General features: G+C 65.0%; 48 protein-coding genes and 1 pseudogene (2 of these 49 running past the window's edge). 17 read left to right on the forward strand and 32 right to left on the reverse strand.

All coding sequences use genetic code 11. The features are described 5' to 3' along the window. On the forward strand, positions 1-1,059 hold the 3' portion of the coding sequence (locus H7688_RS19450) for an alpha/beta hydrolase (protein WP_183362912.1). The gene continues 147 nt to the left of window position 1, outside the view; only the last 1,059 of its 1,206 coding nucleotides appear in the window; its start codon lies beyond the left edge, outside the window; the stop codon is at positions 1,057-1,059. A 66-nt stretch (positions 1,060-1,125) separates the two neighbouring features. Beyond that, positions 1,126-1,323 carry a Thivi_2564 family membrane protein gene (locus tag H7688_RS19455; protein WP_183362913.1) on the forward strand — a complete coding sequence of 66 codons (198 nt, stop codon included), beginning with the start codon at positions 1,126-1,128 and terminating at the stop codon, positions 1,321-1,323. Here H7688_RS19455 and H7688_RS19460 read toward each other — a convergent pair. Further along, positions 1,292-2,248 carry a GGDEF domain-containing response regulator gene (locus H7688_RS19460; RefSeq protein ID WP_183362914.1) on the reverse strand — a complete coding sequence of 319 codons (957 nt, stop codon included), beginning with the start codon at positions 2,246-2,248 and terminating at the stop codon, positions 1,292-1,294. The two genes, H7688_RS19455 and H7688_RS19460, sit on opposite strands and share 32 nt — an antisense overlap. Before the next feature lie 449 nt (positions 2,249-2,697). Between H7688_RS19460 and H7688_RS19465 the strand changes: the two genes are divergently transcribed. The 6 genes from H7688_RS19465 to cowN all read left to right on the forward strand — a co-directional run bounded on the left by H7688_RS19465 (position 2,698) and on the right by cowN (position 6,591). Continuing rightward, complete coding sequence (locus H7688_RS19465; RefSeq protein ID WP_183362915.1) at positions 2,698-3,603, forward strand: protoglobin domain-containing protein; 906 nt, start codon at positions 2,698-2,700, stop codon at positions 3,601-3,603. Positions 3,604-3,925: 322 nt separating this feature from the next. Then, entirely contained in the window at positions 3,926-4,738 is an 813-nt protein-coding gene (locus H7688_RS19470; RefSeq protein ID WP_183362916.1) for a TOBE domain-containing protein, read from the forward strand. Between the two features lie 336 nt (positions 4,739-5,074). After that, positions 5,075-5,509: a thioredoxin domain-containing protein gene (locus H7688_RS19475; protein ID WP_183362917.1), complete on the forward strand. Its 435-nt coding sequence runs from the start codon at positions 5,075-5,077 to the stop codon at positions 5,507-5,509. 16 nt (positions 5,510-5,525) lie between these two features. After that, on the forward strand, positions 5,526-5,840 hold the full coding sequence (locus H7688_RS19480) for a hypothetical protein (RefSeq protein WP_183362918.1): 315 nt from the start codon (positions 5,526-5,528) through the stop codon (positions 5,838-5,840). Further along, a complete protein-coding gene (locus H7688_RS19485) occupies positions 5,837-6,265 on the forward strand; it encodes an FKBP-type peptidyl-prolyl cis-trans isomerase (protein WP_183362919.1) in 429 nt (142 codons plus the stop codon). The genes H7688_RS19480 and H7688_RS19485 overlap by 4 nt, the downstream gene beginning before the upstream one ends. A 20-nt stretch (positions 6,266-6,285) precedes the next feature. After that, entirely contained in the window at positions 6,286-6,591 is a 306-nt protein-coding gene (gene cowN / locus H7688_RS19490; protein WP_183362920.1) for a N(2)-fixation sustaining protein CowN, read from the forward strand. A 2-nt stretch (positions 6,592-6,593) separates the two neighbouring features. On the opposite strand, the gene H7688_RS19495 is transcribed toward cowN, so the two are convergent. The 7 genes and pseudogenes from H7688_RS19495 to H7688_RS19525 form a co-directional block, all read right to left on the reverse strand. Beyond that, positions 6,594-7,538, reverse strand: a complete 945-nt coding sequence (locus tag H7688_RS19495) for a M14 family metallopeptidase (RefSeq protein WP_183362921.1) — start codon at positions 7,536-7,538, stop codon at positions 6,594-6,596. Further along, positions 7,535-8,506: a M14 family metallopeptidase gene (locus tag H7688_RS19500; RefSeq protein WP_183362922.1), complete on the reverse strand. Its 972-nt coding sequence runs from the start codon at positions 8,504-8,506 to the stop codon at positions 7,535-7,537. The genes H7688_RS19495 and H7688_RS19500 overlap by 4 nt, the downstream gene beginning before the upstream one ends. A gap of 207 nt (positions 8,507-8,713) precedes the next feature. Further along, positions 8,714-9,592 carry a transglutaminase family protein gene (locus H7688_RS19505; protein ID WP_183362923.1) on the reverse strand — a complete coding sequence of 293 codons (879 nt, stop codon included), beginning with the start codon at positions 9,590-9,592 and terminating at the stop codon, positions 8,714-8,716. Positions 9,593-9,601: 9 nt separating this feature from the next. Further along, positions 9,602-10,540, reverse strand: a complete 939-nt coding sequence (locus tag H7688_RS19510; RefSeq protein WP_183362924.1) for an alpha-E domain-containing protein — start codon at positions 10,538-10,540, stop codon at positions 9,602-9,604. A 174-nt stretch (positions 10,541-10,714) separates the two neighbouring features. Further along, entirely contained in the window at positions 10,715-12,157 is a 1,443-nt protein-coding gene (locus H7688_RS19515; protein ID WP_183362925.1) for a circularly permuted type 2 ATP-grasp protein, read from the reverse strand. Between the two features lie 723 nt (positions 12,158-12,880). Then, positions 12,881-13,426, reverse strand: a pseudogene (locus tag H7688_RS19520) (DsbA family oxidoreductase); the annotation flags it as partial. 239 nt (positions 13,427-13,665) lie between these two features. Beyond that, positions 13,666-14,385: an SDR family NAD(P)-dependent oxidoreductase gene (locus H7688_RS19525; protein ID WP_183362927.1), complete on the reverse strand. Its 720-nt coding sequence runs from the start codon at positions 14,383-14,385 to the stop codon at positions 13,666-13,668. Positions 14,386-14,785: 400 nt separating this feature from the next. Here H7688_RS19525 and H7688_RS19530 point away from each other — a divergent pair, with 400 nt between their 5' ends. From H7688_RS19530 to H7688_RS19545, 4 genes are all read left to right on the forward strand, one after another. Beyond that, positions 14,786-18,370, forward strand: a complete 3,585-nt coding sequence (locus H7688_RS19530) for a PAS domain S-box protein (RefSeq protein WP_183362928.1) — start codon at positions 14,786-14,788, stop codon at positions 18,368-18,370. Positions 18,371-18,401: 31 nt separating this feature from the next. Beyond that, positions 18,402-19,412 (forward strand): glycosyltransferase, encoded by a 1,011-nt coding sequence (locus H7688_RS19535; protein WP_183362929.1) that lies wholly within the window; start codon positions 18,402-18,404, stop codon positions 19,410-19,412. A gap of 134 nt (positions 19,413-19,546) precedes the next feature. Continuing rightward, on the forward strand, positions 19,547-20,236 hold the full coding sequence (locus H7688_RS19540; RefSeq protein ID WP_183362930.1) for an outer membrane protein: 690 nt from the start codon (positions 19,547-19,549) through the stop codon (positions 20,234-20,236). A gap of 30 nt (positions 20,237-20,266) precedes the next feature. After that, complete coding sequence (locus tag H7688_RS19545) at positions 20,267-20,539, forward strand: hypothetical protein (RefSeq protein ID WP_183362931.1); 273 nt, start codon at positions 20,267-20,269, stop codon at positions 20,537-20,539. An 84-nt stretch (positions 20,540-20,623) separates the two neighbouring features. Here the strand turns inward: H7688_RS19545 and H7688_RS19550 are convergent, their stop codons facing one another. Both H7688_RS19550 and H7688_RS19555 read right to left on the reverse strand, forming a co-directional pair. After that, positions 20,624-21,547, reverse strand: a complete 924-nt coding sequence (locus tag H7688_RS19550) for a pirin family protein (protein ID WP_183362932.1) — start codon at positions 21,545-21,547, stop codon at positions 20,624-20,626. Positions 21,548-21,570: 23 nt separating this feature from the next. After that, positions 21,571-22,407: an alpha/beta fold hydrolase gene (locus H7688_RS19555; protein WP_183362933.1), complete on the reverse strand. Its 837-nt coding sequence runs from the start codon at positions 22,405-22,407 to the stop codon at positions 21,571-21,573. A gap of 312 nt (positions 22,408-22,719) precedes the next feature. Between H7688_RS19555 and H7688_RS19560 the strand changes: the two genes are divergently transcribed. Next, positions 22,720-23,625, forward strand: a complete 906-nt coding sequence (locus H7688_RS19560; protein ID WP_183362934.1) for a hypothetical protein — start codon at positions 22,720-22,722, stop codon at positions 23,623-23,625. Between the two features lie 33 nt (positions 23,626-23,658). Here the strand turns inward: H7688_RS19560 and H7688_RS19565 are convergent, their stop codons facing one another. From H7688_RS19565 to H7688_RS19625, 13 genes are all read right to left on the reverse strand, one after another. After that, positions 23,659-24,552, reverse strand: a complete 894-nt coding sequence (locus H7688_RS19565; protein WP_183362935.1) for a hypothetical protein — start codon at positions 24,550-24,552, stop codon at positions 23,659-23,661. Continuing rightward, positions 24,546-24,857 (reverse strand): hypothetical protein, encoded by a 312-nt coding sequence (locus H7688_RS19570; RefSeq protein WP_183362936.1) that lies wholly within the window; start codon positions 24,855-24,857, stop codon positions 24,546-24,548. The genes H7688_RS19565 and H7688_RS19570 overlap by 7 nt, the downstream gene beginning before the upstream one ends. 80 nt (positions 24,858-24,937) lie before the next feature. Then, positions 24,938-25,228, reverse strand: coding sequence for a J domain-containing protein (locus H7688_RS19575; protein ID WP_183362937.1), 291 nt, complete (start codon positions 25,226-25,228; stop codon positions 24,938-24,940). Beyond that, a complete protein-coding gene (gene pgl, locus H7688_RS19580; RefSeq protein ID WP_183362938.1) occupies positions 25,225-25,989 on the reverse strand; it encodes a 6-phosphogluconolactonase in 765 nt (254 codons plus the stop codon). The genes H7688_RS19575 and pgl overlap by 4 nt, the downstream gene beginning before the upstream one ends. A 12-nt stretch (positions 25,990-26,001) precedes the next feature. Next, positions 26,002-27,390: a glucose-6-phosphate dehydrogenase gene (gene zwf / locus H7688_RS19585; RefSeq protein ID WP_183362939.1), complete on the reverse strand. Its 1,389-nt coding sequence runs from the start codon at positions 27,388-27,390 to the stop codon at positions 26,002-26,004. Then, positions 27,387-28,418 (reverse strand): phosphogluconate dehydrogenase (NAD(+)-dependent, decarboxylating), encoded by a 1,032-nt coding sequence (gnd, locus tag H7688_RS19590; RefSeq protein WP_183362940.1) that lies wholly within the window; start codon positions 28,416-28,418, stop codon positions 27,387-27,389. Before gnd ends, zwf begins: the two co-directional genes overlap by 4 nt. A gap of 97 nt (positions 28,419-28,515) precedes the next feature. Beyond that, entirely contained in the window at positions 28,516-29,655 is a 1,140-nt protein-coding gene (gene tal / locus H7688_RS19595; protein ID WP_246329895.1) for a transaldolase, read from the reverse strand. Then, on the reverse strand, positions 29,642-30,118 hold the full coding sequence (locus tag H7688_RS19600) for an RpiB/LacA/LacB family sugar-phosphate isomerase (protein WP_183362941.1): 477 nt from the start codon (positions 30,116-30,118) through the stop codon (positions 29,642-29,644). The genes tal and H7688_RS19600 overlap by 14 nt, the downstream gene beginning before the upstream one ends. Continuing rightward, on the reverse strand, positions 30,118-32,208 hold the full coding sequence (tkt, locus tag H7688_RS19605; protein ID WP_183362942.1) for a transketolase: 2,091 nt from the start codon (positions 32,206-32,208) through the stop codon (positions 30,118-30,120). The genes H7688_RS19600 and tkt overlap by 1 nt, the downstream gene beginning before the upstream one ends. 41 nt (positions 32,209-32,249) lie before the next feature. Next, positions 32,250-33,245 (reverse strand): aldo/keto reductase, encoded by a 996-nt coding sequence (locus H7688_RS19610; RefSeq protein WP_183362943.1) that lies wholly within the window; start codon positions 33,243-33,245, stop codon positions 32,250-32,252. A 78-nt stretch (positions 33,246-33,323) separates the two neighbouring features. After that, complete coding sequence (locus H7688_RS19615; protein ID WP_183362944.1) at positions 33,324-33,554, reverse strand: hypothetical protein; 231 nt, start codon at positions 33,552-33,554, stop codon at positions 33,324-33,326. A 307-nt stretch (positions 33,555-33,861) separates the two neighbouring features. Then, complete coding sequence (locus H7688_RS19620) at positions 33,862-35,298, reverse strand: OmpA family protein (RefSeq protein WP_183362945.1); 1,437 nt, start codon at positions 35,296-35,298, stop codon at positions 33,862-33,864. Between the two features lie 331 nt (positions 35,299-35,629). Then, entirely contained in the window at positions 35,630-35,998 is a 369-nt protein-coding gene (locus H7688_RS19625) for a rhodanese-like domain-containing protein (protein ID WP_183362946.1), read from the reverse strand. Between the two features lie 275 nt (positions 35,999-36,273). Between H7688_RS19625 and H7688_RS19630 the strand changes: the two genes are divergently transcribed. Further along, entirely contained in the window at positions 36,274-36,555 is a 282-nt protein-coding gene (locus H7688_RS19630) for a flagellar biosynthesis anti-sigma factor FlgM (protein ID WP_183362947.1), read from the forward strand. 151 nt (positions 36,556-36,706) lie between these two features. Here H7688_RS19630 and H7688_RS19635 read toward each other — a convergent pair whose 3' ends face one another. The 4 genes from H7688_RS19635 to H7688_RS19650 form a co-directional block, all read right to left on the reverse strand. Next, on the reverse strand, positions 36,707-41,584 hold the full coding sequence (locus H7688_RS19635; protein ID WP_183362948.1) for an MBG domain-containing protein: 4,878 nt from the start codon (positions 41,582-41,584) through the stop codon (positions 36,707-36,709). Positions 41,585-41,632: 48 nt separating this feature from the next. Further along, a complete protein-coding gene (locus tag H7688_RS19640) occupies positions 41,633-46,240 on the reverse strand; it encodes a pilus assembly protein (RefSeq protein ID WP_183362949.1) in 4,608 nt (1,535 codons plus the stop codon). A gap of 156 nt (positions 46,241-46,396) precedes the next feature. Continuing rightward, entirely contained in the window at positions 46,397-47,953 is a 1,557-nt protein-coding gene (locus tag H7688_RS19645) for a M15 family metallopeptidase (protein WP_183362950.1), read from the reverse strand. Positions 47,954-48,093: 140 nt separating this feature from the next. Further along, the gene (locus H7688_RS19650; RefSeq protein ID WP_183362951.1) at positions 48,094-48,558 is read right to left on the reverse strand and encodes an HIT family protein; all 465 of its coding nucleotides are present in this window, start codon (positions 48,556-48,558) and stop codon (positions 48,094-48,096) included. Between the two features lie 199 nt (positions 48,559-48,757). Here H7688_RS19650 and H7688_RS19655 point away from each other — a divergent pair, with 199 nt between their 5' ends. Beyond that, positions 48,758-49,591, forward strand: a complete 834-nt coding sequence (locus H7688_RS19655) for a L,D-transpeptidase (protein WP_183362952.1) — start codon at positions 48,758-48,760, stop codon at positions 49,589-49,591. Between the two features lie 458 nt (positions 49,592-50,049). Then, on the forward strand, positions 50,050-52,374 hold the full coding sequence (locus tag H7688_RS19660) for a CHASE3 domain-containing protein (RefSeq protein WP_246329896.1): 2,325 nt from the start codon (positions 50,050-50,052) through the stop codon (positions 52,372-52,374). A gap of 59 nt (positions 52,375-52,433) precedes the next feature. Here the strand turns inward: H7688_RS19660 and H7688_RS19665 are convergent, their stop codons facing one another. After that, positions 52,434-52,727: a hypothetical protein gene (locus H7688_RS19665; protein WP_183362953.1), complete on the reverse strand. Its 294-nt coding sequence runs from the start codon at positions 52,725-52,727 to the stop codon at positions 52,434-52,436. 368 nt (positions 52,728-53,095) lie between these two features. Continuing rightward, positions 53,096-53,365 (reverse strand): carboxymuconolactone decarboxylase family protein, encoded by a 270-nt coding sequence (locus tag H7688_RS19670; RefSeq protein WP_183362954.1) that lies wholly within the window; start codon positions 53,363-53,365, stop codon positions 53,096-53,098. A 92-nt stretch (positions 53,366-53,457) separates the two neighbouring features. Between H7688_RS19670 and H7688_RS19675 the strand changes: the two genes are divergently transcribed. Continuing rightward, positions 53,458-53,904 (forward strand): bacteriohemerythrin, encoded by a 447-nt coding sequence (locus tag H7688_RS19675; RefSeq protein WP_246329897.1) that lies wholly within the window; start codon positions 53,458-53,460, stop codon positions 53,902-53,904. Between the two features lie 126 nt (positions 53,905-54,030). Here the strand turns inward: H7688_RS19675 and H7688_RS19680 are convergent, their stop codons facing one another. The 3 genes from H7688_RS19680 to H7688_RS19690 all read right to left on the reverse strand — a co-directional run. Continuing rightward, the gene (locus H7688_RS19680) at positions 54,031-54,459 is read right to left on the reverse strand and encodes a DUF2141 domain-containing protein (protein WP_183362955.1); all 429 of its coding nucleotides are present in this window, start codon (positions 54,457-54,459) and stop codon (positions 54,031-54,033) included. Positions 54,460-54,549: 90 nt separating this feature from the next. After that, entirely contained in the window at positions 54,550-55,998 is a 1,449-nt protein-coding gene (locus H7688_RS19685) for a Do family serine endopeptidase (RefSeq protein ID WP_183362956.1), read from the reverse strand. Between the two features lie 149 nt (positions 55,999-56,147). Next, positions 56,148-57,671, reverse strand: the 3' portion of a protein-coding gene (locus H7688_RS19690; protein ID WP_371873210.1) for a penicillin-binding protein 1A. Its footprint extends 504 nt past the window's final position; the window shows 1,524 of its 2,028 coding nt (coding positions 505-2,028); the start codon falls outside the window, past its right edge; its stop codon occupies positions 56,148-56,150.

The following is a 57,671-nucleotide window of genomic DNA, read 5'->3' on the forward strand; positions in this document are numbered from 1 at the left end:
CAAACCACACGAGTCCCCGAGCCTGCGCCGGCACCCCCTGCCCCGGTTCCGGCGACATCCGTGCAACAGGCGCCCCCCCAGGCGAGTTTCACGCTCGTCAGGGTTTTCTTCGCCACGGACCGGGCTCGCTCCACCAGCAGCGATCCCTACAAGATGTTCTCCGCCAAGCGCGGCCCGCTCAGTTTCGGCTCCTGCGAGATTGCGCTCCCGCTGAACCCGCCGGAAGCCGGCAACGCGTCCGGTCAGGACACCCCGGGAAAAACCGCGTCCCGGCCCGCCCTGCGTCGTGTGGTGCCGCGCGAGCGCACAGAACTCCTGAACCAGCTGCGCAGCGCCCTCGCCAAGACCGGCAAACGGAACCTGCTTATCTTCGTGCACGGCTACAACGTAGGCTTCGCCGATGCGGCCCGGCGCACCGCGCAGCTCAGCCAGGATCTCAACTTCGACGGCGTAGCCGCCTTTTTCAGCTGGCCTTCCAAGGGGCGCAGCGAGGCCTTCTCGGCTGACGAAACGGATGTGGAATGGGCACAGCCCGATCTCAAGGAGTTTCTAAAGGAAGTGACCCTGAAAACGCGGGTTAAGAACGTCTACCTCATCGGCCACGGCATGGGGAACCGCGCCCTCGCCAAGGCCTTCATCTACCTGAATTCCGAGCGTCCCGATCTGGCCAGGCAGGTTCGCGAACTCGTCCTGGTGGCTCCGGACCACAACGCCGACCTGTTCCGAAGCGAGCTGGCACCGAGCCTCAGTGCTGCCCCCATCCGCACCACCATCTACGCCTCGTCGCGCGACCCTGCTCTCAAGGCTGCACTGAAATACCAGGATTACCTGCGGGCCGGCGACTCCGGACCGAGTCAGCCGATCTACGAGGGGATCGACACCATCGACGCTTCCCGGGTCGACACCTCCCTCGCCACTCCGAGCAAAGGTGCCAATCGGTCCTCGATCTTGAGCGACATCCACCGGGTGATCCACGACGGCAAAAAAGCCTACGAGCGCAGCGGACTGCAGGCGGTGAACGACGTATCCGGGCGTTTTTGGCGCCTTAAGAAACAGTGAGGAGTTGCTTTGAAAATGGTGGGATAAAAGCAGGAACTTACAGGATTTTACTCAAGGAGGATGGTCATGCCACTTGTTCACGTCATCATCGTACTGATCGTGGTCGGCGTCTTGTTAGGGCTCATCAACCGGTACATCCCCATGGCCGGTTCCATCAAGTCGATCCTGAACGCCGTAGTGGTCATCGCCGTGGTGCTCTGGCTGCTTCAGGTTTTCGGCCTCTTGCACTACATCACCAGGATGCAGGTCGGCAAGGTGAAGTAATTCCCGCTGCCGGTTTCGGGCCGAAGTTGGCCTCAACCCGGTTGCGCCCGTTGCGTTTGGCCCGGTACAGGGCCTGGTCCGCCGAGCGAATCAGGTCGGCGGGTTGGCAGGAGGTGTCGCAGCAGGTGGCGACGCCGAGGCTCAGCGAGGTTGCAACCAAGCCCTCCGGGGTATCGATCGGCTCCCGACAGACGCTCAGGCGCAGGCGTTCCGCCAAGGCCTGGGCGTTCTCGGCACTGCACCCCGCCAGCACGATCAGAAACTCTTCGCCCCCGTAGCGCCCCACGCCATCGTAAGGTCTCATGCGCCCCTGCATCTTCTGCGCAACGGCGCGCAACACCACGTCTCCCGCCAGGTGACCGTACCGATCGTTCACCGCCTTGAAGTGATCGATATCCGCCATCACCACGCTGAGGGGTTGACCGCTGCGCCGGGACCGGGACAGTTCGCGGGCCAGGCAGCCGACGATCTCCTCGTGATTCCACAACCCCGTCAGCGGGTCGCGGGCGGCCTTCTCGCGCAGCGCCTCGCGCGCGGTGATCAACTGGTCCTGCAGCTCGACGATCCTTCGCCCGGCGCGCAGCCGCACCTGAAGCTCGTTCACGTTGAACGGCTTGGTGAGGTAGTCGTCGGCTCCGGCACCCATGCCGACACAGAGGTTCTCTTCCCCGGTCAACGCGGTCAGCAGGATGATGTAGGTGTACTGGTCGCAGGTGCCGCTGCGCATCCTGCGGCAAAGCTCCAGGCCGTCAATCTCCGGCATCATCCAATCCACGATGGCCAACCGGGGCGCCTTCGAGGACTGCATAACCTGCCAGGCTTCACTCCCGTCCCGGGCCTCCACGACGTCGAACCCCCAGCGTCCCAGATGGGCCTCCAACAAGCGCCGGGTAACGGCATCGTCCTCCGCAACCAGAATCTGCATATCCCCTCCATCGCCGGTACCGCAGCAGCTAACCGCGGCAACGGGCCGACGTATCACACGAGCCGGAAATCAATCCGCACAACTTCTCAATCTAATTTCGTCAGTTCCTGTCAAAACTTGAGTCTCTTTATATTATTTTTTAGACAGTTATCATTTCCCGACGAGGCAAAGGGAGTATTGCGCAGCCAATAACGTGTGAGCGTTAATTTCTACGTATACGCGTGGAACTCTCTCTGACAGATGCAGCAACCCAAATCTGTGTTAGTCTTTCCTACCAGTTGAATTTGCAGCACCTTCAGTTTTTACACGATCCTTCACCGGAAAAGAAGACCAACCACCACGATGCTGCTGAGATTATACCTGTGCATCGAAATCCAGCCCGGCCCCGGTTTAGTCCAGCCACTGTATAACCAGAATGCATTGCACATTTTTTTGATGGAGACCACTACATGCTGACCATGCAGGAAGTAAAGAACCACTATTTTTTCACCGAAAAGGATGCCGAGCTGCTCAGCGAGCTGCTGCCGCTGGTACGCGATAACAGCAGCGCTCTCATGGACGCATTTTACGACTACCTGTTGAAGATCCCGGAGACGGCGAAGTTCCTGCGCAACGAGCAGGACCTGCAGAAGCTGAAAAAGACCCACGCCGAATGGCTGATCTCGGTCTTTTGCGGCAGATACGACAACGAGTACCTGCTCACGCTGCAGCACATCGGCCAGACCCACGTGCGCATCGGCGTCAACGCCCACTATGTGAACGCCGCCATGAACGTGATGCGGCGCCATCTCATCGAGATGTTGCAGTCGAACTATCCCAACATCGAGGACCGCCGCAAGTACCGGATCGCGACAGAGAAGATACTGGACATCAACCTGGACATCATGAGCACCTCGTACCAGGAAGAGGAGCTGCGCCGGGTGTTCGTCTCGCACCGCATCGAGTCCAAGCTGATCCACGCCGCCGAGCGTTTCACCTACGGGCTCAACCTGATCCTGGTGCTGGCACTCATCGGGGTGTCGCTCTCGGTGGTCGTGCTTTTTCTCTGGGACCTGGTGCACATCTTCCAGGGCGACTTCGAGAAAGGGATACTGTCGGCGCTGGGAACCCTGCTCATCCTCTGGATGATGATCGAGCTCATGGACAACGAGATAAAGACGCTTAAGGGGGGCAAGTTCAACATCCTCATCTTCATCGGCGTCATCATCGTCGCGCTCATCCGCGAGATCCTGATCTCCACCCTGCGCCACGATGTGCTCAACACCCAGGTCTTTCTCGCAGGAACACTGCTCATCCTGGGTATCGTCTACTACCTGGTGGCGCGCAGCCAAGGGGACCGCAATCATCGGGACTGAGTCCGTGGCGCCGTCAGCTACGTGAGCTGCGTCTCTACATCCAGATTTTTTTTCGCAGCGCACAGCTGTCGGGCAGGTTCGGACTATCTGCCGTCCTTCTGAGCCAGAGATGGCAACAGGTCAGCCTGCCAGGCTCTTTCTCATCCCTTGTCTCGTTATACAGGCTCTTGTACCCGAAAGAAGTTGTGACTAAGAGCAACAAACGAATAAGAGAAACCGGTCTACCCAAGCCTTTACAATGCCTGTGTCTTTGCTATGATGGGCCAGATGGAATCCGGAATATCCGGAGAAACCAACCCCATCGACGCGAGGTCAATGGCACATGCAGGCCAAGAAGAAAACAGGGGTACTTCTGGATTCCAGCCTCTGGTTCAACCGCGAGGATCACAAGTTTCTGGGAGGAGACCGCATCGAGTTGCTGGAGCGGATCGATGAACTCGGCTCCATCACCAAGGCGGCCAGGGCGGTCGGCATCAGCTACAAGACCGCGTGGGACCAGATCAACACCATCAACAACTTAGCGGAAAAGCCGCTGGTAGAGCGTCTGACCGGCGGCAGGGGTGGCGGCGGCACCAGCCTCACTGCCGAGGGGAAGCGGCTGATCGCCGAATATCGCATCATCCAGGGGGAGCTTCGCACCCTCCTGGACAACCTGGGCAGCAGGCTGGGAGACAGCAACGGCCTGTTCCAATTTTTGAGGAGAATCTCCATGAAAGTGAGCGCACGCAACACCTTCGCAGGGACGATCACCAACCTTACCAAGGGCGCCGTCAATGCCGAAGTCACCCTTTCCCTGAAGGGGGGAATCCCGCTGACCGCCGTCATCACCAACGGTGCGGTCGAAAACCTCGGGCTGACCACCGGCAAGGACGCCTATGCCATCATCAAGGCAAGCTCCATCATCATCGGTACCGACCTGCACGATGCCAAGACCAGTGCCCGCAACGTCTTCTGCGGCACGATTTCGAAAATCATCGAGGGTCCGGTGAGCACCGAGGTGGACATCGAGATCGGCGGCGGCAATACCGTGAGCTCCGTCATCACCCACGGCAGCTCGCAGAATCTCGGCCTGAAGGTCGGCGCCCACGCCTGCGCCATGTTCAAGGCCTCCAGCGTCATCATCGGCGTCAACTGACACCTCGAGGGGGACAGTCACTGCGGCCTGTCCCCCTTCTCCCTTTCCCTCCAGGTTCTTCCCTCTCCCAGCGTCTCTGCACCATACTCGTAAGACTGATTTTCCGTTTGTCCCCTTGCCGGCTCCCTTTGGCGCCTGAGCACCTCGCTCCCACACCGCTCGCTGGCTAGGGACCGGGCAGATAGGACGCAGTTGCACAACTTTGCGGCAGGCCGGCGCGACCATCTCACCCAGCAACCCCCTAACCAGCTGTTCATACGGCATATTCTCCACCCTTTCTCGTTGGCACAGAGCGTGAAATCGGAGAAGTGCTCGAGATCTTCGAAAGGAGGTGACATGGCGACCATCACCTATTTCACCAAGCTCGGCTGCCAAACCGCGGCCAAACAGGTCGAGGCACTGCGGCAAGCCGGACACCAGGTCGAGGTGCGCGACCTGCTGGCGGAACCGTGGGACGCGGCCCAGCTTACCTCGTACTTCGGCGACCTGCCGGTAGCCCAGTGGTTCAACCCGAACTCGCCCAGGGTGAAGGCCGGCGAGATCGATCCGGCGGCCTACGACGCCGCTGCCGCCCTCGAACTGATGCGCGCCGACCACCTTTTGATCCGGCGGCCCCTCATGGAATCCGGCGGCACCCGGATGTGTGGCTTCGACCCTGCTAGGGTCCACGCCTGGATCGGTTTTTCCAACCCGGAGGAGGTTCTGCCTCGCGCTAAGGAGTTCCAGACCTGCTCGCATCCGGCCAGCGAACCGCTACCGCGCTGCCCCTAGCGGGCGGGAGGGAACCATGGCGTTGGATCGAGAGCAAGCCAAAAGCCTCTTCGAAAAATACCGCAAGCACCGCGACGGCATCCGCAGTAATCCGGAACTCGCCGGCGTCTGCCTGATCTGCGGCTCGACGCACGTAGGGCCGCACCCGGAATTCTCGCAGCAGATGATCTGCCACAGTTGCGGCTTTGCCTTTTACCGTTACCGCTGCCCGGACTGCGGCGCCACCGTCGACGGCAGGGACCCGCTCAACCCCGCGTGTCGGGAGTGCGGCCTGCGCCAATGCACCTGCGGGGCCTGCGGGTGCCGGTCCTCTTACGGGAGTAGCCCATGATCTGCGTAACCCAGGGAAGTAAGGTCACCCTCAGCTACATCGGCACCCTGGATGACGGGACGATCTTCTACAGCACCGAGGAACACGGTCCGCTCACGGTGACCATCGGTGCCGAGCAGGTCTTTCCGGCACTGGAGCGCGCGCTCATCGGCATGCGTGCCGGCCAGAGCAAAAACGTGGTGCTCAGCGTCGATGAGGCCTACGGGCCGCGCCGCGCGGAGAACATCCTCAAGGTGCCCTGCAGTCTGTTTCCGGTGGAACGAGAGGTTGTCCCGGGGCAGAAGCTGAGTATCGACTTCAAAGGGGGGCAGTCCCGCATCATGCGGGTGATCAGCCTGGAGGAAGGTGTGGTGACGCTGGATGGCAACCACGCACTCGCTGGCTGCGAGTTGAGTTTTGCGCTGCGCGTGGACGACGTTACTTGAAAGAAGTGCTTGAGGTATTGATGCATAACAACCCGAAACCTGACCGCTACGTCTCCTTTACCGGCATCGAGGCGGACCGCAACTCCGTCGAACTGGTGGCACACTTGCGCCGCTACATCGACGATCCCGAGAAGACGAACCCCTTTTGGGAGAAGTTCAAGGAGAAATTGTCCCGGGTGGGACAACCGGAGCACAACGGCGGGCGCTCGCTGGACGAGCTGTTCCTGATCCACTCCTATATCAACAACATCCGCGAACTCTTCGAAAATGAGGAGGATCTTCCGGCACTGGCGCTTCTGGAAAAGATCGAGCTGGAGAGCTGCTGACGCTACATCTTGCGGTTCACCTGCAGCAGGAGATCCCCTTCGAAGAGCAGCGGATGGCGGCGCATCCCGGTAAGCAGGCCAGAGACCGGCGCCACTACCCGTTCCACGATGTTGCCGTTGAAGCTGTCGTAGATGTACCCCATCTCCTGCCCCGCCGCCACCCAGCGCCCCACGGGACGGTCCGAAACGAAGGTGCCCGCCTTGGTGGCATACACGCCATGACAGCAGGTGCGGTCGAAATAACAGGTTTCCTCATCCTCATTTGACAGCTGCACCCCTTCCAGGACCCCCGCCTTGCCCAGAAACTCCACCAGGGCGCGGAACACCCGCTGGCAGTGTTCCAGCTGTACGGTCCCCCCCTGCCCTACCCTGAGCAGAAAGCTGCGCCCGGGCCAGACCTTCCAGGAATGTTTCAGCGTCGTGGTAAAGACCGGTGACAGGGAGCGCTCCAGAATAGCCGGCAACCCGAACCAGTGGGCGGCCTCCCGCTCCTCCTGGCTTGGTTCGTAGAGCCTCACCTGGGGGAGATCCTCGAAGTCGATCCCGGCGGTGTGGATGTCGATGCGGAACTCGGCGCGCTTGGTCGCCTCGAGGACGGCATAGGCGATTCTCTGCGTGGTCTCGCCGATGGTACTCCCCGGGAACATCCGGTTGATGTCGGTCTTGTCGAAGGGCCAGGTCCGGGTACGCTGGTTCACCCCGAGGACGTTCACCGCCGGGATGATCAGCACCCGCCGGGCCAGGCGCAGCGTGGGATAGCACCTTCCCTCCACGGCCCCCAGAAAATCGGCGAGGCGCGACAGGATGAAGATGCCGTTGATCTCGTCGCCGTGCAACCCCGCCACCAGGGCGACCGCGGGGTGGGCTCCCGCCGGGCCCAGCTCGTGGCAGGGTATGTCCACCCCCTCGCGGACCGGGGCCGTCATGCAGAGCAGGTTGCGTATCATGAGCGCCCTCCTTTGCGGGCCATGACCCGGGCCATCAGCGATCCCTCGTAGACCAGCGGATACTCGCGCAGGGTGAACAGGACACCGTCCACCGGCGCGCGGACCTCGGAGAGGGTGCTGCCACTGAAGGGGGACACGATGCTTCCCAAAAGCTCGCCACGGTGCACGTCGGTCCAGTGCGAGGCCGCGGCCACGAACATCCCGGAGGTCTGGGCGTTTAAGAAGTGGACGTTGCTGTCGTCGGCGATGAGCGGCGTGTGGGTCACGGCGGGGAGTTCGAGATCGGGGGCGAGCACCCCCAGCTCCTGCCAGGCCGCCAGCAGTCCTGCCACCAGCTGTTCGCAGTACTCCGGCGTGACCCGCATCCCCACCCCCATCTCCACCACCAGGCAGGGGGTGGAGCGGCTGTTCAGACTGTGGGCGAGCGTGGTCTCCAGGACGGTGGAGGCCCCGTGCAACCAGATCATGTCCAGGTTCATACGACGGGCGATGGGTACCAGGGAGTCCTGGAACTCCTGGTTGATGCGCACCTGGGGGATCTCTCGCAGGTAGACGTTACTGGCGTGGATGTCGACCACCAGGGCCGCGCCGGTCAGCGCTGTCATGATCGCCTCGGCGAGTCGGGCCGGCAAGGGACCGCCCGAAGAGCCGGGAAAGGCACGGTTCAGGTCGGTTTCGAAGACCGGCAGCCCGCGGGTCAGGGTGTCCAGCCCCAGCGTGTTCAGGGCGGGGTAGAGCTCGACCGTCCCCAGAAGGGCCTCGGGCCGGCGGTGCAGCAGGTCCTCGAGCCAGGCCGACAGCAGGTGGCAAACGTAGAGCCCTTCCAGTTCGTCGCCGTGGATGCCCGAGACCACCGCGACACGCGGGGCGTCGCCGCCGGTAAAACAGGTGCGGCGCAACTCCATGCGCTCGCAGTAAGGAAGGTCGATGGTAAAGAAGGTTTCGGTAGAACCTGCCGTTTGGGACATCGTCGTCTCCGCTTCATGTTCAACTAGTTCGACTAAGGTCACCACCAGAGTGGATACCTGAAACCGGGGAGCCGGTGGGCGTGCCCCTCGAGCACTGCCACATCACATCACCGTCCCCAGGCTTCCCCAGAGAGCGCTTTGTTTTCCCCTGTGTTCCTCGGTGTTCCCCTCAGTGTCCTCTGTGGTCCAGCTTGCGGTCCTGCGTTGTTACTGCTCTTGGGTCTGATCCAGCACGCTCACCTTTACGGTTGGCTGATTGCCACTGCTCTCACCCTTGAAGCTGCCGCGCTGCGGTGCCGCGTCGTGGGAATCACGCCCGACGCAGACCTCGATGTAACGGTCATTGACCAAAAGGGCATTGGTGCTGTCGAACCCCAGCCACCCGCACCCCGGCACCAGCGCCTCGGCCCAGGCATGGGTTGCCAGTTGTTCTCCCGCCGCGTGGATCCCGGGATCCAGGTAGCCTACGACGTAGCGCGCCGGAATCCCCCAGGAACGCGCCACGCTGATGAAGAGGTGGGCGAAGTCCTGGCAGACCCCACCGCGCTGGCGCAGCGCATCGGTGAGGGCTCCGTGCACCACGGTGGCCCCGGTGCGGTACTCGAGCACCCGCGGCAGCCAGGCCATGAGACCGAGCAGGTTGTCCTGCACGGTCTCCTTCTCGTCGAACTCTGGAAGGGGCACCGGGAGCAGTTCCGCGAGCTTTCCGACCGCGGGGACCGCGTCGCTTCGGTGCAGCACGAAGTCGTTGAGGCGCGGCTCGCGGGAGAGCTCGCTCTTCAGCCACTGGCGCTGCTCTGCTGCCGGCGCGGGGAGGAAATCGAGCGGGTTCTCCTTGCAGGTCTCCACCACGGCACGCAGGCGGGTGACCAGTCGGGTGTGCGGCGGGATCACGCTGAAGTAGTGCACCAGGTTCCCGAAGTAGTCCCGATAGCTCGCCAGCTCCGCCGCCGGGTCCGTCTGGATCTCGCAGCTGAGCAGGGTCTGGTGCCGGTTCTCGCGCGGTGCCAGGCGCAACTCCACGTGGTGTTCGCGTACTGCGGCGGGATATTCAAGCGCCGTTTCGTGTTCGATCAGGTAGCGCATCGTGGTCCTCTACTGGAAAAACTCCTCGGCCAGGGAGTTGTGCAGTCGACCGATCCTCGGCAGGAGATCCTCGAGATACTCGTGCAGCCCCTCGGCCAAAATTTCATCCTTCGAGAGGCGTACCTTGTCGCACAGCTCGTCGCAGGCGGCCCGGGTCGCCTCCTTCCCGTCGGTGCCGATGATCTGCAGCGCCGCCCGGATCCGGTCCACCGAGAAGGCGACCGAACGGGGGAAGTCGTTATTGAGCACCACGAATTCGGCGACATCCGCCGGCAGGAACCCCGAGTGACAACTGCGCCGGAAGGCCTCGAAGCCGGAGAGCGACTTAAGGAGCGCCGCCCACTGGTAGTAGTCCAGCGCCGAGCCGACCATGGAGAGATCCGGCAGGATGATGTGGTACTTCACGTCCAGGATCCGGCAGGTCATGTCGGCCCGTTCCAGGCAGCCACCCAGCTGGAAAAAGGCGTAGGCTTCGCCCCGCATCATGGTGGAGGTGACCAGCCCGTTGAAGCGGGCCACCTGGTTCCTGAGCTCGACGAACAGCGCGCCGGCACGCTCCGCGGTCAGCGTCCCCTTGAGCCTCTCGTCGAACGACATCCAGATCTCGTTTACCGCTTCCCACATCTCCTTGGAAATCCGGTCCCGGGCCACCCGGGCGTTTTCCCGGAAGAGCCTCAAACAGCTTCGGATGGCGCTCGGGTTGTTGCGTCCGGCAGCGACGAACTGCAGGACCCGCGACGTGCTGATCCCGCCGCTGCCGTGGTGCTGTTCGTAGAGTTCCTCCGCGGAGGCGATCTGCAGGATGGGGCGCCACCGGTCGTCCTCGCTCATATCCTCCTCCGCCTCGATCAGGTAGAGCAGGTTGATCTCCATGAGCCGCGCGGTTTCACCGGCGCGCTCCAGGTAGCGGGCCATCCAGTACATCGAATCTGCAAGTCTGCTGAGCATGGAAAACCTCAAGAAAAACAAGTTCTAGGTTTTATGTTCTACGTTTTGGGTCTAAACCAGCAAACCGGCCGATGCGCTAGGTTTCTGCGTTTAATCTGGCAATTCGCACCGCTTTTGCCCTGTCTTGTTTTAGGTTCCCGCATCTGACCTGGCAACCTGGAACAAAGAAGCCCTCTATTCCGCCAGTACCCAGGTATCCTTGCTGCCGCCGCCCTGGGAGGAGTTCACCACCAGCGAACCTTTCCTGAGCGCGACGCGGGTGAGCCCTCCCGGTACCACCTCGATCCCCTCGCCGTAGATCACAAAGGGACGCAGGTCCAGGTGACGCGCCTCCAGCTCTCCGTCCATGTAACAGACATGCCGCGACAGGTACACCACCGGCTGGGCGATGTAGTTGCGCGGGTTTTCCAGGACCCGGTCCACGAACTCCCTGCGCAGCGCCGGGGTCGAGGAGGGGCCCATGAGCATCCCGTAGCCGCCGGACTCGCTGACCGCCTTGATAACCATGCGCTCCATGTTGTCGAAAACGTATTCGCGGTCCTGCGCGTTGGTCATCTGGTAGGTGGGGACGTTGTTGAGGATCGGCTGCTGCCCCAGGTAGTAGCGGATGATCTCCGGGACGTAGGGATAGACCGCCTTGTCGTCGGCAATCCCGCTCCCCGGCGCGTTGACGATGGCCACGTTGCCGGCACGCCAGGCGTTGATGACGCCGGCGATCCCCAGGGAGGAATCGGAACGGAACACCAGGGGATCCAGAAAGTCGTCGTCGATGCGCCGATAGATCACGTCCACCCGCTGCAGCCCGGTGGTGGTTTTCAGGTAGACGATGTCGTTCACCGTCACCATGTCGCGCCCCTCGGCAAGCTCCACCCCCATCTCTTTGGCCAGGAAGGTGTGCTCGAAGTAGGCGGAATTGTAGATGCCTGGAGTGAGCACCACCACCTCCGCCTGGTCTTTGCCGCGCGGCGACAGGGAGCGCAGGGCGTCCAGGAGCAAGGACGGGTAGTGCTCGACGCGCCTGACCCGGTACTTGTTGAAGAACTCCGGCATGATACGCCGCTCGACGACCCGGTTCTCGATCATGTAGGAGACCCCCGAGGGGGTACGCAGGTTGTCCTCGAGGATCAGGAATTCGCCCTGTTCGTCGCGAATTATGTCGATGCCGCTTATGTGGGTGTAGATGCCGCGCGGCGGCACGATGCCGACGATCTCCCGGCGGAAGTCGCGCCCCTGGTAGATCAGCTCGGGGGGGATCACGCCGTCCCTGATGATGCGCTGATCACCGTAGAGATCGGCCAGGAACAGGTTGAGCGCCTGAACCCGCTGCTTGAGGCCGGCCTCGATCTTGGCCCACTCGCGGGCCGTTATGATGCGCGGTATCAGGTCGAAGGGCCAGATCCGCTCGATCCCTTCCTCGCTCTCGCCGTAGACGGTGAACGTCACCCCCTCGGCCTGCAGGGCAAGCTGACTTTCGTGCGCCTTGGCCTCGAGACCGTTGTTGCCGATGGCCCGGATATGGTCCCACAGCAGGCGGTAGTGCTCCCGTGGCGAGAAATCGTCCGCGTAAAATTCGTGGTAGGGGTTGCGCTTTTGCTCTGGCAGTCCCGCCTGGTACATGCGTCACTCCTTTAACAGCGCTTGCAAAAATGGGAAGGCAGGTCCCCGAGTTGCGGGCGGGATGCCCAGGCAGCAGCAGCGCCGACCGCAGGGGATAGTCCTACCCGTCTGCAAGAGTTCCGCCAATGCTTCCGACCGCCTGTCGTACCACGAACCCGATGCTCAAAGCACCAAATCAGCGTCGTTTTCACCAAGGATAAAGCTCGCCCCCGCCAGAGATGCTGAAAGCCTGCTGACGGAACATGCCTTATTGAGGGCAGCTGCCCAAATTTGCAGCGCAGGTCCCCATTCTTTTACGGAACTCGATCACTGACAAAGGGATCTTTTTGTTCCAATTCCCTATAAGCTATCACAGTTGTAAGATTGTGCTATTGAGTAAGAGGAAACGACTGAGAGATAGGTTTGCAGGTTCAAACAGAGTGGAGCGTAAGAAAGTGCAAGGCATCGAGTAAGGCACCCCCTTAATTCTCCGGCGCTCTGGCGGGGTTTTCCACTTTTTTGCAAACGTTACGATCGTAAGCGGCGGTCCGCGAAGCGGCGCGAACCGCGGGAACCACAAATTAGCCATTGACACGCAAAAACGGGCACTTGCACCAGCTGCCTAATCGTTGTGCAACTTGGTGAAGTGCCCATGGATACGTGACATTGAGGCAACGAATCCACAGCTTCTCCCTGTTTTTCCACAAGGGGAGTGGAAAGCTCGCACCCCCCTGAAAAAACCGTTCATCCCCTGCCGATGAGGCGCTGGAAATCCTGGTATTTTGCAAACCCGACCAGCCTGATCCCCTCGCAGAGGTGGCTGGGCACCGCGGTGATGCCGTACTCCTCGGCACGCTGCCAGTCGGCATCGACGGCCGCGGCGAAGCGCCCCTCGGCAAGGACCGCCTTGGCCTCTGCTCCGGAAAGCCCCACCTCGGCAGCAAGCCGCGCCAGCTCCTCGACATGTGCTATGTTGCACCCCTCGACGAAGAAGGCCCGGTACACCGCCTGGCGCCAGGCATCCCCCTTGCCCAGGCTCTCGGCCCACTTGCCCAATTCCTGGGCGCGTCGGCTGTTGTAAGTGCGGCTGCGCTCGGCAAGGGGCAACCCTTCCGCTGCTGCGACCTCACGGACCCGCGCCTGCATCGGCCCAAGCTGCTCCGGTGCGATCCTCAGCAAATCGGTCAGTTCGGCCCCCTCTTCCGGGGTCTCGGGATGCAGCGGGAAGACATACCAGCGAAACTCAACGTCGTACTCCCGGCTGAGACGATCGGTACGCACGGTACCGAGATAGCACCAGGGTCAAACGTAGTCGAAATACACCTCCACGAGCGTTTTTCTCATGAGGCACCTCCTTGTTGAGATACGTCTCGAGTTTAGCCTGCTCCCGTTTCCCGGCAAGCAGGACCGGTAATGAATTACACAACCCTCCCAGAAGGCAATCGAGACGGCGGCGGCCGGTATCCCCCCTCCCCCAGCTGGAACCGTAGAACCTCGTAGCTCCGGCCCGGGCTCAGGCTCACCCGGGATCACCCGGCGAAGTCGCGCACCTCGTAGCGTACGCCGTTGCCGTGATTCTGCCGAACGATACTGCGGATCGCGTCGGCGACCTGTTCGGCGGAACGCAGGGCACCGGATCGCTTGAGCTCCACGAAACGCTTCAGGTCGGGGAAGTCATGCTCGCTGCTGGCACGGATCGCCGCCTGCATCTCGGTGTCGATGATCCCCGGCTCGATGCTGATAGCCAGGAAGGGGTGCGGCTCGGCCCCCTGCTCCAGTGCCACGCTCCTCACGAAGGTTTCCAGGCAGGCCTTCGAGGCACAGTACAGGGACCAGCCGTAGTAGGGTCTCAGCGCCGCGCCCGAGGATATGTTGACGATGGTCTTGCGGCAGGGGTGCGCCTGGAACTTTCGGATCGCCTCGCTTAGGAACAGGACCGCCGAGCTCACGTTGACGTTGAGGCTGTACAGCACCTCCGCGGGCTCCTTGCGGCTGGTGGGACCGATCGGCTGCACGGTCGCGGCATTGTTGACGATAACGATCTCCTGGTACTCGAGGGCAGCCAGCCTACCGAGCTCGGCGGCGACCGCGGCGCGTGCGCCCTCCGGGTCGCTGAAATCGGCCGGCACGGAAAAGGCGTGGGGAGCGCTGCGGGAGAATTCGACCACCTGGTAGCCTGCCTCCAGGTACCCCTTGGCGAGCGCGAGTCCCAGCCCGCGCGATCCCCCTGAGATGGCGACGAGTTTCACGATGGTGCCTCCTTTACCGAGCGTTGCTGCACAAACCCGTCAAGTATAACCGCTGGAGATCGGGTTGCAGCCCCATCGGGCGACTGCAGCCTGCAATCTCCACCTCACCCAACTGTATCGACCGACTCCAGGGACTGATACCACCCGCAGCCCAGCTGACAAAAAACTCAAAAGACCATTTTGATCTTACAGTAAAAAAGGTACAACCTATCTCCTCTACCTGTTTTACCCATACAATATCTCTTACGAACTTCCCAGAGAATCTCTTAGTAATATTTCAGCTACAGCTTATGTATTCATATTGACATTTGTGATTTAAAGGCATATAGCTAACAAAAACTGACTGCCAACTTTGTACTAGATTGTCCTGCAGATACCGGCCCTTTACTCGGAAATTGTTATGGCCTCGGACGGTTCCGATCACGGCAGATACTCCTTCGCTTTACTGCTTGCCTTTTCCTTGGCAGGTCTGGCCGCTAATTTCTTCAACATCTCCCTTTTCCCCGGTCTCGAATTCCTTTTCGGCAGCATCTTCTCGATGCTGGCACTGCAGCTTCTCGGGCTCTGGAGCGGCGTCGCCGTCGCGCTCGCTGCCAGCAGCTACACCTGTTTCCTGTGGCAGCACCCCTACGCCCTGCTGATTCTCACCATGGAAACCCTGGTGGTGGGGTGGCTCGTCCTTACGCGCCGCATGGGGATGGTTCTGGCCGACACGGTCTTCTGGCTGGTCCTCGGCATGCCGCTCGCCTACCTGAGTTACCACTTCGGGATGAGCTTTCCGAGCGCGGAAGCCACCGTGGTCATGGTAAAGCTGGCGCTCAACGGCCTGGCCAACGTCCTTCTGGCCCGCCTGGCACTCTCCGGCTACGCCGTCGGCACCCGCAAGATCTCGGTCTCCTTCCGCGACATCATCTACGAACTGCTGGCTGTTTTCGTGCTGTTCCCCTCGCTCATCGTGCTGCTGGTAAGCGGCCGGGCCGACTTCAGGCAAACCACTGCGACCATCCAGGAGACCCTGCGGCGCGACGCGCACCGCGTGTCGCTGAACCTGGACCACTGGCTGACCGTACGCAAGGGGGTGCTGACCCACCTGGCACAGCTTGCCGCCACCCTCCCCCCTGAAGAGATGCAGTCCCGCCTCGACCAGGCACGAAACTCGGACTACGACTTCCTGCGCATCGGCCTGGTGAACCGGGACGCGATCACCGTCGCCTACTCGCCGGCCAGCGACCCCTTCGGGCAGAGCAACCTGGGCAAGAACTTCGCGCACCGCCCCTTTTTCTCCCAGCTGCAGCAGCGCAAAGAGCCGATGCTCTCGGAACTGGTCCGGGGCACCATCGACAGCAGCACCCCGCGGGTGCTCATCCTGGCCCCGGTACTGATCCAGGGAGAGTACGCGGGGCACCTGGGTGGGGTGCTCAACCTGGAGCGGGCCCACGAGATACTGGACCAGGCGCTCGACAGCCGGGAGATCCGCTACACCCTTTTGGACCGCCACGGCAAGGTGATCGTCTCAAACCGTAACGACCAGGAGGTGATGTCACCGTTTGTGCGCGGTCCGGGGAGCCTCACGCCGCTGGGAAACCAGCTCTCCTGGTGGGTCCCCACGGTGCCGGGCATGGTCCCCTCCTGGGAGCGCTGGAAACGTTCCGCGTTCACCATTGAGTTGCGGGTCGGCAGCTTCTCGGAGTGGCGCCTGATCCTCGAGCAGCCGCTGCTTCCCAGCCTTTCCGAGCTCTTTGCGCACTACGCGAAAAAATCGGCCCTGATCCTGTCGATCTTCCTCGCTGCCCTTATGGTCGCCGAGCTGCTGAGCCGGCTCTTCCACTCCCGCTTCCTGGAGATCAACCGGCTCACCGCCGACCTCCCCGAGCGCCTCGCAGCCGGACAGCAGATCGCCTGGCCCGACCGGCCGATGTCCGAAGTGCGCCAGCTTATGAACAACTTCAAGCAGGTCACCGCCTCGCTCACCGCACAGATCCAGCAGACCCGCGCCCTGAACGAGACCCTGGAGCAGCGCGTCCTGGAGCGGACCGCCGAACTGAACGAGCTGAACCGGGACTTCGTGAATTTCCTGGAAAACACCTCCGATTTCGTCTATTACAAGGACCGGGATTCGCGCTACCGCTTCCTGAGCCAGGCCGTGGCGACCAGCACCGGGCATCCCCAGTGGCGCGACCTGGTCGGCAGGCACGACTGCGAACTGTTCCCGGAGGATCTGGCCCGGATCTACAGCGAGGAGGACGCCCAGATCTTCAAGGACGGCGTTTCGCTGTTCAACAAGATCAACCCCACCTGTGACCCGCAGGGGAAGCGTCGCTGGATCAGCACCAACAAGTGGCCGGTGTTCGACGCCGCCGGCAAGGTGGCCGGGATCTTCGGCATCAGCCGGGACATCACCGAGCAGATCGAGATCCAGGAATCCTTGCGCCTGGCCCAGCAGTCCCTGAACCAGGTGCCGGACCCGATCATGTGGGCCGACCCCGCCGGTCGGATCGTGGACTGCAACCAGGGGGCCTGTCAGCTGCTGGGCTACCACCAGTACGACCTGCTCGACAGCACCATCTTCGAGATCGACCTGGCCACCAGCAGGGAGAGCTGGCCGGTGCTGTTCGCCGAACTGCGCGGCCAGCGTACCCGGCACTACGAGTCGAACTACTGCACGCGGGACGGCCGCAGCATCCCGGTCGACGTGCAGCTTGCCTACATCTCCTTTGGTGACAAGGAGTTTTTGTGCGGGGTCGCCCGCGACCTCACCGAGCGCAAGGCGATGGAAGAGGAGCGGCTGCACCTGGAGCGCCAGTCGCTGCACCTGCAGAAGCTGGAGAGCCTCGGGGTCCTCTCAGGCGGGATCGCCCACGATTTCAACAACCTTTTGCAGGTGGTGCTGGGGAACCTCGACCTGGGGCTCATGGCACTTCCCGAGGATATCGGGATCCGGCGCAACCTGGAACAGGCGGTGATCGCCACGGTGCGGGCCTCGGAATTGAGCGGCATGATGCTCGCCTACTCCGGAAAGGGCGTGCTCAGCGTGCAGCGTCTCGACCTGAGCGGGTTGATCCGGGAAAACGCCTCGATGCTCACGGCGGTCGTCACCCGGGGGATCAGCTTCAGCTCGGCCCTCTCACCCGAGCTGCCACCGGTTCAGGCGGACGCCACCCAGGTCCTGCAGGTGGTATTGAACCTGGTGCGCAACGCCAGCGAGGCCATCGGCAGCGGCAGCGGGACCATCACCCTGGGGACCGGAGCCCAGGAATTCGACGGGGCGAGCCTCGCCGCCAGCCGGATCGAGGAGAAGCTCCCGGCGGGGCGCTACGTCTGGGTCGAGGTGCGCGACAACGGCTGCGGCATGGACGAAGCCACCCAGTACCGCAGCTTCGACCCCTTCTTCACCACCAAGTTCACCGGTCGCGGTCTGGGGATGTCCGCGGCCCTCGGCATCATGCGTGCCCACAAGGGGGCCATCATGCTGGAGAGCACCCCCGGGGTCGGCACCGCGGTGCGCCTGCTCTTCCCGGTCGCCCCGGCGCAGGCCCCCCTGCACCAAGGAGACGGCGCGGCGCAGGCCGCACTCAGCGAAGCTGGCCAGGAGCGCCCCCTGACGGTCCTGGTCGTGGACGACGAGGAGATGGTGCGCACCCTGTCCATGTCGATGCTCGAGGCCTTCGGCTTCCAGACCCTCGCCGCCAGCGACGGGGAACGGGCCCTGGAGATCTTCCTGAGGGAGCGCCAGCGCATCGACCTGGTGCTTTTGGACCAGAACATGCCCACCATGGACGGTCTCACGGTCTTCAAGCAGCTGCGCCAGCTGAGCCCCGGGGTGAAGGTGCTCCTGGCCAGCGGCTACAGCCACAAGGAGGTGGCCGCCCGGTTCCAGGGGCTCGACCTGAACGGTTTCATCCAGAAGCCGTTCACCGTGCGCCGCCTTTTGGACGAGGTCCAGCGGGTGCTGGGCCGGGAGGTTGCCAACTGGCGGCAACCGTAGTGCCGCGACTCTCATCAATGGAAAGAGGATCATGCCCACGTCTCCCCAGGTTTCCTTCCTTATGCCGGTGCGCAACGAAGCGCGCTACCTGCCGGCCGCCCTCACCTCGCTGTTTCGCCAAAGCTACACCGACTGGGAGCTCGTTGCCGTAGACGACGGTTCCAGCGATGCGACCCCCGAGATCCTCTCGGCTGCCGCGGCCGCCGACACCCGGGTCCGGGTGCTGCGGCTCCCGGGAACCGGTCTCATCCCGGCCCTGAACGCCGGCCTCGCCCTCTGCCGGGGGGAGCTGCTGGCCCGGATGGACGGCGACGACATCTGCCATCCCGAAAGGCTCAAGCGCCAGATTGCCTACCTGGCCGAGCACCCCGAAACGGGACTGGTCGCCTGCGAGTTCCGCCACTTCCCGCGGGAGGGGCTCAAGCGCGGCATGCTCGACTACGAGAGCTGGCAAAACGCGCTCCTCGACCACGACCAGATCCTTAAGGACCTCTTCGTGGAGTCCCCTTTCGTGCACCCTTCGATCCTGACCCGCACTGAGCTGGTCCGGGGCCTTTCGGGATACCGGGACCTCGGGTGGCCCGAGGATTACGACCTGTGGCTGCGCATGGCGGCCGCGGGGGTCCGCTTCGGCCGCCTGGGGGAACCGCTCTTTTTCTGGCGCGACCACCCCGAGCGCGCCACACGCACCCTCAAGGAGTACGCGGCCCAGGCTCTCAGGCGCTGCAAGCTGCACCACCTGCGGCTCGGCTTTCTCAACGGGGCTGACGAGGTGGTGCTGGCCGGGGCCGGCAGCGAGGCGCGTGCCTGGCAGCGTATCCTCGATGCCGAGGGGATCCGGGTGGGACACTGGCTGGACATCGATCCGCGCAAATTGGGGCGCCTTTTGCACGGTGCGCCGGTGCTGCGACCCGAGGAGCTCGAGCTTAATGGGAGAAAGATGCTCACCGCGATCGGCCTGCGCGGCGCACGCCAGGAGTTCCGTAAAACCGCCCAGGGCCTGGGCTGGCAGGAAGGAGTCGACTTCGTCAGCGTCGCATGAGGGCGCCTCGTGCACATGAGAAATTTTCGGTCTCACCTGCAGCCGAAGTCGAGCGCGATATACTTAGCTACGATTGCGGCCGGATCAAGCCATCGGAGGACCGGCTGCAGAACTTCGACAAAGGAGATTTCGTCATGAAAAGGAGCATGTGCGCCGTCATCACCCTGATCGCCCTCGCCGCCCCGACCGTCTGCCTGGCGACCCCGCCCCGCCCCGGTCCCTACATCACCGGCTTTGCCGGCGTCTCCATCGCCAACAACACCAACGCCTCCTCGAACACCCCGCTGCGCACCCCGAACCTGGACGACCGGATCGAGTTCGATCCCAGCGTGAACGTCGGTGCCGCCGCCGGCTACGACTTCGGGATCATGCGCATGGAGGCCGAGCTCTCCTACAAAAATGCCGAGATCAAGTCGCTGGTGGACCGCAACGACGGTTCCTTCTACGGCGACATCGACGGCAGGGTCGGGGCTCTCGCGCTGATGGGTAACCTCTTCATCGACCTGCACAACCCGGGACCGATCACTCCGTACTTCGGTGGCGGCCTGGGCTTTGCGTCGCTGAACCTGAGCGACACCACCGGCACGAACTTCACCACCGGAACCCCCGGGGTCCACCTCTACAGCTCCGACAACGATGCGGTCTTCGCCTACCAGGTCGGCGGCGGCTTCGAGGTCGCCATGAACCGGGTACTCTCGCTCGACGTGGGCTACCGCTACTTCCACACCTCGAAGGCGACCTTCAACGCCGACACCCCCGAAGAGACCCGGCTCAGCTTCGAGAGCCACAACGTCACGGTGGGTCTTAGGGTCAAGTTCCGCTGAGCGGGCTGAACCCGTCCAAGGAGGTGCGCCATGTTGCGCGTGGTGGTCGTCATGCTGCTGGCCCAGCTCTTGCTGGCCTGGGGAACCGTCCTGGCCGCAGAGGATGTCGGCGAATGCCGGACGCGCTGTGAGACCGAGAACACCGACTGCGTGAACCAGCAACCGAACCCGGACCCTGACCTGCAGGCGGCACAGCTCGCGCAATGCGAGCGCCGCCTGCAGATCTGCTACGGCGAGTGCGAGAACCTGAAACCGATGGAGCCCCACACCCTGGAAAACACCCCCAACGTGATCGTCAAGTAAGGCGTTTCCGATTACCTCACGAAAAAAGGCGTCCCCCCACCGCGAGGGGGCGCCTTTTTTGTTTCGGTCCGTACTGCCACGCCGCTAGACGAGTTCCACCGACCCGGCCTCCTTGACGAAGGTCCCCTTGGCGTACTCGTCGAAGGCGACCCGCAGCTCGTCCTGGGTGTTCATGACGATCGGCCCGTACCAGGCGACCGGCTCGTGCAACGGCTTGCCCGAGATGAAGAGAAAGCGCACCGGGCGGTCTGCGGCTCTCACCCGGATCTCGCTCCCATCCGGCTCGTAGAGCACCACGGTCTCGGGGCCCAGGCAGCAGCGCCGGGAGAGGTCCATCCAGCCGGCACCGACCATCTCCACGTCGAATGGGTCGCGCCGCTCGTCGAAGAACCCCTCACCGTCCAGGAGATAGGCGATCGCTGTGTGCCCCTCGGGCAGGGGGTGCCGGAACTCCCCACCTGCCGGGATCGAGACGTCGAGAAGCTCGGGATCAATCACCACGTCGCGCACCGGGCCGCGCACCCCCGCCACCTCGCCGGCCACCACCCGTACCTGCACGCCGTCCACGGTGGCAACCGGGATCTCGGCCGCCTTCACCTCCTGGTAGCGCGGCGCCATCATCTTGCGCTCGGCCGGGAGGTTCGCCCAGAACTGGAAGCCCCACATCACGCCGGAGGGGCTTTCCTTGGGCATCTCCTGGTGGATGATGCCGCTTCCCGCCGTCATCCACTGCACGTCGCCGGCCCCGATCACCCCCCGGTTCCCCATGCTGTCGCCGTGTTCCACCACCCCTTCCAGCACGTAGGTGATAGTTTCGATGCCACGGTGGGGGTGCCAGGGGAACCCCGCCAGGTACTCGGCAGGGTTCGCGCTGTGGAAGTCGTCCAGCATGAGGAAGGGGTCGAAGAGCGGGACCTGCGAATAGCCGAAGGCGCGCTTGAGATGTACCCCGGCCCCCTCGATGGTGGGGCGGCTCTTGAAGATCTTGGCGATGCGACGCACGGTCATGTGATAACTCCTTGATGCTTTGATCAGGCTGCTGCCAAAAACTGCAGCAACTCGTGGTTCACGTTTTCTGCGTGGGTCCAGATAATGCCGTGGGGTCCCCCACCCACGACCACCAGGTGCGAGCCCCGGATCAACTGGTGGCTGCGCACCCCGGTCGCACTGATGGGGAGGATGCGATCCGCGTCGCCATGGATCACCAGCGTCGGGATGTTGATTTTTGCCAGGTCCTGGCGAAAATCGGTGCCCCAGGCAGCGACGCAGTCGTAGGTGCCGCGCGGCGAAGCGCCGACCGCGTTGTTCCAGCTGTACTGGATCGCCTGGCTGCTCACCCTTTTCCCCCCAAGCTGGTCCACGTTGAAGAAGTCGGCCAGGAACCCGGAGAGAAAGGCGGGACGGTCGGTGCTGATCGCCTTGCGGATCCCGTCGAAGACGTTCAACTCCACCCCGTCCGGGTTGTCGTCCCCCTTGAGCAGGCAGGGGGGAACCGCCGAAATCAGCACCGCCTTCCGGACCCGTTCGGAGCCGTAGCGCCCCAGGTAGCGCACCACTTCGCCACCCCCCATGGAGAAGCCCACCAGGGCCGCCTGGCGCAGGTCCAGCTTGGTCAGCAGGTGGTGCAGGTCGAGCGCGAAGCTGTCGTAGTCGTACCCGACCGTGGGGCGGGAGGAGTGCCCGAAGCCGCGCCGGTCGTAGCTGACCACCCGGTACCCGGCATTCAAAAGCGGCTGCACCTGGCGCTCCCAGGAGGCACTGCTCAAGGGCCAGCCGTGGATCAGGACAACCGGCGTGCCGGTGCCGTGATCTTCGTAGTAAAGCTCGATGCTGCCGGAATTTTCCTCGCCCACATGGATATATGGCATTGGGTGCTCCTTTTTCTGATGGAGATGTGCAGGGGAAGGAAGTGCCCGGATCCGAGGTACTGGGGAAGGTCAAACCTCTCCATAGTAGCAGAACCGCGCCGCCCTTCAAGGATCCAGGGTAGAGGCTTTCCTCTTAATAAAGGTCTTGCTCTGGCAGTAGCATCCGACATTACCGGGTCTTCCCCCGGGAGCGTGTTCTTTGCAGGTTTTTCTGCCGTACTGCTGTCTCAAGGACGGAGCTGTGGTAGAATCATTAACGTTTTCACACCAAAACTTCCAGAGACCTCAGCGCGACAAGCCAAGGAGTGCACCATGAGCTGGGAACCGATGACACAGGACGATCTGGCCGGGTATCAACAGGCCTGCGGCGTCAACGTGGTAAAGACCAGGGGTATCTGGTGGATCGAACCCCGTCCCTATTTTTTCCGGACCCTCTACCCTCTCCAGTTGATCCCCCCGCAAGAGGCGAGCTACCCGCTGCCGCACCTGATCGGCGGTGTCCTGCACCTGGTGCCGAATCACTGTACCGGCAACACCAGCATGAAGCTCTTTCTCTACGACGAGCTGAAAAGCTACGCCCCCGAGAAACTGCCCGCCAAGCAGAAGTGGGTCATCAAGAAGAGCGCCGAGAACTTCCAGGCGCGGCGCATCCTCGACCTCGACGAGTTCGTGGAGACCGCCTACCCGATCTACGCCTCGTTCTACGACCGGACCCGCTACACCTACAAGAAGGAGCGCACCCAGCGGGAGATCTTCGCCTCCTGGGGGAAGACGCTCTTCGACTACCCGAAGATCATGATCCTCGGGGCCTACCACCAGGGAGAGCTCGCTGCCGTGGACATCTCCTACCAGGTCGAGGACCTCGTCATCGACGATGTCTTCTTCGCCAGTACCGAGAGCCAGAGTCTCCGGGTCACCGACTTCATGGTGCACACCCTGCGCGAGCTGGCCACGACATCCAGCGCCCGCTACCTGTTCCGCGGTTTTCCCTGCGGCAAAAAGAGTCTGGACGAGTCGAAGATCAACCGGGGGTGCAAGATCTTCAGGATCCCGGCACACCAGAAGATCAACCCGCTGGCGCTCCACCTGGGAAGGCTCTTCATGAACGAGAGCTACCGCAAGCTGATGACCATCACGTCCGCATCCTACCTGGACGGGCATCCCACCTGCGAGTGGCAGGGCGCGGCGCAGAGCGAAGCTTCGGAGGAAGTACGTTGAGAGGGCGCCCGAGGCTGCCGGGGCCTTTGCCCGTCACAGGGCCCGGGCGATGCGGGCCAGTTTCGTCTGGTGGGTGCCGAAGATCTCCAGCGCATCGGGGCGCAGCAGCTTCAGGGGGTTGGCGAGCAGGTCGCGCACCAGGTAGACCGAGAGCGTCTCGCCGTAGGGGACGTAAAAGCCGACCGGCACCCCCAGGTCCTTGCCGAGCGCCAGCATGGCAGTTGCCGGACGCCCGAAGAAAAGCTCGAGGGAGACCTTGGTCCCGGTCTTTCTGCAGTGCATGACGGTATCGAGGGCGAGCGCGCAGTCGTGGCTCGCCAGGGCAAGTTCCGGCACCTGGCCGGCCACCAGGTCCACCAGTTCCAGGCACCCCTCCATCGGGTCCAGCTCCTCGTCGGCGGGCCCGGGAAAATCCCCCTTCACCAACCTCACCCGCACCCCGCGCTGTGCGGCCCAGCGGGCATCCTCGCGGCTGCGTTTCCAGCGGGTCGGCAGCGACAGGCTGTAGCGCCAGGGACTCGTGCCAGGCGGGCCGGGAAGCCGCATGCCAATCAGCTCGTCGAGAAGCTGCAACGTGGCGTCGGTCTCCTGGAATTTGTGCGAGTCGAAGTGGATGCCGTGGCCGTTTTCCAGGGCTGTGGCGGCTATCGCGGCGGCATGGTCGCGCACGAAGCGGAGCGCCGGCGGTTTTACCGAGAGGTAGAAGCGCTCCGCGGGGGTGTCTTCCTTGAGCGCCCGGCTGGCCGCCTGGTACTCGCGGACGATCTGACCGGGATCGTCGCCCGCCTTGCTGAGCCGCCCCAGGGTGGTGAAAAACTGGTGCCCCTGGAGGATGCGGCAGAGTTGGGCCCCCTGGGCGACGCTTTGCGGCTGGATCGGGACCAGCCGTCCCAGTGCGTAGATGACCGTTTTGGCCGCGGCTAGCATGGCTTCGCCTTTTCGAACCGGACCAGGAGATCTTCCAGGATCTTTTCCCCCGCCTCGGCCGAGCGCTGCACCAACTCGTGCCGCACGTACTCCAACGCCTCGCTACAACGCCGGTCGTCCCAATCGTCCCTGATCACCTGGATACTCCCCTTCCCCCAGGCGAGGTGGGGACGGTTCACCTCGGTGAGTCCCTCCCTGAGCAGTTCCATGCACTGTCTTAGGTGGGCTTCGGTCGGCTGGGCACCTTTGAGCACCTGCTCGACCAGTGTTTCGGCTGCCTTCATCGCTATCTCGCAGTTGAGCATTGTCTTTCCTCCCGGCGGAAACAGAATGGGGATAGATTAACGCACTCTAACCGCAGCACAATCGACAGCCACAAAGAAAGCTAGCGGCCGGTCCAGAGCGACTCGTCCATAAACTGACGGCGCAGACGCTCTTCGGGATTCTGCTCATAGAATTCGTCTTCGCTGAATGAGAAACGGTACTCGGTGAGGTAGTCGGTAAGTACCCGGTAGGCAGCATTGACCTTGCGTATCTGGGCGGGATCGCCACCGTTACCGGCATCGGGATGGTGCCGTTTCACCAGCTCGCGGTGGCGGTCCTTCACTTCCTTGAGCGTCGCACGTTCACCCAGCCCGAACACCGCACGGGCCAGACAGAGTTCCTTGAAAGTCATGGCGTTACCTTTCCCGATGTCGATCCCTCGACCACCGGATGCTGGTGCACGAGCCGGGCAGCCTCCCGGTCCACCAGCCAGAGGAGTTTTCCCGTTACCGGGCGAATCAGTTGGGCCGGCAGCTCCTCAGGCTGACGGGCCCCTTCCAGCACCCGCGAGAAGATCTCGGCCTTCTCCCGCCCTGCCACCAGGAATACGACGAGGGCTGCCTGGTTGATGAGCTCCGCGGTCACGGTCACCCGGTAGAGATCGCCCTCGGAGCGGTAGACCTCGCAGGCCCAGCGGTTGCGCTCGCTGAGCGCGGCGTTGCCGGGAAAGAGCGAGGCCGTGTGGCCGTCGGCGCCCAACCCGAGAAAGACCAGGTCGAAGCGGGGGGGCTCGCCGTCGAAGTAGCCGCGCAGCTCCCGGTCGTAGCGTGCCGCCGACTCCTGCGGCGAGGCTGCAAAGGGAATCCCGTGCACCTGTTCTTCGCTCAGGGGGACCTGGTCGATAAAGGCGCGCCGCGCCATCCCCTGGTTGCTGCGCGCGTCGTCAAGCGGGACCCAGCGTTCGTCCCCCCAGAAAAGGTGCACCGCATCCCAGGGGATGCTGCTGCGCAGCGGCTCGCGCCCGAGCAGCTCGAAGCTCCCCCGCGGGGTTTCCCCTCCGGAGAGGAGCGCGGCGAAGCGGCCGCGCTCGCCGGCCCCCTGCAGGGCCTGGTCGGCGAAGAGCCGGGCGGCGGCGCGGCTTACGGCTTCCCTGTCCTCGTACACGATGACCATGGTTCTCCCCTCCTAGCCCCCGGTCTCCACGGGCTTCGGGTTGAACCAGGAGCCGTCCTGGGCGATCACCTGCTCGGCCTCGGCGGGCCCCCAGCTCCCCTGGTCGTAGAAGTAGAGCGGCGTGGTGTCGTTCAGGATCGGGTCCACGATGCGCCACTGGGCCTCGATGGTCCCCTGGGCTGCGAAGAGCGAGGTGTCCCCGTTGAGCGCGTCGCCTAAAAGCCGCTCGTAGGGCTGCATCCCCTCCCCTTCCCCCTGCAGGGCCACCAGTTCGACGTCTTCTCCACCGCGCCGCTCGCCGGGCACCTTGACCCGCATCCCAAGGCCGATCATCATGTCCGGACTCAGTCGGAAGCGCAGGTGGTTCGAGAAGGCCGGCACGATCTCGCCGAAGGTCTCGCGCGGGGGGCGCTTGAAGGCGACGGTGACCGTGGTGGAGGTGACCGAGAGGCACTTGCCGGTACGGATGTAGAAGGGGACCCCGGCCCAGCGCCAGGTATCGATGAACAGCCGCACCGCCACGAAGGTCTCCACCGAGGAATCCGGGGCCACCCCCGGTTCGTTACGGTAGCCCCGGAACTGGCCGCGCACCACGTGCGCCGGGTCGAGCGGCTTTACCGCCCGCAAGAGCCGGGTGCACTCCTCGCGGATCCCTTCCGGATCGTCCCCGGTGGAGGGGTCCATGCAGAGGTAGGCGACGATCTCCAAAAGGTGGTTCTGCAGGACGTCCCTGATGGCGCCGGTCTCCTCGTAGAACTTGGCCCTTCCCGCCATCCCGAAGGCCTCTGCCATGGTGATCTGCACGCTCGCTATGTAGTTCCGGTTCCAGAGCGGCTCGAGAATCGAGTTGGCGAAGCGGGTGTAGTAGATGTTCTGCACCGGCTCCTTCCCCAGGAAGTGGTCGATGCGGAAGATGGCGTCGTCGGAGAAGTGGGCGGCAAGCACCCGGTTCAGCTCCTTTGCCGAGGCGAGATCGCGTCCGAAGGGCTTCTCGACCACCACGCGCGGCTCGCGCAGGCACCCGGTGCTGGAGAGCCCCTGCACCACGGTCTCGAACATGCTCGGGGGGATGGCCAGGTAGTAGAGCGGTCGGGTGGCGTCCTTCAGCACGTTGCAGAGTCTGTCGTAGGTCGCGGGGTCCTGGTAGTCGCCGTCGACGTAGACAAGCTGCTCGCTCAGCCTGCGGAAGGCCTCCTCGCTGAAGTTGCCATGGTGCTCGAGGCTCTCCTTGAGCCGGTCCTTGAGTCGCTCCAGGTTCCACCCCGAACGGGCGATGCAGATGAAGGGGATGTTGAAGTGGTCGCGGGCGGCGAGACCGGCAAGCGCCGGGTAGATCTGCTTATAGGCGAGGTCGCCGGTGGCGCCGAAGAAGACGAAGGCGTCGGAGGGGGTACGGCTCATGAATCACCTCCTGCGGGAGCCGGTTTTTCCCGGTGCCCGCCGAACTGCTGGCGCAGGGCCGACAACAGCCGGTCACCGAAATCGGCGTTCCCCCGCGAGGCGAAGCGCCCGAAAAGCGCCGCAGAGAGCTGGTAGGCGGGGACCCCCTCGTCGATGGCGGCCTGAAGGGTCCAGCGCCCCTCCCCCGAGTCCGAGACCCGCCCCTGGAATTCGGCGAGTTCCGGGCTCTCGGCGAGGGCCGCGGCGACGAGGTCGACGAGCCAGGAGGAGAGCACCGAGCCGCGGCGCCAGAGTTCGGCGATCTCGTCGAGCCTGAAGTCGTAGCGGTACAGCTGGGCGTTTTTCAGGGGTGCAGTCTCCGCGTCGGCACTGCGCTCTTCGGCACCGATGCCGGCGTGGCGCAGGACGTTGAACCCTTCGGCGAGTGCGGCCATGACGCCGTACTCGATGCCGTTGTGCACCATCTTCACGAAGTGGCCGGCGCCGCTTGGCCCGCAGTGCAGAAAACCGTGCTCGGCATCGCTCGGCTCTCCCTGGCGCGCCTCGAGGCGCGGGGCAGCGGCCGCCCCGGGCGCCAGGGCGGCGAACACCGGTTTGAGCCGCTCGAAGGCGCCAGACGGCCCCCCCACCATGAGGCAGTAGCCGCGCTCGCGCCCCCAGACCCCGCCGCTCGTCCCCACGTCGAGGTAGTCGATGCCGCGCCCGGAGAGTTCGGCGCTGCGCCTGAGGTCGTCGGCATAGTGCGAGTTGCCGCCGTCGATCACCTGGTCTCCCGCACTCAGCAGCGGCAATAGCGCTGCCAGCATCTCGTCGACCACCGCGGCGGGGAGCATGAGCCAGAGCGAGCGCGGGGACTCGAGCCCGGCAACCAGCTCCGAGAGGCTCTTGGCCCCGGTCGCCCCGGCCTCGACCAGGGCCTCGACGGCACCCGCGTTCAGGTCGTAGACCAGGCAGTGGTGCCCCGCCGCCAAAAGCCGCCGCACCATGTCCCCCCCCATGCGTCCCAGTCCGATCATCCCGATCTGCATCGTCTACCTCGCTTGGTTTTCCCAACTCCCTCTACCTTACCACCCCTGCGCTGCCGACGACCGATCACACGCGGCCCGAGGCCGCGAGCGTCCTGCCTTACCCCTGCCGGTTGAGCGCCGCCAACCGCTTGCGCTCCAGGGCCTGCATCAGGCTGTCGAAGGGGCGGATGAACTTCTGTACCCCATCGTCTTCAAGCTGACGGCTTACCACGTCGAGATCGACCCCCAGTTCGGTGAGGCGCTGCAGCACCTGGCGCGCCTCCTGCTGCCCAAGGTCCAGGGTGGGCGCGGGCCTGCCGTGGTCGCGGTAGGCGACCAGGGTCTCCAACGGGGCCGTATTCACGGTCTCCGGTCCGATCAGCGCCTCCAGGTACTTCACGTCGCTGTAGGAGGGGTTCTTAGTGCCGGTGCTGGCCCACAAAAGCCGCTGGGGCTTGGCACCCTGTGCGGAGAGCGCCGCGAAGCGGTCGCTGATCAGCATGTCCCGGTACAGGGCCCGGGCGATCTTCGCGCAGGCGATGGCGGTCTCCCCGATGAGCTGTCCGGCCTGCTGGCCGCGGCCCCCACCCTGCTGGGCGATCTCCTCGAGGAGCGGGTCGACCATGACATCGATGCGGCTCAAGAAGAAGCTCGCCACCGAGGTGACCCCGGCAAGCGGCAGTCCCCTGGCCGAGCGCTCGGCAAGGCCGTCCAGGTAGGCCTCCACGACCGCCCGGTAGCGCGGCAGACCAAAGAGCAGGGTCACGTTCACGTTGATCCCCTCCAGCACCAGCTGGCGGAGCGCCGGGAGCCCCTCCCAGGTGCCGGGCACCTTGATGAACAGGTTGGGGCGATCCACCCGCTCCCAAAGCCGCCGTGCCTCGAGGATGGTTCCGGCGCTGTCGTGGGCCAGGTGCGGGGAAACCTCGAGGCTCACGAACCCGTCCGCCCCGGAGCTGCGCTCGTAGATCGGACGCAGCAGATCGGCAGTCATCCTGATGTCGTCAACCACCAGCTCCTCGTAGATCTCCCCGGTCTTGCGCCCCTGTACCGCAAGCTGGGCGATCGCCTCGTCGTACTCGCTTCCCTGCGAGAAGGCCTTCTCGAAGATGGCGGGATTCGAGGTGACGCCGCTCACGCCGTCCTGCTGGATCAGGGAGACCAGCTCGCCGGTGATCAGCATGCGCCGGCTCAGAAAGTCGAGCCAGATGCTCTGCCCCAGGGCCTCAAGCCGCAACAGCGGATTATCTCTCATCATGTGTTTCCTCCTGCCGGATGGCGTTTTCGAGTTGGCTCACCTTGGCGAGCCTGCGGCGGTGGCGCTCCGCCGCGCTGAAACGTGCGGTCAGAAAGAGCCCCACCAGCCGGCGGGCCTGGGAAACGTCGACCACCCGGCTTCCCAGGCAGATCACGTTCAGGTCGTCGTCCTCCACCCCCTGGCTGGCGGAAAATTCGTCGTGAATGAGTGCGGCGCGCACCCCTGCCACCTTGTTGGCGACGATGGAGGCGCCGACCCCGCTGGTGCACAGGGCGATTCCCCGCTCCACCTCCCCCGCGGCAAGCGCCTTGGCCAGCGGGATCACGAAGTCGGGGTAGTCGTCCCGCTCGTCGAGCCGGAACGCCCCGAAATCCACCACGACGTACCCCTCCTCCCCCAGCGAGGCGCGCAGCTCTTCCTTGAGGGCAAATCCGCCATGGTCCGCCGCCATCCCGATGCGCATCATCCCTCCCCGCCGGCGCGCCGCAAAAGGCCAAGCGCCGCCTCGCGTACCCGCTCGGCCGTGAAGCCGTACTCGTTGAGCACTACCTCGCCCGGCGCGGAGGCCCCGAAATGGGTCACGCCGAGGATGACACCGGCAGAGCCCACGTAACGTTCCCAGCCGAAGGGAGATCCCGCCTCGACGGCGACCCGCAGCGTCACCTGGGGCGGGAGCACCTGGTCGCGGTACTCCCCGGGCTGCTCTTCGAAGAGCTCCCAGCTGGGGAGCGACACCACCCGGGCGCGTACCCCGTCGCGCGTCAGGGTCTGCCAGGCCGCGAGGGCGAGCTGCAGTTCCGATCCGGTGCCGATGAGGATCACCTCGGGGCTCCCCCCTGCCGCCTCGGCAAGGACGTAGCCGCCGCGCGCGGTGCCGTCGGCGTCTGCGAGGGTGCTGCGGTCCAGGGTGGGAACCGACTGGCGCGACAGCACGAGCGCCACCGGGCGGTCCTTAAGGGTGAGCGCCACCTTGAGGGCGACCACCGCCTCGTTGGCGTCACCGGGACGCAGCACCACGAGACCCGGGATGGCGCGCAGGCTGGCGATCTGCTCCACCGGCTGGTGGGTCGGGCCGTCCTCGCCCAGTCCGATTGAATCGTGGGTGAAGAACTGGATCACCTTGAGCTTGGAGAGCGCGGCCAGGCGCAGGGTGGGACGCAGGTAGTCCGAGAAGGTGAGGAAGGTGGCGCCAAAGGGAATCACGCCGCCGTGCGCTGCCATGCCGTTCACCGCGGCCCCCATGGCGTGCTCGCGCACCCCGAAGTGCAGGTTCGCACCTGCGGGGCCCCACCCCCCTCCCAGGCTCCCCTGCTGGTCGGCCGGGACGAAATCGCCGCACTGGAAATCGCCGAGCCCCTTGAGCCCGGTGTAGGTGGAGGGGTCCAGGTCGGCGGAGCCGCCCAGCAACTGGGGGATCCTCCCCGCCGCCAGGTTGAGCGCCCGGCCGTTGGCGATCCGGGTAGCCATCCCCTTGGCATCCGGCTCGAACTTCGGAAGGGCCTCTTCCCACCCCGCCTCGAGCTCCCCGGCCAGCACCCGGGAGAGTTCCCGCGCCGTCTCGGGGTGCTGTTCGCGGTAGTCCACGAAGAGCCGGTCCCACTCGGCGGCCGCCCGCTGTCCACGCTCGATGGTGGCGCGGAACTGGGCGAGCGCTCGGTCCGGGATCAGGAAGGTGGGCTCGACCGGCCACCCCAGACGCTCCTTGGTGCGACGCACCTCGTCGGTCCCCAGGGGGGAGCCGTGCGCCTCGAAGCTGTCCTGCTTCCCCGGCGAGCCGAAGCCCAGGTGGGTGCGCACCAGGATGAGCGAGGGGCGGGCCACTTCCTCGCGCGCCTGGGTGAGCGCCGCCGCGATGCCATCCAGGTCGTTGCCGTCCTCGACGCTCAGCACCTGCCAGCCGTAGGCGGCAAAGCGGGCGGCGCTGTCCTCGGTGCAGCAGACCCCGGTCGAGGCGGAAAGGGTGACCCGGTTGTCGTCGTAGAGGCAGATGAGCTTCCCGAGCTTCAGGTGCCCGGCCAGGGAGGCTGCTTCGGCTGCCACCCCCTCCATGAGGTCGCCGTCGGAGGCAAGCACGTAGGTGTAGTGATCGATGACCGGAAAACCGGGGCGGTTGTAGCGGGCAGCCAGGTGCGCCTCGGCGATGGCCATGCCGACCGCGTTGCCGAACCCCTGCCCGAGCGGCCCGGTGCTCACCTCCACGCCGGGGGTGAGCCCGCGCTCCGGATGGCCCGGGGTGCGGCTTCCCAGCTGGCGGAAGCGCCGGAGCTCCTCGAGCGGCAGGTCGTACCCGGTGAGGTGCAAAAGGGCGTAGAGGAGCATCGACCCGTGGCCGGCCGAGAGGACGAAGCGGTCCCGGTCGAACCAGTCGGGACGGGCCGGGTCGTGTTTCAAAAACCGGGTCCAGAGCAGGTAGGCAAGCGGTGCCGCACCCATCGGCATGCCGGGGTGCCCGCTGTTCGCCTGCTGTACCGCGTCGACGGCCAGGAAGCGGATGGTGTTGATGCAGAGGTAGTCGAGGTCTCCCTCGGTCCGGATGGTTCGGGTGGTTTCCATGGTCCTGCTCCTTGCTGCCCGGGGTGGTGGGTCGCTTGGGCCTACTCCGAGCTGTCGATATACTGCAGCGCCTCCTTGGGATAGCGCTCTCCCGCCACCTGGAAGGAGGCGAGCGCCCCGTCGAGGGTGGCCCACACCGTGTCGGAGAGCCGCAACAGGGCAGCCTGGGCGTTCTCCTCGAGGTGACGCAGCTGCCGGGTCCCCGGGATGGGAACCACGTCGCTCCCCTGGCGCAACACCCAGGCAAGGGCCAGCTGCCCCGGAGTCACGTCATGGGCCGCGGCCAGCTCGCTCACCGTCTCCACGAAGGAGAGGTTGTGGCTTAGGTTATCCGGCTGGAAACGCGGGTTGCGGCGGCGCCAGTCGGTGTCGTCCAGGTCGTCGGCGCTCCTGATCTTGCCCGAGAGCACCCCGCGCCCCATCGGGCTATAGGCGACAAAGCCGATCCCCAGCTCGCGCAGGGTCGGGAAGAGCTTCTGCTCCACCTCGCGCTCCCACAGCGAATACTCCGACTGCACCGCGGTCAAGGGGTGCACGGCGTGGGCCCGGCGCACCGTCCCCGGTCCCACCTCGCACAGCCCGATGTAGCGCACCTTCCCCTGGGCCACCATGTCGGAGAGCGCACCCACGGTCTCCTCGACGGGGACGGCGGGGTCGAGGCGGTGCTGGTAGTAGAGGTCGAGGTAATCGGTACCCAGGCGTTTCAGGGACCCCTCGAGGGCGCGGCGCACCTGAGCCGGGCTGCTGTCCAGGGCAAGCTGCTCGCCATGGGGACCAAAGCGCCAGGCGAACTTGCTGGCGATGGTCACCTTGCCGCGCGGCACCTCCTTCAAAAGGCGCCCCAAGAGCTCTTCGTTGGCATAGGGGCCGTAGAGTTCCGCCGTATCCCAGAAGTTGATTCCCAGGTCGAGGGCTCGGCGCAAGACCCTCACGGAGCACTCGTCGTCCGGGTGCCCGTAGGCGAAGGACATCCCCATGCACCCCAATCCGAGCGCCGATACCTCGAGCCCCTGGCAACCGAGTTTTCTTTTGTACATCGCGTGCCTCCTTCCGCGCAGCCGGCACCCTCTCGGGGAGCCGTCGCTGTCGGGCGTTTGCGGGACGCTTCCCCGCAGCTAGGAGTCTGAATCCGTGTCGGCCCCGCTGCGGGGGGTGCGTTTGTCGAGCACCAGCCGCATGAGCGGGACGGTCGTGGCCACACCGACCAGGAACAGGGCCCAGCCGGCCGCCCGGCGCTGTTTCTCGCTGAACCGGTCGGCGAAGAGCAGTGCAACGCCGCCCCCCAAAATGGCCCGGGTTCCGGCTATGAGTGACAGCTCCGGCAGGGTGAGTCTGGACTCTTTCATAGATGCCTCCTTGCTCTGGCTTCGATTGGCTCAGTGCGGGTACCTTGTGCTTCGAGCCGCCGCGGAGCTCTCCGAATAAGGGTGTGAATCCTACAACATTCCGGCAATTTGCCTGTGAGAGAACCAGTTCAAAGTATAACAAGATCTCTGCAATGCGACAGCGCTTTCCGCCTTTGAGGAGCACCCTCGGCTCCAGACTAAAAAAATAGCCCATAATCTTTATGGGCTAGTGCTGTTCTCTTAAAGGGAACCTAAAAGAGTGATGCGAGGCCCGGGGCAGGAAACCCCGGGCCCAATCCTTGCGCCGCTAGCGAACCACGCAGTCGATCACGGCGTTGATGCGGCGGTTTTGCGCCCGCCCTTCCGGGGTGTTGTTGTAGCTGACCCGGCGGGTGGCACCGTACCCCTTGGCGGAGAGCCTGGAGCGATCGATCCCGAAGTTCTCCACCAGGTAGCGCACCACGTTGTCGGCACGCTGCTGCGAAAGCCTCATGTTGTTCTCCGGGCTCCCCACGTTGTCGGTGTGCCCCTCGATGACGGCGGTGGTGGTCGGGTACTGCTTCAGATAGTCGGCCACCTTGGCGATCTCGTCGCGGTACTGGGGTTTCACGTCGGCCTTGCCGGAGTCGAAGTCGATGACCAGCGACATGCAGAGCCGCTCGGCGGGCTGGATCTGCTGGACGTCGAAGGCGCAGTCGATGATCGCGTCGATGCGGCGGTTCTTCTGCTTGCCGGCCTCGGTGCTGTTGTCGGCCACCGGACGGGTGAAGCCGTACCCTTTGGCGGTGAGCCGCGAGCGGTCGATGCCGAAGTTGTCCACCAGGTAGTTCACCACGTTCTCGGCGCGCTGCTGGGAGAGTTCCATGTTGTGGTTGTAGGTACCGACGTTGTCGGTGTGACCTTCGATGACGGCGGTGGTGGTCGGGTATTTCTTCATGAAGTTGCCGACCTTGGCGACCTGCTCACGGTACTCGGGACGCACGTTGGCGCGGTCGATGTCGAACTCGATGTTCATGGTGACGCAGTACTTGTAGTGCCCCGGAGTCGGTTCGGCGGCAGGGACCGGGCCGAGCGGCGCTTCGCCTGCGGGGGGCGTCCCGGCGCCGGTGGCCGGTTGCTCGGCGGCAGGCTGGGCCGGAGCGCGCTCGGCAGGGGCCGGGGTGGTCTCGGCGGCGGAGGCCGCGGCGGGACGTGCCCCGCCAAACAGGAAGGTGAAGCCGAGCGAGTATTCCACGTTGTTGAACGCCTCGTGGCGCCAGTTCTCGTTGCTGAAGTCCCACAGGTAGCGAGCGTCGGCGCGCAGTGCGATGGAGTCGGTCATGAAGAACTTGACGCCGCCACCAACATTGGCGGTAACCTCGGAAAGATCCCCGGTCTGATTTTTCGGGTACTCGAACTGGATCCCGCCCGCGCCTGCCGCGATGTAGGGAACCATGGTCGACTGCGGCATGAAGTTGTAGAGGAAGTCAAGCCGGTAGGACCAGGTCGAGCGGTCGTGCCCACCGGGCATCTGTTCGGCGTTGATGTAGTTGCCCACCAGTTCGGTCTCGAAGCTGTCGGTCCAGTCGTAGCCCAGACGGACGCCGTACACCATCCGGTTGCGGCGCAGGGCCTGTTCCTCGTCGAACTTGTAGCCGCCGACATACGGGGAGATGGAAAAGGCCCCCGCCCGTTCTCCGGCATGTGCCAGGCCCGAGAGCCCGAGCACGGCCAGAAACATCATGCACGAGATTATCTTCTTCATGTGTGTCCTCCTTGGGTGGAAAGGCTTTCCCATGAGCGCTTTCCGGTTTGGATTATAGTGAAACTGAACTTGGAGCCTGCCCTGGGGCAGTCCACCCGCGGCAGAGCGGGCGAGGCGTGAACGATGCTAAGGTAACTGTTGGTTCTGACGGTGGATTGGCGGAGGATCAGGGCCGCTGCGGCATCTGGTTTTCAAGGGTCTCGTCCTCCCGGTAGGCAGGCGGAGATTCACATTAGTATTAAAAAATTAATGTTTATCAATATAGCTGGTACCAATGACATGTCAACCGCTCATTATGAAGGAAATTCCGACGCTTTCCGACGCGACTCGCTCAGAGCCCTCTGAGCCGGGTCATGCTTTTCCCCTCGCTGGTCTCCACTACCTGGATGCCGGCCCTGCGGCAGGCGTTGAAGCCACCGATGATCACCTGGACGTCCGGGAAACCGTGTTCCCGCAGCATGCGCGCCGCCGCGAGTGCCGGCGCATCTTCCGGTGCCGTCGAGTAAAGCACCACCTTGCGCTCCCGGGGGATCTCGTCCAGGTGGTTTTGCACGTCGTCATCCGTCAGGCGGAGCGCCCCGCGAACTTTCATGAGCGCCAGGTCCCTATCCGCCCCCCGCCGCACCTCCAGGAAGAAGACCGCCTCTCCCCGCTTCAGAAGCTCCCGTACCGACTCGGCCGACACCTCAAGATCACTCATCTCATTCTCCTTTGACTAGTAGCGCGGGGTTCCCGGCAGTTATGGCTATCCTGGCGGCAAGCTACAGCAGGATTGGCAAACGTTCATAAATTACCTTAGCATCTATTAATGTCAAGCTTGAAATAACAGTAACGGCCAGTGAGGAGCTGCCATGGAAGAAGAGAACCTGCCTGGTCTATGAGAGAAAAAGAACTGGTTTCCCTATTCTGGAATGACTATAATTCAGACACTTCGACAGTATTCCCTGCTGTCGTCACCCAATGCGAGAAGACACCATGAAGATTGTCCCGGGCCAGCAACAGCCCACCCCGATATCGGAAACGCCCACCAGTGACCCCAAACCAGCCGGCTCCTCGCCACAGCGCCCCGGCCCCCAGGCCATCCCGACCGGCGACCGGGTACGGCTTTCCGAGACTGCGCAGTGGCGCCTGAAGGTGCGCCCTGCCGACCAGCCGGAGCGGCTGGCCCAGCTCAAGGCGAGCATCGCGGCGGGAACCTACCAGGTAAGTTCCCGCCTGGTGGCCCAGAAGATGCTCGAGGACTCGGTGGACCTTTAAGGGGAGAGTGGTAGTGCCCCCTCGTGAGCGGTCAACCGCTACACTGCAAAAAAAAGGAGGGGGTGCCGCGTGGCCGCCCCCCCCTTCCTTCCCCCCTCTTTTTCCGCTCGATCCCTTTTCGAAAAATTGCGACAGCTGCACCACAAGGTTCCTAAAAATCCACCAGTCCTACGATCTTGCGCATGATCACCAGCACGTCCCCCGCGTCGATGCGCCCGTCGGGGCGCGGTGCACCGTCGACCAGCGGTGCCACGTCACCGTGGGCCAGGAGCGCTGCACTCACCGGCTCGAGCCCGAGCGAGGCCTGCAACGCCAGCTGGGCGTCGAAGAGGTCGATACAGCCGTCTCCGTTCAGGTCGCCGCGAATCAGCTCCACCTTCACGATGTTGCGCCTGGTCAGGCTCACCCCGGCCAGCGGATCCAGGGCGCGCGCTACCACCGACACGACTCCCTGTGCCGGTAGCGTGATGCGCTGCTCGAATCTCCCCCCCTGCACTACGGGGGTGTAACTGGTGCCACCCGCCTCGAGGGTGACGGCGGTCACCCCGGCTCCCACACTCCCCCGCACCACGAGGCTCGCCAACTCGGTCCTGAGGTCCTGGCCCGGCTCGTCAATGGCGAGCGCCGGGAGGCCCGGGCGCCAGTCGAGGCTCCGCTTGAGGCACGCGCTGCGACCGGCGCGCCGCGCGGTGAGCTCTACCGTGTTGTTCCCCTGTGCCAGCGCCCCCAGGAAGCTGAAGACCCCGGTCTGGGGCTGGACCGTGACCGGAAGCGCGGGGGCGCCGTTCAGCACTACCGAGAGCTCGCTCCCCGGGGTGACGCTTCCCGTGAGGGCCAGCTCGCCCCCACCGACGATACTGTTGTCCGCGGGAGCGACCAGGAGGATTTCCGGCGCGGCCGCGTCGAGCGTGACGTTCAGCGTGCGGCCGGTACTGTTCCCCGCCGCGTCCCGCACCAGCACCTCGACCAGGTTGTTTCCCGGGGTAAGGGGGACTGCCCAGCTGAAGGGGCTTTGAGGATCCGGCAGTGCCACGCCGTTCACCGTGAGGCTCGCCACGCCGACGTTGTCCCGGGCCTGGCCGCTGAGGTTGAGCACCGGGTTCGCGGTCGCCGAGCCGCTGGAAAGGGTGGAGAGTTCGAGCTGCGGCGGCTCGGACTCGGGGGCGACGCTGAGCGCTTGGGGGACCGGCAGGGCGGGATTGAAGTTCGCGTCGCCGCCCTGCAGTGCGGTCAGCACCGCGGTGCCAGCCCCCTTGACGGTGACCTGGTTCCCGACCACCTCGGCGACGCCCGGGTCCGAGCTCTGGAAGCTGACCGGAAGGGCGCTCGAGGCGCGCGCACTCAGGGTGAAGGGGGGATCGCCCACCCGGTGCGCGGCGACCGGGGCGAACTCGAGGGTCTGCCCCGCCCGATGTACCACCAGGGTCCGGGTGACCGGGGGGGCCGGATCCAGGTCGGATGACCCTGGCTGCGCTGCGCCTATGACCGCGTTCCCGGCGCCGGTGATGCTCAGCACCCTGCCGTTTACCTGCGCCACCTGCGGGTTCGAGCTGGTGAAGTTCAGGGCGAGGCCGCTACAGGCAGTGGCGTTGAGTTCGAAGGGAGGATCTCCATAGGTCCGCTCGGCGAGGGGCGGAAAGACGATCTCCTGGCAGGACCTGACGACGCTCAGCACCCCGTCTTGCAAGGTGAAGCGGTAATTGGCGGCGGCGAGACTGCCGGTCGCCACGGTTATCGGATAGCTCCCCACCGCGCTCTCCGGGGTTGCCGTCGTGGCAAGCTGGGGCTCCCCGGCCAAAACCGCGGGGGTCTCCCCCCTGACGAACCCCTGGTAGCTCACGGTGAGCGGAGGGTTGGGGGTCCGGTAGGCGCGGGCCTGGTCGTCGGCGCGCACCATAAGCGGAGCCTGGGTGACCGTGAAGTTCCCGGCGAGGTAGCTTAGCTGGTAGTTGTTCAAAAGCCCGCTGCCACCGTCGTCCGCACGCGCGCTGACCTGGTAGCTGCCGACGTTTTCGCCCGGGACGCGGCTCGCGCCGAGCTGGATCCGCCCCGGCCCCAGGTCCGCCGGGAGCAGCCCGCTCTGGGTGGCCACGAGAACCGGGTCCGGCTCACCGTAGCTCTTCGTGCCGTCGTTGCCCGTAAGCGTCGCGTTTCTCTCCGAGATGATCAAGGTCCCGGGCTGAAAGGTGACCTCGTAGTTGGCACCGGCACTCAGGGTCCCCTGGCCGATGGCGTAGAGTCCCACCGTCTCCCCCGGCACCCGCGAGAGCGCCCCGGTGAAACTGTCGCCCGGGGCAAGGGGCGGAGTGAAGCTGAAGGTGAGCGGAGGGTCGGCGTCCCCGTACCGCTTGGTCTGGGCGTCGGCGCTCACCGTGATCGTCGCCTGCTGGGGGGGATCGAGGTAGTAGAGCAGCACGCTTTCCATGAGGGTCCCGCCGCTCCCCCTGTCGCCGGCAACGCGCCCCTGGGCCCGCAGGTAACGGTTGGCGCGCAGGCCGTACTGGCCGAGGTTCAGGTTGCCGATCCGCCAGCCGCCGGCGACCCGCTCGCCGTAGCCCAGAAAGGTCCAGCTCGCCTCGGGGGTCTCGGGGTCCTCGCAGTACTCGAACCAGACTTCCCGCAGCTCCGGAGCCGTGCCGCAGCGTCGCCAGGTGGCGCCGCTGCCGTCCGCAGCCACCGCGAGCGACTCGGCAGCCCAGCCGTACGCGTAGCGCGCCATGCGCTTGAGACCGTTGCCGTTCACCGAGTCGAAATCCCCTCCCAGTAGCAGCTTGCCGTCGGGCTGCAGGTTCACCGTGTTCACCTGCCCGATGATGGTGGAACCGTGGTAGACCAGGGGGCCCAGGTCGAAGTCGGGATCCACGGTCCCGTCAGGCCGGATGCGGGCCACGCAGTCCCGATAGTAGCTGGTTCCCGTGGCGTCCCGCACGTGGTCGAACACCCCGTAGATGATCATCCCCCCGTCGGCCTGGAGATCCGTGCGCATGACGGTGCTGGCGACGGTGTAGCCGTCAAAAAGGGTCATGGTCTCCACCCGGAAGCTGTGATCGATGCTGAGGTCCGGGTTCAGCCGGACCAGGGTACGCTCCCAGTCCGGCACGCTGGGTGGTGCCGGCCCCCCGCCGGAAACCAGGAGCTTGCCGTCGGGCTGCAGGACCAGCCCCATGATCAGACTCATCATCCCGGTCACGCTGGTGTCGAGCTGGCCGTCGTTTTTCAGCCGCAGCAGCTTACCGTTGTTGGTCCCCACCAGCAGTTTCTGGTCCGGTTGCAGGACCACCGTGTACACCACGCTGTCCAGTTCGGGCGGGTCGCTGAAGCTTGGATCCCGGCTGCCGTCGTTTCTAAAGCGCGCCAGGTAGCGGTAGGGGGAGGCCGTCGCCGTCATGCGCCCACCGAGGTAGAAGCTCCCATCTGGAATCGCGCTGCCGTTGGGGAGGGTGCTCCCCTTGGGAAGCGGCAGAATCACGGCGATCTGGTCGGTCATCGCGAGGGCCTTTATGGCAGCGTTGAAGGCGGCAATCTGCGGGTCGGCGTTGACGCTTCCCCGGGCGTCGAAGCGGGCCAGGATCTTCTGCGGCACCCCGTTGACCTGCAGGAAGCGCCCCCCCACCAGGTAGCTGTGGTCCGGAAGCGGCGTCATCGCGTTGATCGCGCCGTTGACCCGGAGCGTCGGGTCGAAGTTGGCCGGTTCGGTCAGGTTCAGGTCTTCCTTGAGCCGGGCGAGGTAGTTGCGGGTCTGTCCCTGCACCGTGGTGAACAGGCCGGCAAAGGTGATGGTGCCGTCGGGTGACGGGGAAATCGCGCTGACCGCCCAGTCGAGGGCCAGGTTGGCAGCGGCCAGGTCGTCGTCCAGCGCCCCTCCGGGATAGAAGCGGGCCAGCCGGGTGCGGGTGCGAGCCCCGGCCAGGCTGAACGCGCCACCGGCCAGGAGCTTCCCGTCGGGCTGCAGGGCGAGCGCGCGGACCGGAGCATCGAGGAGAGGAAACAGGGTGGTGTCCCAAAGGCCGGAACGGCTCAGTCGTGCCAGGCGGCCGGCAGCGCTGCCGGAGATCGTCGTGAAGTCCCCCCCGACGACGATTTTGCCGTCCGGCCGGACCACGATGCTGCGCACCGCCGCGTTGGGGGCCGCGCCGAATCCGGCGTCCGGGGTGCCGTCGCCGGCAAGCCGGGCCAGGAACCCGCCACCCAGCGCACCTGCCGCGAACGTGCCGCCGACCAGGACCTTCCCGTCTCCCTGCAGGGCCAGGGCGAACACGCTCCCCCCCGGGTCGGGAGCCGCAAAACCTGGATCCGGGGCGCCCGTGAGGGAAAGTCGCACCAGTCCGGCCCGCGGTGCCGTGAAATCCCCCCCGAGGAGGAGCTTCCCGCCTGCCAGCAGCACCGCGTTGACCGCAGCGTTTGGGGGGGTGCCGAGGTTCCAGGCGGAGGCGCCCGGATCGGAGCTGGCCACCGAGACCCGGGCCAGGTTGGCGCTCGGGGTGCCGGCGACCAGTTCGGCAAAGGCCCCGCCGACCACCAGGCCGCGGCCGTCGGGCATGAGCGCAAGCGCATGCACCCGGACCGGGGTCGAGGTGCTGACTGGGTCGAAGGGGTCGAGGGTGCCGTCGCTGCTCGCCACCCGGGCCAGGCCGCGGCGCGGGGCGCCCCCGAGCTGGGTGAAGTCCCCTCCCACCAGAAGGTGCGGCGCGGCAGCGGGGAGGTCGGGATCCGGCTGCAGGGCGAGTGCCCGCACCGGGCCGTTGGGGGGAGGCGGGGCGAAACTGGTGTCCAGGGTGCCGTCAGGGTTCAGGCGGGCCAGGTTTGTGAGGGTGACCGAAGGGGTGCCGCCGGTAATGCTGAAATCCCCGCCGATGACGATCTTGGCGTCCCAGGGCTGCACCACCACGGCCTCAACGGCGACCCCGCTCAAGGAGACCGGTCCGGCGTTCCCCGTCAGGAAGCCGTCCACCCCGGTGTAGCCCGGTAGCGACGCGGGAAAGAAGGTACCCACCAGCAGCAAAACCAGGCCCACGATGCGCACGTTCATGCCTGCCTCCCACGGGCTACGCCCGGTGCCTGACACCGGGCCGGCCCGTCAGCGTTCCTGGATGTGGATGATCTTTTTGAGGGGTTTGAGGCCTGAGTTGGTGACCAGCCTGGCATTGCCCGGCTTGCCGGAGAGCGCCTCGCTGCGCCGTCCATCCCGGTCGCTCCACCCGGATAGGGAGAGCTCTGCCGTGCTGGCATCGGAGAGCGGTACCAGCCCCTTGCCGCTGCGGGGGGCGCTTCCGGCCGTGTCGTAGCGCACCCCCCACAGGTAGGAGCTCCCCTGCCGGCAGGGGTCGCTCGCCGGCTTGAAGCTTGGGAAGTAGACCACGCCGCCGGTGAGCGCACCGGGGTTGGCGGTGAAGCGCTCGCTGCCGTAGCCGTCGGCTGCGGGGTCGAGCCCGATCCACCACCCCTTGGTGTCGCTTCCGGCGGGGACCGGGCCGCGGCTTGCGTCGTAGAGGTCGGCAACCCCCAGCGCGGCAGCGGTGCAGACGATGCCATCTTTCGGGGTGAGGGTGTTGTCGGGACGGTAACAGGGCTCCTGCACCCCGAAGAGCGCCCGCCCCGCGCTGAGGTCGTCGCGGTTGTAAAAGTAGCGCCCGGTACCGAAGTACAGCCACAGTTTGTTGTTCCTGCGGTCCTGCAGCTTGGAGATGCTCCCGGTCACCGGGCCGATGCCGTCGATCACCCGGCTCACCTGCCAGGTGGCGGGATCCAGTCGTTCGCGGGTCAAAAGGCGCAGCACCCCTCCGGTCCAGCTGCCGTCCCCGGCCTTGCGGGTGTACCCCAGGTAGAGGGCATCGTCCTGGTAGAAGCCGTCCGAGACGGGACTCCAGCGGTCGGCGTCGATCCCCGCCCCGGAGAGGCTCCCGCCGAAGGCGTTGGCGATGCCGGTGTCGATCACCCAGTAGTTCACCCCCAGGACCAAGGGCCCGGCAGGGTTCAGGTCGACCACGAAGAGCTTCAGGTTCTGGTCCGAGGTCCCCTGGAACTGGCAGAGGTCAGGGTCGATGGAGCCGGTCGGCCCCGACGCGAAGACGGCGAACCAGCGGCCGTTTTTGGTGTGGGCCGGCAGTGCCGAGGTCCCGTCCCTGGCAGCGTTGATCTTCAGGATCGCGGGTCCCGAGGTGGCGAAGCCCAAACCCGGCGGCGCGAACTCCCAGAGCAGACGCGGTGCCGCTCCCTTGCCATCGGCGCGCTGCCCCGTGACGTCGAGGGCGAAGTAGGCCGAGAACCCGGCATCGGTGCGGGGAGACTTCACACAGGTCCCCCCTCCCCCCTCGCTGCAGCTCCCGGCCGGACTCCGGGTGGCTCCCCCCTGCCCCATCCCGCCGATCAGCACGGTGCGCCAGCTGCTCCCCGCGTCGTCCTTGGGGCAGTTCCAGTAACCGTCCCGGCTGCACTCCACGGGTCCCGCGATGGCCGCATCGACCAGTGTCGGACTGCCGTCCACGTAGTAGAGGTGCGGGTAGTCGGGCTCCTTCAGGTAGCGCAGGTAGGGGAGCGCGTTTCTCGGCACGAAGGCCCACTCCTCACGCCCCAGGTCCGTCCCTTCCAGGCTCGCCCGCTGTCCCGCGCTCCACTCGGGCTGCGGGGTGAGCTGCAAGGTCCCGAGCCGGAAGGCGTGCAGCATGCCGTCGTTGGCGCCGAGATAGACGGTGCCGCGGCCTTGGTAAGCGCCCCCCTTGAGAAACGCGCGGTAGGACGGGTCCCCGTAACCGCGGGGCGGGGTCAGGCTGTACCCGGCAAGGGGGTTGACCGACTGTACGGCGGGGGTGGAAGAGATGATGTCTCCCAGCTTCCAAACCCTGCGCTCGCCGCCGGGGGTTCGGGCTACGCTGCGGCTGCGGGTCTCGGCGGCGTCCTCACCCCGGACGTAGGAGACGATCTCCGCCGCCTCGCGCAGGCTGGCCGCCTGCAGGAGCACGCGCTGGTCCGTGCTGTCCGAACTGAGCGTGGTGAGGTTGCTCCCGTCGGTCTGGGTGTAGATGGTCCGGCTTTGGGGATCCCGGCTCCAGAGCTGGAGTCCGGCGCGCCACAGGCTCTGCAGTGCCTCGAGGGTCACCGGGCGCGGGTAGCCTGCGGTTTGTACGAGGTCGGCGCTGCCGTCGCCGTTGGCGTCCTGGTAGAGAGTTGCCCGGGTTTCCTTGGCGCCGGGGTCGTAGCTGAAGCGGACCACCCGGTCCCGCTTCAGGTCCAGGCTCAGGAACCCGCCGGTGTCCTCCCTGATGGTACTGGCAGTACCGCTACTCCCCAGGAGCGGGTCGAGGTAGTACCAAAGCGCCTGCATCTCGCCGATCCAGCTCGCCGAGCTCGCCCCGCCGTCGAAACTCTTGGCCGGGTAGAACTGTTCCTGCAGGTAGAGCGCGCCGTTGGCGTCGCCGCTCGAGATGATGGAGGCGTCGGTCCCGGCGCTCGACCCGGAGCCGATCTGCTGGAACACGCGGGAGAGGGCACTCGCCAGGTCCGCGGGGCGCTGGACGTTCAGAAAGCGTCCGCCCCCCTTGGTCGCCACCAGCTGCATCAGCTTCTCGGGGACCCCCTCGTCACCGGTACTGCAGCTCCCGTCGGGCAGATACCCGGCCCCGCTCGTGGGATCGCCACAGGGGACACCGGTGTAGACCACGTAGCTCGTGATGAAGTCGCGGTTGTTCTGGATCGGGCGGGACGGGTCGTTGATGTTGGTGTGGTTGGCGATCCAGGCGAGGTCGTCCACGTTGTAGCTCCCCTGGAACGGGGGACCCGTCCCCGGCTGGTCGGAGCTGCTCGTGGTCTGGCTGGAAGGCATCCCCCCTCCCCCCCCGAAGTTCCGCACGGCACCGGCCAGGTAGTCGCTCACCACCCGGGCGCGATCCGCGGTGGACATGCCGTCGGTGACCATGAGGATGTTGTTCTTCTGGCAGCTGTACTGCGACGGTATCCAGGTTTCGTCGAAGTCCGCAGCCTGGAGCCTTAAGTCGGTGCGGTTGGCGTAGTAACCGATCGCCTCGTAGAAGGCCTCGGCCCAGGGGGTCCAGGAGTTCGCGTTGACGGCGTCGATCGCCGCGATGAGCCCGCTCCCCGGGGTGTGGTCGCCGAGCGGGGAATGGTTCAGGTAGGAAATCACCCGTCCCCCGTCCAGGTGGGGATCTTCCCGGCAGGCGTCCCGGCTCGCGACGAGGCAGTCGGAGGCCTGGGCGCATTCGCGCCGGGGTGCCGGGTCGTACTGGCAGTGCTTGACGCAGGGGACCGGGCTCGACTCGTCCCCGCATTCCGAGCCGGCCCCGTTGTCGTTGAACACCATCGCGCCGAAGTTGATCTGGTTGCCGTACTTCTGTACCAGCCCGGTGGGGGCGCTGGCGGCAGGCACCCGGGGCACCAGCGTCCCGGAAACCTCCCCGAGGTTGCTGATCCCGGCATCGAGGATGAACCCCGGGACGTTCAAGGTGGTGCCGGTCATGTTCGCCGTGACCGAGGGATCGGTGAGCCAGGGGTGCGCCAGGTCCTTGCAGTAGTCGAGGGTCTGCCTCTCGAGGCAGCTGGACACCATGGGGGAGCCGTAGCCAAAGGTCAGGTCGTAGCAGGAGCCCAGGTATCCGTTACTGTAGGATTTCCCCTGGTAGGTGGTGAGGTGATGGAACACGCCCCGGCCACAGACGTCGTCGCCGGTGTTCTTGACGATGTCAAAGGGGTTGCCGCCATAGACCCCATCGATGCGGGCCTGGCAATCATCCAGGAGTTTCGGGTCAAAGGAGAGCGAGCCGGTAGCGAAGAAGGTGTAGCAGTCGGCCATGATCTCGGTGTAGACCTTCCCCTTGCTCGGGGTGCCGTCCGCGTCGTACTGGTTGCTCAAACAGCCAAGGGCGGCCTGGCTCAGCGCAGCGACCCCCGCCCCATCCCGCCAGGCCGTGATCGCCGCGAGACAGGCGTCCCGGTTGTAGAGGTTCGCGTAGATCTCGATCCGCGAGAGTCCCCCCCGCCCCGACTGGTAGGAGTACTCGGGCTCCGAAGGGATCGGGCCCCGCACCGCGAAGGTAATCGGTATGGTGCCGACCATCTTGACGAAGCGCTTTCCCTGGCAACCGCGGGTTTCCGCCGACAGGAGGCCGGTTGCCGGGTCGTACTTTCCCCCGGTGAGCGCCCGTTTCTCGAGGTCGAGCTTGCTCATGACGAGCCAGTTCAGGAAGTTGCCCCGGGCCAGGAAGTTGTCGACGCGCTGGTAGCTGGTCCCCAGCGCGGTCACGTCCGGGACGGTGTTGACGCAGAGGTAGTCGGTACGGGCGGCGCCGCAGCGCTCCGCGGCGGGGATGCCTGTCGGATCGGCGGCAATCTCGAAGCGGCTGGCGCCAAAATCGTAGCGGTAGGAGAGTTCCGGCTGGAAGTACCCGAGATAGCTGGCGTTGTTGTCGTAGCTGTCATCCAGGCAGTAGGTGGGGGACTCGGTAGAGGTAGTGGTATAGGCGAGGTCGTACATGCTGGCCGAGTTGTCGATCATGAGCAAAAGGTTCGGCTTGATGCCGGACCCGGCCAGGGGGGGAACACTGCAGTAGTTCCGTGCGCTGGGAATGCCCGGGACGTCGGCCCACGCCGGGAGGTTCACCCCGGCCAGCACAAGTGAGCAGAGCAGCACGATCAGGCAGCGTCCCGCCGCGCCTCCTGGATACCTGGTTTCCATGGCACCCTTCCTCGTCTTGGGGCGGCCGCTGCACCGCCATTAGGATTTTCAAACCTGCACTAGTATAGCCGCAGGCCCGCCAAAATAAAGCAGGCGGGGCCCGGGAAACGGGTTGGCTGCAGGTTTCGCTGCCAGGATGGAGGGGAGAGGTCGGCGTTAGCGGCGCGGGAGGGTGCCGCCGGGAGCCGTAAGGCCCAGTAGTTTGGGGGAGAAATCGAGGTGCTGGTAGTCCGGGAAGCGCCAGTCGCCCCCCCAGCGAAAGCCGCGCTCGAGGAAGGCGTCGAGGGGGGCAGTCCCGGGAAGCAGCATCCCGGGCCGGGGGCGGTCCCGGTCCAGATACTGCGCGGCAGCGGGGGGAGCGATCGGGCAGGCAGCCGGGTAGCGGGGACACCAGCACGCGGCAGCGTTGTCCCGGCAGCCCGCAGTGGCGAGGAGCTCGGCCTCCAGCGTCGCGCGGTCCAGCCCCAGGGCCGGCAGCGCCTCGCGGTCCGGGCTCAGGAAGGGGTTCTGGACCGGGTTCAGGTCGAGGGCGGTACCGTAACTGTGCAGGGAGAAGGTCCCCGGTTTGCCGGGAACGCAGCGGCAGTTGAAGCCGGAGCTGTTGTCGGCTGCCATGGAGCGTGCATCGTCCCCGGCGTACTCGTCGATGAGCCGCAAGGAGGCGATGGGGAAACGGGTACGGTACAACGTCTCCAGTGCGTCCAGTGCCAGCGGGGCCAGCGCGGCGTGGAGCACCAGTTCGCCGTAGTGGCTTACGCCGTCGAATCCCCAGTAGCGCAGCACCAGGTAGGCGAGTTCCCCGGGAGCCACCGGGCACCCCGGCCGCCAGGAGCCGCTTCTCTCCAGCTGGCGCTGCAGCTCGACCGGCAGGGTTACCGCGGCCCCCCGGTACTCACCCTGCCGGTTCAGGGCCAGGGGACGCCCCCCGGCAAGGCGCGTCCGGAACTCCTGTGGCAGGTCGGAAGGCAGAGTTTGGGCGATCCCCCCGGCAAGTACCTTGAGATCATCCGGTGAGCCGAGCGCGAGCTTCGGGTGGCGCTCCGGGTCGAGCCAGGCCAAAAGCCTGAGCAGGTCGGGCTCATTCAGGGAAACGCACCCGGAGGTGGTTGCGCCCGGAGCACGCTCGAGGTGCAGGAAGATGGCGCTTCCCAGGCCGCGCAGCACCGGGTCGCTGTTGTAGTCGAGCACCAGCACCCACCGGTAGAGCTGGTCTGGGCGCAGTAGCCGCTCAAAGGAGCGCGGCGCGCCGGTGCCGCGCAGCACCGGGCGGTTGTAGTCCGGGGAGAGCGGGTCGTCGACCCAGAGATCGTCCGGTCCCACCTGCCGGTAGGGGAGCCGTCCCGGTGCGTCGGCACCCGCGCCGAAACTCCCGGTCAGGGGAAAGAGTCCCGAAGGGGTGCGACCGTCACCTTCGCGCTTCTCCCAGGGAGGGGCCACACCGTTGCGGCCGAGGTTCACCGCGACCGCAACGAAACCCGGCGCCGGCCGCCAGCCGCCGTGCTCCCGCGTCAGGGGGTAGAGTGTCCCTTGGCTCGGGAGCCCCGCCGAAGGAGCTACGTAGAGCAGCTGGTCCCCTGGGAGCGCGTCGGGAAGCAGGCGTTCCAACAGTTCACGGGCCGTCTCCGGCAGTTCGCTTGCCCCCCGTTCCCCCGCGCCGGAAACCAGGCGCAGCCCGGAGCAGCCGAAAAGGGAGAGGGTCAGGGCGAGGAGCACGGCGCGCGCTCCCCAGCGTAACAGGACGGCAGGAACGCGAGATCCCGTGATGGGTGCAGTGGAACTGGTAACCATGAGGAAGGATCTACTACGAGGAGGTGGGCAAAAGCAAGTGAATCCTGGAACGGGCCAGGTGCGGGCTAACCAGGACGCGCGGCGGCCCGGCGGATCCGCTCGGCGACCTCGGCCATCTCGGCTTCGTCGCGGTACCCCACCCGGGGCCAGAAGAAACCTTTCAGGCCGTCACCCATCCGGCGCGGCACGATGTGGACATGCAGATGGGGGACGCTCTGGCTCACCCGGTTGTTGAGGGCGACAAAACTCCCCTGGGCATCCAGGGCAAGCTCGACGGCCCGGGCCAGCAGCTGGGCGGACAGGAACAGCGGGGTCACGAGGTGCGGCGGCAGTTCCGGCAGCGTGACGTGGTGCGCCCTGGGAACCACCAGGAGGTGCCCGGGGAACAGCGGCCGGCGGTCCAGAAAGGCCACCGTCAGGTCGTCCTGATAAACCGTGTGGGCCGGCAGTTCGCCCCGCACGATGGCACAGAACCGGCAGGTAGCAACCGTCTCGCTGCCGGCGACTGTTGTTCCCGTTTCCCGTTCCATGGCTCTCCTCCCGTTCCGCAGCCTCCCCTCGCCCACTGGGATCGATTCTACTCGCCCGGTGCACCATGGCAAGGGGAGGAGCGAAGCGGTGCCAGACTTGAAGAAACCAGGGACCCGGCTATATTAATCAGCTGTAATGCTTTCCGCACACCCGCCCCCGCAGGGGGGCTCACCAGCCTGAACCGTACCGAGGGGTCCCATGAGCATCGTGCGCTCGTTTTTCATCGCCGTTAGCGCCTGCCTCGTCTTCACGCCACCGGCGGACGCCGCATTGAAGCTCAAATCGCTGTGCGAGATCCACTACCCGAGCGACGACCGGATCGAGTGGACCTGCGAGAAGCTCGAGTGGCAGGACACGCCCGCCTCGAAGTTCGGGGCCTCCTGGCAGGACGTGCTCCGCTTCAACCGGCTGGACCGGCGCCATTTCCTGGGCGGCCGCTCCATCAAGGTCCCCAAGAACCTGACCCAGATCTTCCACTACAGCCCGCTCCCCCTCAGCTATCCCGAGGCGTCCCGGGAAGCCAAGTTCATACTCATCGACCAAGGCGAGATGTTCCTGGGGGCCTACGCGTACGGCCGGCTGGTGCTCTCTTTTCCCGCTGCCATTGGTATCGAGAACCATCGTGTGCCGACAGGCGACTACCAGGTTGACGCCGCGGACCGCACCCACCAGTCCAACCTCTACCAGGTCGAAGAGATCGACCGCCCCTACCCGATGCACTACGGTCTGCGCTTCTTCGTCGACAAGAGCAAGGACGGCTGGCCCTCCTACTGGATCCACGGCCGGAACCTCCCCGGCTACCCCGCCTCGCACGGCTGCGTCGGCCTCTACGACGAGGAGATGCAGGTGGAATACTACAGCGCTCACGACCAGAAGGTGAACAAGAAGTACTACCACCCGCTCACCCTCCCCTACCTGGAAGGGGCCCGGAAGCTCTACCAGTGGGTGGTGGACCCGCGCAGCGACCCGGGCACCTTCCACCTGATCGGAAACGGCCCCAAGGTGAAGGTAGTCGGAGAACCGCCGATCTAGTAGCGAACTCCCGCGCCCCGCGGGCGATCCCCCGAAGTTTTCTCCCTCACCAGTCCTCCAGCCCCCTCATGATGGCACGGTCCACAGGTTCCTCTCCTCATGCTCGCCCGGCTGGGCTCCCTGCCGCCCCCCCTTTTCGCCTCCCCCCGGGCAGCTACGACCGGCGTTGCCTGGCGGCGGGTGCGCCGATTTCTGTCCTAGGGCCGACGGCCGCAGGAGTACAATGAACTGGAAGGTAAGGAGGCTCTATCATGAGATTTTCAACGCCGCAGGGACACCGTTTCGTTCACGGAAACAGCACGTTCCCGGGCGTTCCTACCTTGGAACGCGGCCTAGGCCAGGCATGCAGAGCTAACTGAACCGGCCCGGAAACACCGAAGTGGTCCGGGCCTCCCTTTCCGCTGTTCAGCTCCCGCCCCGGGTGGCGGGAACCCAGGGTTACGGAAACGTCCATGTCGATGAAGAAGAGATGCCAACTGGTGCTCGATGCCCTGGCGAAGCTCTGGCGAGCCGAGCCGGTCTTCGGCATCTTCCAGCGTGCCGACCTTGCCAAGGGGCGCCTGGTGCTCCTGGCCAGCTTCGCCATCACGCTGGCCATCTCGGTCTGCATGGGTTTTTTCTCCTACCAGAACCTGAGAGCCACCCGCGAGGCGAACCGTTGGGAGAAGCACACCTACCTGGTGATCCTGGAGCTGGACAGCCTGCTCAGTGCGGCAAAGGATGCCGAGTCGGGAGAACGGGGCTTCCTGATCACCGGGGACCTGAAGTACCTGGCTCCCTACTACCAGGCCATCGGCAACGTGAACGCCCACCTGGCAACCCTGCGGCGTCTCATCCGCGACAACCCGGACCAGCAGCACCGTCTGGACCGCATCGAACCGGAACTGCGCAGCAAGCTCGCTCTTTTGGACGAGAATATCCGGCTGCGCTCCACGCGCGGCTACCAGGCGGCACGCGAGCACCTCACGAGCGACCTGGGGCGCCGGACTATGGATGACCTGCGCGAGCAGGTGGGGCAGGCGGTACGCCAGGAAAAGCGGGTGCTCAGGGAGCGGGCGCTGGTGGAGCGGACCTACTCGGCCCGCAACTTCTCCTACCTGCTCGGCGCCAACCTGGTCGGGGTGCTGCTTTTGTGCATCCTGTACCTGTTTTTGTGGCGTGAGTTCAGCCGCCGCATCCACAACGAGCGCGACCTGATCGCCAACCGGGACCTTCTCGAGCAACAAAACCGCGAGCTGCGTAGCGCCGGTGAGGAACGCCAGGCAATGGAGGCCCTCATCGGCAAGTTCAGCGATCTCTACGACCTGGCACCGGTCGGGTATTTCAACCTGGACCGCTGCGGGGTGATCCGGGCCGTGAACCTCACCGGGGCGAGTTTCCTGGGCATAGAGCGATCCACGCTCTTGGGTCGCCCGCTGGAAGGCTTCCTCACCGAGCCAGGCCGCCCCGCGTTCCTGGAGTTTTTGGAGCGGGTCTTCGTCAACCTGGGGGAAAAGGCAAGTGGAGAGGTGGTGTTCCAGGGCGAGGTCTTCGCCCGGGTCGAAGGGGTGGCCTCGGCATCCCGGGAGGACTGCCGGGTGGCCATCTTCGATATTTCGGATCTCAAGCGCTCGGAACAGGAGCGCAGCCGCCTCGAAGACCAGTTGCACCAGTCCCAGAAGATGGAATCGGTGGGACGGCTGGCGGGCGGGGTGGCCCACGACTTCAACAACATGCTGAGCGTGATCCTGGGGCAGGCGAACCTCGCCCTCATGGACCTCTCCCCCGGCGATCCGCACTATACGGCGCTCGACGAGATCCGCAAGGCGGCCGAGCGGTCGGCGGACCTGACCCGCCAGTTGCTCGCCTTCGCCCGGCGCCAGCCGGTCGCCCCGAAGGTGCTGGACCTGAACCGGACCATCGAAGGGATGCTCACCATCCTGGAGAGGATCCTGGGGGAAAACCTCCGGCTCGCCTGGCATCCCGGGCCCGGGCTGTGGCCGGTCCGCATCGATCCAAGCCAGGTGGACCAGATCCTGGCGAACCTCTGTTCCAATGCCCGCGACGCCCTGGGCGAGACCGGCACGATCAGCATCAGCACCCAGAACCGGACCCTCGACGAGGAGTACTGCGCCCACAACGCCGAGCTGGTGCCGGGCGACTACGTGCGGCTCGCGGTGAGCGACGACGGCTCCGGCATGGACGAGGAACTCATCAGCCACATCTTCGAGCCGTTTTTCACCACCAAGGGGGCCGGCAAGGGAACCGGCCTGGGACTCGCCACCGTTTTCGGGGCGGTGAAACAAAACAGCGGGTTCATCAACGTCTCAAGCGAGCCGGGGCTGGGGACCACCTTCAGCATCTACCTGCCGCGACACCGGGAGGAGCAAGCGTCGGCGAGCCAGAGGCCGGGGGAAGCGACCGCCCAAAAGGGGCAGGAAACGGTCCTGGTGGTGGAGGACGAGGAGGCGGTTTTGAGCATGGCGCAGCAGATCCTGACCCGGCAGGGGTACCGCGTGCTGGCGGCGAACTCGCCCGCCGAGGCGATCAGGCTTACCAGGGAGCACACCGGGGAGATCGCGCTGTTGATCACGGATGTGGTCATGCCTGAGATGAGCGGGAGGGACCTGGCGGCGCAGCTGCTGCGGGAGAACCCGAACCTGAAACTCCTGTTCATGTCCGGCTACACCTCGGACATCGTCACGCACCACGGAGTGCTCGACGAGGGGACCTATTTCCTGCAGAAACCGTTCAGCAGGGGGGAACTTGCAACCAAGGTGCGCGAGGTGTTGGACCGCAATTGAGCGCGGCCGGCGTGGGGCGGGGCCCGGGCCGCCCGGGAGGGCGGCCGGTAAAGGAGAGCCTAGGAGGCGTAGCGGGTGGTTTGATCCTTGATCTGGTGGATGTGTCCCTTGATCTGCTCGATTTCGGCCTTGATCCTGCCGGAGTTGCAGGCAGTGCGGATCTGTTCGTAGAGCGAGTTGAACTCGCGCTCGCTGCTGGCTACCCCTGCCACCCGGTACTCCACTTTCTGGTCCAGGAGGATGCGCTTGGTCTGTATCAGCTGAACCTCGAGCTTGAGCTTCTCGATGATCGGCAGATCGCTGTTCTTCAGCTCCGCCAGGCACTTGGTGAGAATGCTGTATTGCTTCAACATAAAGGGTCCTCCCGTTCTGGTAACTACGCCGAGTGATTAACCAAAAAGCGTACCAACGGGCGGAACGGGGATACTTCCTAACTTTTCAGACAGTTACGAACCACCCGGCAGGTACGGCCGGTTCCGGGCTCTGTTCCTTTTCTTACACCCTGCAGGGCCAGGACCGAAAAAGCGGCACAATGACAAGCATTTATGCTGGCACTGTAAAAAAACGAACACTGTGAATAATTTTACGACTCTATCTTGCAGCGCGTATCCTATCAAAGTATATTAAATCTACATTAATTACACCGTGAGCGAAATAGCAGATTGAGTCAGATGTTTACCTAGAGGATCCCAAATAGAGAACAAAGTGTTTCCAATGAGTATCACACAAGGTCTTCTTTCTCAAAACCTTGCATAGCAACGGCGGTGGTAACGCCGGCATTGACCGCCGCAGTGATATCGATTGCCTGCAGCAGCGCCTCCTGGGGAATCCCCGTCTCCAGTGCCTTGCGCATCCTGGTGCCGGTGCAGTGCACGCAGCCCCGCGTCAGCGCGACGGCAAGACCGATCAGTTGCTTCTCGCGGTCTGTCAGGTGTTCGGCGGCATGGGAGTGTTCCAACAGCGCCGTTGCTGCGAAATCTTCGAGTTTCATAGCCAATCCCCCTCAAGACGATGATATGGCACTTATTATAACAGCTCAAAGAACTGGACATTCCGATCGGCTGCAGTTAAAGTGCAGACATCGTGCAGTCTAAGGTGGGTACCTCGCTGAAGGAGGATACGCTGGTGATCGAGTGGCAAGACTCTCTGTCAGTCGGCGTGCTGGAGATAGACATCCAGCACAAACTGCTCTTCGAGCGTTTTAACAGTTTTCTGCAGGCCTGCCAGTCGGAGGCCGAGCACGACAAGGTGCACCGTTTGTTCTGGTTTCTCGAGGCCTACGCGGTGACCCACTTCACGGAGGAAGAGAAGCTCATGCAGGCATCGGGCTTCCCGGATCTCCCAATTCACCGCAAGCAGCACCTGGAGTTCGCCGCCGAGGTCGCCAGGGTCAAGGAGCAGCTGCGCAGTGAAGGGCCAACCGCGCCCCTGGTGAACGGCCTTACCACGTTCATCAGCGACTGGCTGGTCAGGCACATCTCCCAGATGGACCGGGCCATCGGCAGGCACCTGCAGCGTAGCGCGACCTAGGCCGGACATACGTTCAGCTTCAGCGCACGCGCACACCGTGGCCTCGCCCGGTGACCGAACGCGCGCCGGGGGAAAAAAAAGGGACCAACCACTTCCCGGTCAGGTCCCTTTTTCACGTCCAGGTTTCTACTTGAAGATGAGCTGGATGGTCTGGGTCGGTTGCTTCAGCTCGAAAGCGGCATCCGCGAAGCTCGGGGGGCCCATCAGACCGCGGGCCCCGTTGGATGCCGCGGTCGGCTCCACCGGCCACCCCAGGAGGCTGCGGTCCAGGGTGCCGTTGTTGTTCTGGTCGTGGTAGGCGGCAGCGGCGTAGCTGCCACGGGGGATACCGGTAAAGGCGAGTTCCAGCTCCGGTCCGGCGACCGGCGCGGACTTCTGGGCCACCGCCTTCTCAGGCTGGGTCGGAAAGCCCCCGGGCTCCTTCCAGAGCATGACCCGGACCGTGCCGAACGGCTTGTGCAGACCGGAGATTTTCACGGTGAGGGTTTCCGCGACGGCGGCGTTTTGCCAGCCAAACAGCACCACGAGGACCAGCAAGGACACGGATTGCTTCATGAATCGCCTTCCGGGTAGATGGAGTGGCGGCCCGCTCTTTTAGGGGGTGGGTCGCCCGATCCTTGTAGCACATCTTGCCCGGCGGCGCGATCATTTTTCCGGTTCCGCCTGGGCCTCGGGCTCCAGGGAGGCATAGAGCGTCTTGCCGGAGCGCTTCAAAAGGAGCAGGAGCGGTTCGCCCGACGGGGCCTCCCGGAGGGCCGCCTGGTACTCGACCAGGGTACGCACCGGCTTGCGGTTTACCTCCAGGACCAGGTCCCCCAGCTGCACCCCGGCCTCCTCCGCGCGCCCCCCCGGTTCGAGCTCCACTACCGCGACCCCGCTCTGTTCCTCGATGCCGGAATGCTCGCGCAGGCTCTCGGTCAACTCGGCCACCCTAAGCCCTGGCCCCGATCCGACGCCGGCCGCGGGGTGCGGCTTTGGCTTCTCCTGCTCTTCGCGTAACTCCCGTACCACCAGCGTCTTGCCCAGCTCCAGGCCGTCGCGCACCACGAGGACCGTGACCCGCTCCCCGACCGCCGTCTCGGCCACCAGGCGGGTCAGCTCGCCGCCGTCGTTCACGTGCTTGCCGGCAAAGGCGCTGATGACATCCCCCTGCCGGATCCCGGCGTGCTGCGCAGGACTCCCCGGCTCCACCTCCCCCACCAGCGCTCCCTTGGCCTCCTTCAGGTTGAAGGAGCGGGCGATCTCCGGGGTGACGTTCTGCACCCCTGCCCCGATCCACCCCCTGACCACCCTCCCCCGGGCCTGAAGCTGGGCGATCACCCGCTTGGCGAGGGTACTCGGAATGGCGAAGCCGATCCCCTGGCCTCCCGAGACGATGGCCGTCGTGATGCCGACTACCTCCCCCTTAAGGTTCACCAAGGGTCCCCCGCTGTTGCCCGGGTTGATCGGGGTGTCGGTCTGCAGGAAGCTGTCGTAGGGACCGGACCCGATCACCCGCCCGGTCGCGGAGATGATCCCCTGGGTGACGGTGTGCTCGAGCCCGAAGGGGTTTCCCACCGCGAGCACCCAGTCCCCCACCCGCATCCGGTCCGAGTCCCCCAGGGTGAGCACCGGCAGGTCCTGAAACCGGGTGGAGATCTTCAAAAGTGCCAGGTCGGTCTTGGCATCGCGCCCCACCACCCTGGCCTTCAGCTCGCGGCCATCCGAGATCTTCACCTTGATCTCCTCGGACCCCTGCACCATGTGGTTGTTGGTGACGATGTAGCCGTCCCGGGTAACGATGATCCCGGACCCCAGGCTTTGCTGTTTCATCTCGCGGTCCGGCAGGTCGCGGAAGCGCTTGAGGAACTCCCCCAGCGGCGAGTCGTCTTCGGGACCCAGGAAATGGCGGAACGGGTTTCCCGGGACGGTGACCGTAGAGGTGGTGCTGATATTCACCACCGCAGGGGTGACCCGTGCGGCGAGCTCCGCGAAGGAGGGGGGAATACCGGCCACCTCGCTGCGCCCCTGGCGCTCGCAGCCAAACGGGAGTACCAGGAAAAGGGTGCACAGAGCCAACAGCGCCTTGGGCCTAACCGTATGCCACAGGTTCATCGCGCGCCTCCTCACCGCAGTCTGACCGCCGACACCCCACCTAACGTAACTAAGATGGTTTTAATGTCAACGAACGGCGCAAAAAAGGCGCCTTCCCCGGGCGGGGAAGACGCCGTGCGACGTCGGGTGGCAATGAAGTGAAGGTAGCCTTACTGGAGCTGCGGTTGCGCAGCACCCGGGACCGGTTGGGGATCCGGCGCCTGCAGCTCCTGCTCGGGGAAGCTCTCGGTGCCTGCCGGGGGAGCCGGGGCGCTGCCGTGTTTCGGGCAGTACTCGGTGGGCTCGGTCCCCGGAAGGAAGAACTCCTCGCGCGGGTTGGGGCACTGCGGCGTGGCGAGCTTCCCGGTCGTCGGATCGATGGTCGCCGTGACCACCGTCTCCGGTTTGGGGAAATCGACGACCGGCTTGCCGGCGAGCGCTCCCCTCATGAAGCGCCCCCAGATCGGGGCTGCGACGGCGCCGCCGGTAAAGCCGCGTCCGCCGGGCTTCGGCTTGTCGTGCCCCACCCAGACGCCGGTAACGAGCTGCGGTGTGTAGCCTACAAACCAGGCGTCGCGGTAGTCGTCGGTGGTGCCGGTCTTGCCGGCGGCCGGGCGCTCCTGGCTGAACTTCTTGAGCCCCTTGGCGGTCCCGTAGGTGAGGACGTCCTTGAGCATCAGGGTGGTTACGTAGGCGGTGGCCGGGGCGAGCGCCGGGGTCACCACGGGGGGGATCTCGGTCCAGGCGCGGCGCCTTTGGTCGTAGATCCGGATGATGGTGCGCGGCTCCGAGCGCACCCCTCCGCTGGCGAGCGGCGAATAGGCGGAGACCAGCTGGCTTAGGGTCACCTCGTCGGTCCCCAAGGCAAGTGAGAGCCCGTTTTGCGGATGCAGCGACAGCCCGAGGGTGCCGGCGAATCCGGCGAAGTAGGGAACGCCGATGGCGTCTAACAGCTTCACGGCGATCACGTTGTTCGAGTGCGCCAGCGCCTCGCGCAGGGGGAGCTCGCCAAAAGCCTTACGCTCGTAGTTCACCGGTGTCCAGCTCTGGCCGTTGCCCCGATCGTAGGCGACCGGCGTGTCGTTCATGAGCGTTGCGGCGGTGTAGCCCTTCTCGAGCGCCGCCGCATAGATGAGCGGTTTTACCGAAGAGCCGGGTTGACGCCTGGCCAGAAAGGCGCGGTCGTAGGGGCTCGCGGCGAAATCGACCCCGCCTGCCGCGGCCAGCACGTCGCCGGTGGCGGGGTCCTGGCAGAGGATCGCCCCCTGCAGCTTGGGTGAGATTTTCTTCACCCCGTCGCGCAGCGTCTCCTCGGCCAGGTTCTGCAGGTTGAGGTCCATGGCGGCGATGACGTCGAGTCCCCCCTGCTCGAGGACCCCGGCGCCGAAGCGCTCGATGAGCTTCGCCTTCACGTGGGCCAGGTAGTAGGACTGCTTGCCGGGTTTGATCACCGTGGCCGGATGGGCCATCAGGGTCTGGCGCTCCCGCTCGCTGATCATCTTCATGTCGACCATGCGCTTGAGTACCACCGAGCGGCGCAGCGCCACCTTCTGGGGATCCCCCAGGGGGTTGTAGCGCCCGGGCGCCTTGGGTATGCCGGCCAGGAGCGAGCACTCCGCGTCGGTGAGCTCCTGGGGTTGCTTGTCGAAGTACAGGCGTGCCGCCTGGGCGATCCCCCAGGCCCCGTTACCGAA

This window comes from Geomonas limicola (assembly GCF_014193675.1).
In the GTDB taxonomy this organism is placed as follows: Bacteria; Desulfobacterota; Desulfuromonadia; order Geobacterales; family Geobacteraceae; genus Geomonas; species Geomonas limicola.

Coding starts and splice junctions, on each gene's coding strand:
- H7688_RS19455 (WP_183362913.1), top strand. CDS start 1,126: ATGCCACTTGTTCACGTCATCATCGTACTGATCGTGGTCGGCGTCTTG.
- H7688_RS19460 (WP_183362914.1), bottom strand. CDS start 2,248: ATGCAGATTCTGGTTGCGGAGGACGATGCCGTTACCCGGCGCTTGTTG.
- H7688_RS19465 (WP_183362915.1), top strand. CDS start 2,698: ATGCTGACCATGCAGGAAGTAAAGAACCACTATTTTTTCACCGAAAAG.
- H7688_RS19470 (WP_183362916.1), top strand. CDS start 3,926: ATGCAGGCCAAGAAGAAAACAGGGGTACTTCTGGATTCCAGCCTCTGG.
- H7688_RS19475 (WP_183362917.1), top strand. CDS start 5,075: ATGGCGACCATCACCTATTTCACCAAGCTCGGCTGCCAAACCGCGGCC.
- H7688_RS19480 (WP_183362918.1), top strand. CDS start 5,526: ATGGCGTTGGATCGAGAGCAAGCCAAAAGCCTCTTCGAAAAATACCGC.
- H7688_RS19485 (WP_183362919.1), top strand. CDS start 5,837: ATGATCTGCGTAACCCAGGGAAGTAAGGTCACCCTCAGCTACATCGGC.
- cowN (WP_183362920.1), top strand. CDS start 6,286: ATGCATAACAACCCGAAACCTGACCGCTACGTCTCCTTTACCGGCATC.
- H7688_RS19495 (WP_183362921.1), bottom strand. CDS start 7,538: ATGATACGCAACCTGCTCTGCATGACGGCCCCGGTCCGCGAGGGGGTG.
- H7688_RS19500 (WP_183362922.1), bottom strand. CDS start 8,506: ATGTCCCAAACGGCAGGTTCTACCGAAACCTTCTTTACCATCGACCTT.
- H7688_RS19505 (WP_183362923.1), bottom strand. CDS start 9,592: ATGCGCTACCTGATCGAACACGAAACGGCGCTTGAATATCCCGCCGCA.
- H7688_RS19510 (WP_183362924.1), bottom strand. CDS start 10,540: ATGCTCAGCAGACTTGCAGATTCGATGTACTGGATGGCCCGCTACCTG.
- H7688_RS19515 (WP_183362925.1), bottom strand. CDS start 12,157: ATGTACCAGGCGGGACTGCCAGAGCAAAAGCGCAACCCCTACCACGAA.
- H7688_RS19530 (WP_183362928.1), top strand. CDS start 14,786: ATGGCCTCGGACGGTTCCGATCACGGCAGATACTCCTTCGCTTTACTG.
- H7688_RS19535 (WP_183362929.1), top strand. CDS start 18,402: ATGCCCACGTCTCCCCAGGTTTCCTTCCTTATGCCGGTGCGCAACGAA.
- H7688_RS19540 (WP_183362930.1), top strand. CDS start 19,547: ATGAAAAGGAGCATGTGCGCCGTCATCACCCTGATCGCCCTCGCCGCC.
- H7688_RS19545 (WP_183362931.1), top strand. CDS start 20,267: ATGTTGCGCGTGGTGGTCGTCATGCTGCTGGCCCAGCTCTTGCTGGCC.
- H7688_RS19550 (WP_183362932.1), bottom strand. CDS start 21,547: ATGACCGTGCGTCGCATCGCCAAGATCTTCAAGAGCCGCCCCACCATC.
- H7688_RS19555 (WP_183362933.1), bottom strand. CDS start 22,407: ATGCCATATATCCATGTGGGCGAGGAAAATTCCGGCAGCATCGAGCTT.
- H7688_RS19560 (WP_183362934.1), top strand. CDS start 22,720: ATGAGCTGGGAACCGATGACACAGGACGATCTGGCCGGGTATCAACAG.
- H7688_RS19565 (WP_183362935.1), bottom strand. CDS start 24,552: ATGCTAGCCGCGGCCAAAACGGTCATCTACGCACTGGGACGGCTGGTC.
- H7688_RS19570 (WP_183362936.1), bottom strand. CDS start 24,857: ATGCTCAACTGCGAGATAGCGATGAAGGCAGCCGAAACACTGGTCGAG.
- H7688_RS19575 (WP_183362937.1), bottom strand. CDS start 25,228: ATGACTTTCAAGGAACTCTGTCTGGCCCGTGCGGTGTTCGGGCTGGGT.
- pgl (WP_183362938.1), bottom strand. CDS start 25,989: ATGGTCATCGTGTACGAGGACAGGGAAGCCGTAAGCCGCGCCGCCGCC.
- zwf (WP_183362939.1), bottom strand. CDS start 27,390: ATGAGCCGTACCCCCTCCGACGCCTTCGTCTTCTTCGGCGCCACCGGC.
- gnd (WP_183362940.1), bottom strand. CDS start 28,418: ATGCAGATCGGGATGATCGGACTGGGACGCATGGGGGGGGACATGGTG.
- tal (WP_246329895.1), bottom strand. CDS start 29,655: ATGATGAGAGATAATCCGCTGTTGCGGCTTGAGGCCCTGGGGCAGAGC.
- H7688_RS19600 (WP_183362941.1), bottom strand. CDS start 30,118: ATGCGCATCGGGATGGCGGCGGACCATGGCGGATTTGCCCTCAAGGAA.
- tkt (WP_183362942.1), bottom strand. CDS start 32,208: ATGGAAACCACCCGAACCATCCGGACCGAGGGAGACCTCGACTACCTC.
- H7688_RS19610 (WP_183362943.1), bottom strand. CDS start 33,245: ATGTACAAAAGAAAACTCGGTTGCCAGGGGCTCGAGGTATCGGCGCTC.
- H7688_RS19615 (WP_183362944.1), bottom strand. CDS start 33,554: ATGAAAGAGTCCAGACTCACCCTGCCGGAGCTGTCACTCATAGCCGGA.
- H7688_RS19620 (WP_183362945.1), bottom strand. CDS start 35,298: ATGAAGAAGATAATCTCGTGCATGATGTTTCTGGCCGTGCTCGGGCTC.
- H7688_RS19625 (WP_183362946.1), bottom strand. CDS start 35,998: ATGAGTGATCTTGAGGTGTCGGCCGAGTCGGTACGGGAGCTTCTGAAG.
- H7688_RS19630 (WP_183362947.1), top strand. CDS start 36,274: ATGAAGATTGTCCCGGGCCAGCAACAGCCCACCCCGATATCGGAAACG.
- H7688_RS19635 (WP_183362948.1), bottom strand. CDS start 41,584: ATGAACGTGCGCATCGTGGGCCTGGTTTTGCTGCTGGTGGGTACCTTC.
- H7688_RS19640 (WP_183362949.1), bottom strand. CDS start 46,240: ATGGAAACCAGGTATCCAGGAGGCGCGGCGGGACGCTGCCTGATCGTG.
- H7688_RS19650 (WP_183362951.1), bottom strand. CDS start 48,558: ATGGAACGGGAAACGGGAACAACAGTCGCCGGCAGCGAGACGGTTGCT.
- H7688_RS19655 (WP_183362952.1), top strand. CDS start 48,758: ATGAGCATCGTGCGCTCGTTTTTCATCGCCGTTAGCGCCTGCCTCGTC.
- H7688_RS19660 (WP_246329896.1), top strand. CDS start 50,050: ATGAAGAAGAGATGCCAACTGGTGCTCGATGCCCTGGCGAAGCTCTGG.
- H7688_RS19665 (WP_183362953.1), bottom strand. CDS start 52,727: ATGTTGAAGCAATACAGCATTCTCACCAAGTGCCTGGCGGAGCTGAAG.
- H7688_RS19670 (WP_183362954.1), bottom strand. CDS start 53,365: ATGAAACTCGAAGATTTCGCAGCAACGGCGCTGTTGGAACACTCCCAT.
- H7688_RS19680 (WP_183362955.1), bottom strand. CDS start 54,459: ATGAAGCAATCCGTGTCCTTGCTGGTCCTCGTGGTGCTGTTTGGCTGG.
- H7688_RS19685 (WP_183362956.1), bottom strand. CDS start 55,998: ATGAACCTGTGGCATACGGTTAGGCCCAAGGCGCTGTTGGCTCTGTGC.